At 66.6% G+C, this 55,209-nt stretch carries 55 protein-coding genes and 8 tRNA genes (2 of these 63 cut by a window edge); 41 read left to right on the top strand and 22 right to left on the bottom strand.

Features of this window, described 5'->3' with window-relative positions; all coding sequences use genetic code 11:
- The 8 genes from ccoS to ccoN all read right to left on the bottom strand — a co-directional run.
- A protein-coding gene (gene ccoS, locus FHR94_RS12820; protein ID WP_183326116.1) for a cbb3-type cytochrome oxidase assembly protein CcoS crosses the window boundary here: on the bottom strand, nt 1-60 show its 5' portion. 174 nt of this gene lie to the left of the window's left edge; 60 of the gene's 234 nt are visible here — the first part of the coding sequence; it begins with the start codon at nt 58-60; its stop codon lies off the left edge, out of view.
- The gene (locus tag FHR94_RS12815) at nt 57-2,534 is read right to left on the bottom strand and encodes a heavy metal translocating P-type ATPase (protein WP_183326115.1); all 2,478 of its coding nucleotides are present in this window, start codon (nt 2,532-2,534) and stop codon (nt 57-59) included. Before FHR94_RS12815 ends, ccoS begins: the two co-directional genes overlap by 4 nt.
- Nucleotides 2,535-3,047 carry a FixH family protein gene (locus tag FHR94_RS12810; RefSeq protein ID WP_183326114.1) on the bottom strand — a complete coding sequence of 171 codons (513 nt, stop codon included), beginning with the start codon at nt 3,045-3,047 and terminating at the stop codon, nt 2,535-2,537. It lies immediately after the preceding gene.
- Nucleotides 3,047-4,480: a cytochrome c oxidase accessory protein CcoG gene (gene ccoG / locus FHR94_RS12805; protein WP_183326113.1), complete on the bottom strand. Its 1,434-nt coding sequence runs from the start codon at nt 4,478-4,480 to the stop codon at nt 3,047-3,049. The genes FHR94_RS12810 and ccoG overlap by 1 nt, the downstream gene beginning before the upstream one ends.
- 138 nt (nt 4,481-4,618) lie before the next feature.
- Nucleotides 4,619-5,548 carry a cytochrome-c oxidase, cbb3-type subunit III gene (gene ccoP, locus FHR94_RS12800; RefSeq protein ID WP_183326112.1) on the bottom strand — a complete coding sequence of 310 codons (930 nt, stop codon included), beginning with the start codon at nt 5,546-5,548 and terminating at the stop codon, nt 4,619-4,621.
- Nucleotides 5,545-5,757, bottom strand: a complete 213-nt coding sequence (locus FHR94_RS12795) for a cbb3-type cytochrome oxidase subunit 3 (protein WP_183326111.1) — start codon at nt 5,755-5,757, stop codon at nt 5,545-5,547. The genes ccoP and FHR94_RS12795 overlap by 4 nt, the downstream gene beginning before the upstream one ends.
- A gap of 2 nt (nt 5,758-5,759) precedes the next feature.
- Complete coding sequence (gene ccoO, locus FHR94_RS12790; protein ID WP_183326110.1) at nt 5,760-6,368, bottom strand: cytochrome-c oxidase, cbb3-type subunit II; 609 nt, start codon at nt 6,366-6,368, stop codon at nt 5,760-5,762.
- Nucleotides 6,369-6,391: 23 nt separating this feature from the next.
- Nucleotides 6,392-7,816, bottom strand: a complete 1,425-nt coding sequence (gene ccoN / locus FHR94_RS12785) for a cytochrome-c oxidase, cbb3-type subunit I (RefSeq protein WP_183326109.1) — start codon at nt 7,814-7,816, stop codon at nt 6,392-6,394.
- 225 nt (nt 7,817-8,041) lie between these two features.
- Between ccoN and FHR94_RS12780 the strand changes: the two genes are divergently transcribed.
- The 9 genes from FHR94_RS12780 (at nt 8,042) to FHR94_RS12740 (ending at nt 14,520) form a co-directional block, all read left to right on the top strand.
- The gene (locus tag FHR94_RS12780) at nt 8,042-8,719 is read left to right on the top strand and encodes an alpha/beta family hydrolase (protein ID WP_246389946.1); all 678 of its coding nucleotides are present in this window, start codon (nt 8,042-8,044) and stop codon (nt 8,717-8,719) included.
- A gap of 122 nt (nt 8,720-8,841) precedes the next feature.
- Nucleotides 8,842-8,917 (top strand) — tRNA-Val (locus FHR94_RS12775).
- A gap of 40 nt (nt 8,918-8,957) precedes the next feature.
- A tRNA-Asp gene (locus tag FHR94_RS12770) sits at nt 8,958-9,034 on the top strand.
- Between the two features lie 27 nt (nt 9,035-9,061).
- A tRNA-Asp gene (locus FHR94_RS12765) sits at nt 9,062-9,138 on the top strand.
- Nucleotides 9,139-9,170: 32 nt separating this feature from the next.
- Nucleotides 9,171-9,247 (top strand) — tRNA-Val (locus tag FHR94_RS12760).
- Nucleotides 9,248-9,250: 3 nt separating this feature from the next.
- Nucleotides 9,251-9,327 (top strand) — tRNA-Asp (locus tag FHR94_RS12755).
- A gap of 355 nt (nt 9,328-9,682) precedes the next feature.
- Nucleotides 9,683-11,605, top strand: a complete 1,923-nt coding sequence (locus FHR94_RS12750) for a PrkA family serine protein kinase (protein ID WP_183326108.1) — start codon at nt 9,683-9,685, stop codon at nt 11,603-11,605.
- 63 nt (nt 11,606-11,668) lie between these two features.
- Complete coding sequence (locus FHR94_RS12745; RefSeq protein ID WP_183326107.1) at nt 11,669-12,949, top strand: YeaH/YhbH family protein; 1,281 nt, start codon at nt 11,669-11,671, stop codon at nt 12,947-12,949.
- 17 nt (nt 12,950-12,966) lie between these two features.
- On the top strand, nt 12,967-14,520 hold the full coding sequence (locus tag FHR94_RS12740) for a SpoVR family protein (RefSeq protein WP_183326106.1): 1,554 nt from the start codon (nt 12,967-12,969) through the stop codon (nt 14,518-14,520).
- A gap of 71 nt (nt 14,521-14,591) precedes the next feature.
- Here the strand turns inward: FHR94_RS12740 and FHR94_RS12735 are convergent, their stop codons facing one another.
- Entirely contained in the window at nt 14,592-14,906 is a 315-nt protein-coding gene (locus tag FHR94_RS12735) for a high-potential iron-sulfur protein (protein ID WP_183326105.1), read from the bottom strand.
- Nucleotides 14,907-15,256: 350 nt separating this feature from the next.
- Between FHR94_RS12735 and FHR94_RS12730 the strand changes: the two genes are divergently transcribed.
- On the top strand, nt 15,257-15,532 hold the full coding sequence (locus tag FHR94_RS12730) for an Lrp/AsnC family transcriptional regulator (protein ID WP_183326104.1): 276 nt from the start codon (nt 15,257-15,259) through the stop codon (nt 15,530-15,532).
- A gap of 46 nt (nt 15,533-15,578) precedes the next feature.
- Nucleotides 15,579-16,409, top strand: a complete 831-nt coding sequence (locus FHR94_RS12725; RefSeq protein ID WP_183326103.1) for a DNA/RNA non-specific endonuclease — start codon at nt 15,579-15,581, stop codon at nt 16,407-16,409.
- Between the two features lie 99 nt (nt 16,410-16,508).
- On the opposite strand, the gene FHR94_RS12720 is transcribed toward FHR94_RS12725, so the two are convergent.
- From FHR94_RS12720 to FHR94_RS12710, 3 genes are all read right to left on the bottom strand, one after another.
- A tRNA-Leu gene (locus tag FHR94_RS12720) sits at nt 16,509-16,595 on the bottom strand.
- Nucleotides 16,596-16,640: 45 nt separating this feature from the next.
- Nucleotides 16,641-16,727 (bottom strand) — tRNA-Leu (locus tag FHR94_RS12715).
- A gap of 68 nt (nt 16,728-16,795) precedes the next feature.
- Nucleotides 16,796-16,882 (bottom strand) — tRNA-Leu (locus FHR94_RS12710).
- Nucleotides 16,883-17,117: 235 nt separating this feature from the next.
- Here FHR94_RS12710 and rnr point away from each other — a divergent pair.
- From rnr to hemH, 10 genes are all read left to right on the top strand, one after another.
- Nucleotides 17,118-19,496: a ribonuclease R gene (gene rnr / locus FHR94_RS12705; RefSeq protein WP_183326102.1), complete on the top strand. Its 2,379-nt coding sequence runs from the start codon at nt 17,118-17,120 to the stop codon at nt 19,494-19,496.
- A complete protein-coding gene (gene rlmB, locus FHR94_RS12700) occupies nt 19,496-20,350 on the top strand; it encodes a 23S rRNA (guanosine(2251)-2'-O)-methyltransferase RlmB (protein ID WP_183326101.1) in 855 nt (284 codons plus the stop codon). The genes rnr and rlmB overlap by 1 nt, the downstream gene beginning before the upstream one ends.
- Before the next feature lie 235 nt (nt 20,351-20,585).
- Complete coding sequence (gene rpsF / locus FHR94_RS12695) at nt 20,586-20,960, top strand: 30S ribosomal protein S6 (RefSeq protein WP_183326100.1); 375 nt, start codon at nt 20,586-20,588, stop codon at nt 20,958-20,960.
- Nucleotides 20,961-20,993: 33 nt separating this feature from the next.
- Entirely contained in the window at nt 20,994-21,221 is a 228-nt protein-coding gene (rpsR, locus tag FHR94_RS12690) for a 30S ribosomal protein S18 (protein ID WP_183326099.1), read from the top strand.
- 12 nt (nt 21,222-21,233) lie between these two features.
- A complete protein-coding gene (locus FHR94_RS12685; RefSeq protein WP_183326133.1) occupies nt 21,234-22,085 on the top strand; it encodes a YybS family protein in 852 nt (283 codons plus the stop codon).
- A gap of 16 nt (nt 22,086-22,101) precedes the next feature.
- Entirely contained in the window at nt 22,102-22,548 is a 447-nt protein-coding gene (gene rplI / locus FHR94_RS12680; protein ID WP_183326098.1) for a 50S ribosomal protein L9, read from the top strand.
- Nucleotides 22,549-22,718: 170 nt separating this feature from the next.
- Nucleotides 22,719-25,610 carry a replicative DNA helicase gene (gene dnaB / locus FHR94_RS12675; protein WP_183326097.1) on the top strand — a complete coding sequence of 964 codons (2,892 nt, stop codon included), beginning with the start codon at nt 22,719-22,721 and terminating at the stop codon, nt 25,608-25,610.
- A gap of 80 nt (nt 25,611-25,690) precedes the next feature.
- Nucleotides 25,691-25,984: a hypothetical protein gene (locus FHR94_RS12670; protein WP_183326096.1), complete on the top strand. Its 294-nt coding sequence runs from the start codon at nt 25,691-25,693 to the stop codon at nt 25,982-25,984.
- Between the two features lie 139 nt (nt 25,985-26,123).
- Nucleotides 26,124-26,426, top strand: a complete 303-nt coding sequence (locus FHR94_RS12665) for a DUF6482 family protein (RefSeq protein ID WP_183326095.1) — start codon at nt 26,124-26,126, stop codon at nt 26,424-26,426.
- A 147-nt stretch (nt 26,427-26,573) separates the two neighbouring features.
- The gene (gene hemH / locus FHR94_RS12660; RefSeq protein WP_183326094.1) at nt 26,574-27,647 is read left to right on the top strand and encodes a ferrochelatase; all 1,074 of its coding nucleotides are present in this window, start codon (nt 26,574-26,576) and stop codon (nt 27,645-27,647) included.
- Nucleotides 27,648-27,652: 5 nt separating this feature from the next.
- Here hemH and FHR94_RS12655 read toward each other — a convergent pair whose 3' ends face one another.
- The 6 genes from FHR94_RS12655 to FHR94_RS12630 are packed head-to-tail and all read right to left on the bottom strand — an operon-like array spanning nt 27,653 to nt 33,526.
- Entirely contained in the window at nt 27,653-28,078 is a 426-nt protein-coding gene (locus tag FHR94_RS12655; protein ID WP_183326093.1) for a Na+/H+ antiporter subunit G, read from the bottom strand.
- Between the two features lie 16 nt (nt 28,079-28,094).
- Nucleotides 28,095-28,364, bottom strand: a complete 270-nt coding sequence (locus tag FHR94_RS12650; protein ID WP_183326092.1) for a K+/H+ antiporter subunit F — start codon at nt 28,362-28,364, stop codon at nt 28,095-28,097.
- Nucleotides 28,358-28,855, bottom strand: coding sequence for a Na+/H+ antiporter subunit E (locus FHR94_RS12645; protein ID WP_183326091.1), 498 nt, complete (start codon nt 28,853-28,855; stop codon nt 28,358-28,360). Before FHR94_RS12645 ends, FHR94_RS12650 begins: the two co-directional genes overlap by 7 nt.
- Nucleotides 28,852-30,363: a monovalent cation/H+ antiporter subunit D gene (locus FHR94_RS12640; protein WP_183326090.1), complete on the bottom strand. Its 1,512-nt coding sequence runs from the start codon at nt 30,361-30,363 to the stop codon at nt 28,852-28,854. Before FHR94_RS12640 ends, FHR94_RS12645 begins: the two co-directional genes overlap by 4 nt.
- Nucleotides 30,360-30,707: a Na+/H+ antiporter subunit C gene (locus tag FHR94_RS12635; protein ID WP_183326089.1), complete on the bottom strand. Its 348-nt coding sequence runs from the start codon at nt 30,705-30,707 to the stop codon at nt 30,360-30,362. Before FHR94_RS12635 ends, FHR94_RS12640 begins: the two co-directional genes overlap by 4 nt.
- Nucleotides 30,707-33,526 carry a monovalent cation/H+ antiporter subunit A gene (locus tag FHR94_RS12630; protein ID WP_183326088.1) on the bottom strand — a complete coding sequence of 940 codons (2,820 nt, stop codon included), beginning with the start codon at nt 33,524-33,526 and terminating at the stop codon, nt 30,707-30,709. The genes FHR94_RS12635 and FHR94_RS12630 overlap by 1 nt, the downstream gene beginning before the upstream one ends.
- A 261-nt stretch (nt 33,527-33,787) precedes the next feature.
- Between FHR94_RS12630 and FHR94_RS12625 the strand changes: the two genes are divergently transcribed.
- The 11 genes from FHR94_RS12625 (at nt 33,788) to rloA3 (ending at nt 43,519) form a co-directional block, all read left to right on the top strand.
- Nucleotides 33,788-36,088, top strand: coding sequence for a putative monovalent cation/H+ antiporter subunit A (locus FHR94_RS12625; RefSeq protein WP_183326087.1), 2,301 nt, complete (start codon nt 33,788-33,790; stop codon nt 36,086-36,088).
- The gene (locus FHR94_RS12620) at nt 36,081-36,512 is read left to right on the top strand and encodes a Na+/H+ antiporter subunit B (RefSeq protein ID WP_183326086.1); all 432 of its coding nucleotides are present in this window, start codon (nt 36,081-36,083) and stop codon (nt 36,510-36,512) included. Before FHR94_RS12625 ends, FHR94_RS12620 begins: the two co-directional genes overlap by 8 nt.
- An 11-nt stretch (nt 36,513-36,523) precedes the next feature.
- Complete coding sequence (locus FHR94_RS12615; protein ID WP_183326085.1) at nt 36,524-36,871, top strand: Na+/H+ antiporter subunit C; 348 nt, start codon at nt 36,524-36,526, stop codon at nt 36,869-36,871.
- Nucleotides 36,871-38,370, top strand: coding sequence for a Na+/H+ antiporter subunit D (locus FHR94_RS12610; protein WP_183326084.1), 1,500 nt, complete (start codon nt 36,871-36,873; stop codon nt 38,368-38,370). The genes FHR94_RS12615 and FHR94_RS12610 overlap by 1 nt, the downstream gene beginning before the upstream one ends.
- On the top strand, nt 38,367-38,840 hold the full coding sequence (locus FHR94_RS12605) for a Na+/H+ antiporter subunit E (protein ID WP_183326083.1): 474 nt from the start codon (nt 38,367-38,369) through the stop codon (nt 38,838-38,840). The genes FHR94_RS12610 and FHR94_RS12605 overlap by 4 nt, the downstream gene beginning before the upstream one ends.
- Nucleotides 38,841-38,856: 16 nt before the next feature.
- On the top strand, nt 38,857-39,126 hold the full coding sequence (locus tag FHR94_RS12600) for an MrpF/PhaF family protein (RefSeq protein ID WP_246389944.1): 270 nt from the start codon (nt 38,857-38,859) through the stop codon (nt 39,124-39,126).
- On the top strand, nt 39,119-39,526 hold the full coding sequence (gene mnhG / locus FHR94_RS12595; RefSeq protein WP_183326081.1) for a monovalent cation/H(+) antiporter subunit G: 408 nt from the start codon (nt 39,119-39,121) through the stop codon (nt 39,524-39,526). The genes FHR94_RS12600 and mnhG overlap by 8 nt, the downstream gene beginning before the upstream one ends.
- A 235-nt stretch (nt 39,527-39,761) precedes the next feature.
- Nucleotides 39,762-41,162: a DASH family cryptochrome gene (locus FHR94_RS12590; protein WP_183326080.1), complete on the top strand. Its 1,401-nt coding sequence runs from the start codon at nt 39,762-39,764 to the stop codon at nt 41,160-41,162.
- Nucleotides 41,163-41,182: 20 nt separating this feature from the next.
- Nucleotides 41,183-41,629 (top strand): DUF3429 domain-containing protein, encoded by a 447-nt coding sequence (locus tag FHR94_RS12585; protein ID WP_183326079.1) that lies wholly within the window; start codon nt 41,183-41,185, stop codon nt 41,627-41,629.
- Between the two features lie 43 nt (nt 41,630-41,672).
- On the top strand, nt 41,673-42,941 hold the full coding sequence (locus FHR94_RS12580; protein ID WP_183326078.1) for a lytic murein transglycosylase: 1,269 nt from the start codon (nt 41,673-41,675) through the stop codon (nt 42,939-42,941).
- An 83-nt stretch (nt 42,942-43,024) separates the two neighbouring features.
- Nucleotides 43,025-43,519, top strand: coding sequence for a retropepsin-like aspartic peptidase RloA3 (gene rloA3, locus FHR94_RS12575; protein WP_425485380.1), 495 nt, complete (start codon nt 43,025-43,027; stop codon nt 43,517-43,519).
- 31 nt (nt 43,520-43,550) lie between these two features.
- Here the strand turns inward: rloA3 and FHR94_RS12570 are convergent, their stop codons facing one another.
- Nucleotides 43,551-44,264, bottom strand: a complete 714-nt coding sequence (locus FHR94_RS12570; protein ID WP_183326076.1) for a 16S rRNA (uracil(1498)-N(3))-methyltransferase — start codon at nt 44,262-44,264, stop codon at nt 43,551-43,553.
- 115 nt (nt 44,265-44,379) lie between these two features.
- Here FHR94_RS12570 and phaR point away from each other — a divergent pair, with 115 nt between their 5' ends.
- From phaR to coq7, 6 genes are all read left to right on the top strand, one after another.
- Nucleotides 44,380-44,844: a polyhydroxyalkanoate synthesis repressor PhaR gene (gene phaR, locus FHR94_RS12565; protein WP_183326075.1), complete on the top strand. Its 465-nt coding sequence runs from the start codon at nt 44,380-44,382 to the stop codon at nt 44,842-44,844.
- 72 nt (nt 44,845-44,916) lie between these two features.
- Nucleotides 44,917-46,212, top strand: coding sequence for a phosphoribosylamine--glycine ligase (gene purD / locus FHR94_RS12560; protein WP_183326074.1), 1,296 nt, complete (start codon nt 44,917-44,919; stop codon nt 46,210-46,212).
- A gap of 31 nt (nt 46,213-46,243) precedes the next feature.
- Nucleotides 46,244-46,678, top strand: a complete 435-nt coding sequence (locus FHR94_RS12555) for an acyl-CoA thioesterase (RefSeq protein ID WP_183326073.1) — start codon at nt 46,244-46,246, stop codon at nt 46,676-46,678.
- Nucleotides 46,678-47,550 (top strand): phosphoribulokinase, encoded by an 873-nt coding sequence (locus tag FHR94_RS12550; protein ID WP_183326072.1) that lies wholly within the window; start codon nt 46,678-46,680, stop codon nt 47,548-47,550. The genes FHR94_RS12555 and FHR94_RS12550 overlap by 1 nt, the downstream gene beginning before the upstream one ends.
- A 30-nt stretch (nt 47,551-47,580) precedes the next feature.
- Nucleotides 47,581-47,922 (top strand): histidine triad nucleotide-binding protein, encoded by a 342-nt coding sequence (locus tag FHR94_RS12545; protein ID WP_183326071.1) that lies wholly within the window; start codon nt 47,581-47,583, stop codon nt 47,920-47,922.
- Between the two features lie 95 nt (nt 47,923-48,017).
- Nucleotides 48,018-48,662, top strand: a complete 645-nt coding sequence (gene coq7 / locus FHR94_RS12540; RefSeq protein WP_183326070.1) for a 2-polyprenyl-3-methyl-6-methoxy-1,4-benzoquinone monooxygenase — start codon at nt 48,018-48,020, stop codon at nt 48,660-48,662.
- Between the two features lie 147 nt (nt 48,663-48,809).
- Here coq7 and FHR94_RS12535 read toward each other — a convergent pair whose 3' ends face one another.
- The 3 genes from FHR94_RS12535 to FHR94_RS12525 all read right to left on the bottom strand — a co-directional run bounded on the left by FHR94_RS12535 (nt 48,810) and on the right by FHR94_RS12525 (nt 50,986).
- A complete protein-coding gene (locus FHR94_RS12535) occupies nt 48,810-49,229 on the bottom strand; it encodes an OsmC family protein (protein ID WP_183326069.1) in 420 nt (139 codons plus the stop codon).
- A 66-nt stretch (nt 49,230-49,295) separates the two neighbouring features.
- Nucleotides 49,296-49,967 (bottom strand): N-acetylmuramate alpha-1-phosphate uridylyltransferase MurU, encoded by a 672-nt coding sequence (murU, locus tag FHR94_RS12530; protein ID WP_183326068.1) that lies wholly within the window; start codon nt 49,965-49,967, stop codon nt 49,296-49,298.
- Complete coding sequence (locus FHR94_RS12525; protein ID WP_183326067.1) at nt 49,964-50,986, bottom strand: aminoglycoside phosphotransferase family protein; 1,023 nt, start codon at nt 50,984-50,986, stop codon at nt 49,964-49,966. Before FHR94_RS12525 ends, murU begins: the two co-directional genes overlap by 4 nt.
- Before the next feature lie 195 nt (nt 50,987-51,181).
- On the opposite strand from FHR94_RS12525, the gene FHR94_RS12520 reads away from it, so the two are divergent.
- The 3 genes in view from FHR94_RS12520 to pdxA are tightly spaced (at most 51 nt apart) and all read left to right on the top strand, a layout consistent with a single transcriptional unit that may run on beyond the window.
- Complete coding sequence (locus FHR94_RS12520; RefSeq protein WP_183326066.1) at nt 51,182-53,629, top strand: LPS-assembly protein LptD; 2,448 nt, start codon at nt 51,182-51,184, stop codon at nt 53,627-53,629.
- Between the two features lie 51 nt (nt 53,630-53,680).
- Nucleotides 53,681-54,346, top strand: coding sequence for a SurA N-terminal domain-containing protein (locus tag FHR94_RS12515; protein ID WP_183326065.1), 666 nt, complete (start codon nt 53,681-53,683; stop codon nt 54,344-54,346).
- Nucleotides 54,346-55,209, top strand: the 5' portion of a protein-coding gene (gene pdxA / locus FHR94_RS12510) for a 4-hydroxythreonine-4-phosphate dehydrogenase PdxA (protein ID WP_183326064.1). 183 nt of this gene lie beyond the right edge of the window; only the first 864 of its 1,047 coding nucleotides appear in the window; its start codon is at nt 54,346-54,348; its stop codon lies off the right edge, out of view. Before FHR94_RS12515 ends, pdxA begins: the two co-directional genes overlap by 1 nt.

Raw genomic sequence — 55,209 nt, 5'->3', positions numbered from 1 at the left:
CCACACGGCCAGGCCGAGCAGGATCAGCGACAGCGGAATCAGCAAGTAGAGGATGCTCATGCGGTCACCGGCGTCGTGGTAGCAGGGTGGGCCGCCTGGACAGGGCGAAAGCGGCTCAGGCGCAGGGCATTGCCGACCACGATCAGCGAACTGGCCGACATGCCGATGGCGGCCAGCCAAGGGGGCACGAAGCCGAGCGCGGCCAGCGGCAGGGCCGCCAGGTTGTAGATCAGCGCCCAGAGCAGGTTCTGGCGGATGATGCGCTGCGTGGCACGGCTGATCTCGATGGCCTCGACGATACGCATCAGGTGGGGACCGAGCAAGACGGCATCGGCACGGGTGCGGGCCAGGTCGGTGGCGCCGTTCATGGCGAGGGCGACATCGGCGCCGGCAAGCACCGGGATGTCGTTGATACCGTCGCCGACCATGGCCACGCGCTCGCCGGCGGCCTGCAGCGCCTGGATCCGAGCCAGCTTGGCCTCGGGGGACGCCGAGGCCCGCCAGGTCGCGATGCCCAGCCGCTCGGCCATCGCCTCTACCGCCGAGGGCGTGTCGCCGGAGAGCAACTCCACCTCGAGTCCCTGGGCCTTGAGGGCGGCGACGGCCTCGCCGGCATCCTCGCGCACCCGGTCGCGCAGGGCGAACCAGGCCTGGGGGGTACCCTGCTCGGCGAGCAGCAGCCACTGGCCCTCGCCGGGAGGTGCGGGACGAGCCTCGGGGGCGGCGAAGTCAGGCGTGCCGAGTCGCCAGGTGCGGCCCTCGAGACAGCCCTCGAGGCCCTGGCCGGGGTGACTGATCACCTCGCTGGCTGACACGGTGACCCGTCGGTAGGGACGGAAGGCCCGGGCGATGGGGTGTTCGGAATGGGCCTCGAGGGCGGCGGCCAGGCCACGCAGCCGGTCGGCGTCCTGGTCGCCCAGTACCTGGGTATCGGCCAGGGTCATCTCGCCGCTGGTCAGGGTGCCGGTCTTGTCGAGGATGACCCGGTCGAGGCTGGCGAGGGTTTCCAAGGCATCGGCCCGGGTGATCAGTACCCCGCGGCGGTGCAACTGCCCGTGACCGGCGGTGAGTGCCGTGGGCGTGGCCAGCGCCAAGGCGCAGGGGCAGGTGACCACCAGCACCGAGAGCGTCACCCAGAGGGCCCGGGACGGGTCGACGAACCACCAGGCGATGGCGACGAGGGTGGCGATCAGCAGTACCTGAAGGACAAAATGATGCGCCAGGCGTGCCGTCATCCGGGCGATGCGGGGGCGGCTGGCGAAGGCCCGATCGGTGAGGTCGACGATGCTGGCGACCCGGGCGTCCTGCCCGGCATGGGTCACCCGCACGGTGAGCGGGCTCTCGATGTTCTGGCTGCCTCCGGTGACGCTCTCGCCGGCGCGGCGGGTCACCGGCAGGTACTCGCCGGTGAGCATGGACTCGTCGAGGCTCGATTCGCCGCTCTCGATCACCCCGTCCGCCGGCACGCCGTGACCGGGCTTGACCAGCACCCGGTCGCCGGCGGTAAGCGCGCTGGCGGGCAGGATGCGCTCCTCCCCTGACTCGGTGAGGCGGATGGCCGACAGCGGCAGGGCACCGGCGAGGGCATTGCCGCTGTGGCCACTGCGACGGCGGGCCCGCCCTTCCACATAGCGACCGAAGAGCAGGAAGAAGGTGAACATCGCCACCGAGTCGAAATAGATCTCGCCACTGTCGCTGATCACCGCCCAGGCGCTGGCCAGGTAGGCGCCGCCGATGGCCAGCGATACCGGGACGTCCATGCCCAGCACCCGGGTGTGCAGGTCGCGCAGGGCACCGGCGAAGAATGGCTGGGCCGAGAACAGCACCACCGGCGTGGTCAGAGCGAAGGAGAGCCAGTGGAAGAGCGCATCGAAGTCGGCACTGATCTCGCCCTCACCGGCCACATAGAGGGGGATGGAGAACATCAGCACCTGCATCATGCCCACGGCGGCGACGATCAGCCGGCGCACGTTCATGCGCTCCGCGTGCTGCAGGCGGCTCTGGGCGGCGTCGGGTTCGTAGGGCTGGGCCTGATACCCGATGGCCGCCATCTCGGCGAGGATCCGCGAGAGCGCCACCCGCTGTGGATCCCAGCTCACTCGTACCCGATGGTGGGTAAGGTTCACCGCGCTGGCGGTGACGCCCTCCAGGGCATTGAGGCGGTGCTCGATCAACCAGGCGCAGGCCGCGCAGGTGATGCCATCTACCGCCAGGGTGGCGTGGACATCGCCGCCTTCAGCCTCGGAGTGCACGAAGCGGGCCTGCAGGCCCGGGTCGTCGAACACCGCCCAGGTTTCCGCCTTGGACGCCTGGCGGTCGTCGGGGCGTTCCGGCAACTCGGTGCGGAAGCGGTAGTAGCTGGCGAGCCCACCCTCGACGATGGCCTGCGCCACGGCCTCGCAGCCAGGGCAGCACAGCGGATAGGTGTGGTCGTCGAGGGTGAGGGCCCAGGGAGCACCAGGCGGCACCCGGCTGCCGCAATGATAGCAGTCGGAGGGCGCGGGTGTGGCGGTCGAGGTGGCCTGGGTGGTCATCTAGATCCCGGGGGTCAGGGTGATCGCGGCGTCTGTCGGGAAGTGGGCCTCCCCGGTGAGGCGCCAGTCGGCAGCGTTACCTGGCGAGGGCTGCAGATGCAGGTACCAGCGGTAACGCAAGGCCCGATCCAGGGTGGCCACGTAGCGACCCTTGTGGACGTGATCGAGGACCAGCGAGCGGTCGCGGTCACTCTCGGTAGGAAAGATCAGCGTCAGGTAGAGCGTCTCCGGGTGCTGCCCGCCCGCCAGGTCGACCACGATGTCGCCGGTGCGCGGGTCGGCACGCAAGCTGGCCGCCAGTCCCAGCGTTTCGGCATGTTCCTGTTTGGCCAGCTGCTCGTTGATGGCCAGGCCCTGCGTGTAGTAGTCCTGCTCCACCGTACCGTCGTAGTAGTGGATGGAGACGACCAGGTAGACCAGGCTGAAGATCACCGAAGAGGCCACCAGGCCGATCAGGAACCAGGGCCAGAACTGCTTGTACCAGGGGGGGATGTACTCGGGGTCCATGCTCATCAGCGGGCCTCTCCTATAAAGCGGCTGTCGCGTTCGATGGCGATATCACCCTCCATGGCTTCGACGCGCAGCAGGATATCGTGGCTGGGTCGCTCGATGACATCCGGGCTCACGGTAGCCTCCAGCACCAGCTGGCGGGACTCGCCGGCGGGCACGCTGACCTCATGGGTGTCCAGGGTCAGGCCAGGCAGGCCGGAGGCCTCCAGCCGGTAGACATGGTCACGGTTGTCCAGGTTGCGCACGGTCAGGGTGTAGATATTGCTGATCTCACCGTCCCGAGTCATCTGAAACAGCTGGTTGCGCTCGCGCTCGACGTCGAAGCCCAGAGGCGTGCGGTCGGCCACGGCCCAGGCGAACAGCCCGATCATCACCAGCAACGCGGCCAGGTAGCCGAGCAGACGAGGCCGCAGGATATGCGTCGGCTTGCCCTCGAGGGCATTCTCGGTGGTATAGCGGATCAGCCCGCGGGGGTAGCCCATCTTGTCCATCACGCTGTCACAGGCGTCGATACAGGCCGCGCAGGTGATGCACTCGTACTGCAGGCCCTTGCGAATATCGATGCCGGTGGGACAGACCTGGACGCAGAGGTCGCAGTCGATGCAGTCGCCATATCCCGCTTCACGGGCTTGCTGGTGGCCAAGGCTTCGCTTGCGGGGGCCGCGGGGCTCGCCCCGGGCGGCATCGTAGGAGACGATCAGGGTATCACGGTCAAACATCACGCCCTGGAAGCGGGCGTAGGGGCACATGTAGATGCAGACCTGCTCGCGCAGCCAGCCGGCGTTGAGGTAGGTGAACACGGTGAAGAAACCCACCCAGAAGTAGGACCAGCCATGGGCCTCAAGGGTGGGTAGCGCCACTATCAGCTCGCGGATGGGCGTGAAGTAGCCGACGAAGGTGACCCCGGTGGCCAGCGCGATGGCCAGCCAGATGGCATGCTTGGCGACCTTGCGTTGGGCCTTGTCGGCGTTCATCGGCTGCTTGTCGAGCTTGATGCGGCGGTTGCGTGGACCTTCGATGCGGTGCTCGACCCAGATGAACAAAAAGGTCCAGACGCTCTGTGGGCAGGTGTAGCCACACCAGACCCGGCCGGCGAAGACCGTGATGAAGAAAAGGCCGAAGGCGCAGATAATCAGCAGCCACGACAGCAGCATGAATTCCTGGGGATAAAAGGTGGCGGCGAAGATGTGGAACTCTCGACCCGGCAGGTCGAACCACACCGCCGGACGGCTGCCCCACTGCAACCAGGGAATCAGGAAGAAGGCCAGCATCAGCGCCCAGTTGGTACTGCGCCGCAGGCGCTGGAAGACGCCCTTGATCTCGCGCACATAGAGATGGCGGCGGCTGGCGTACATCTCCTGGGGCGTCGTCTCGCCGGGCGCATGGTGCTGCACCGGTTCCGGCGTGACATCACGGGTCGGGATCTTCTCGCTCATGGCAGGCTCACGACTGGCAGGAAGGGAGGGCCCGGGGAGCCCTCTGGTCATCGCCGATATTGTATCGGGGCGATCGTCCAACGAGAAAGGGTGCGACCGGAAGCCGCACCCTGTCGGATCGAGCAGACGAGAGAGGCCTCAGTCGCCCTGGCTCAGGCTGTAGACATAGGCGGCCACCAGGTGGACCTTGTCCTCGCCGATGTAGGCGGCCTGGGCCGGCATGTGGCCATTACGACCATTGCGCAGGGTCTGGCGGATGGCGTCGCCGAGTGGCTGGCCGGGCCGGCGGTAGAGCCAGGCGTCGTCGGTGAGGTCGGGGGCTCCCAGCGCCTGGTTGCCGGTACCGTCGGGCATGTGGCAGGCGGCGCAGACGGACGCGAACACGCTGGCCCCCTGCTCGGCGCGGGCCGGGTCCTCGGCATTGCCGGACAGTGACATCACGTACTGGGTGACGTTCTCGATGTTCTCCTCGCCGAGCTGCTGCCAGGAGGGCATCAGGCCGTTACGCCCGTTGGTAAGAGTGGCCACGATGTTCTCGGGTTCACCTCCGTACAGCCAGGCATCGTCGGTCAGGTTGGGAAAGCCATAGCCACCCTGGGCGTTGGAGCCGTGGCAGATGGCGCAGTTGTTGAGGAAGATCCGCTCGGCCACCTGCATGGCCTCGTCGTCCTGGGCCAGCTCCGGGATCGGCACTTCTTGGTACTGGGCGAAGATCGGCGCGAAGCGTTCCTCGGCCCGGGCCATCTCCTGCTCCCACTGGCTCTCCTGGCTCCATCCCAGCAGACCGGCGAAGTTGCCGAGGCCGGGATAGAGCAGCAGGTAGCCCAACGAGAAGATCACGGTGCCGACGTAGAGCTGGAACCACCAGCGCGGCAGCGGGTTGTCGTACTCCTCGATCTCGTCGGCGGCGTGACCGGTGGTCTCCACCTTGCCCTCGATATCGGGCTTCTTGTCGGTCTTCCGGTTGGCAAAGAGCAGCCAGGCGCTGATGGCGATGGTGCCCAGCGTGATGACGATGATCCAGGCGCTCCAGAAGCCGGAAAGGGAGTCACCCCATAGATTGTTCATGTGTTCCTCTCTCCCTTGTCGTCTCGGGATTCGGCCTCGCGGGAGGCGCTCGTGTCACGGTTGGGCTGTTCATCCTCGTCGGCGAAGGGCAGGTTGGCCGCCTCGTCGAAGTCCCGCTTGCGGCGCCTCGAATAGGCCCACAGGGTGATGCCCGTGAAGGCGATGATCAGCAGGATGATGATGATGCCGTTGACGGTCCCGTTATCCATGATCAGCGCGAATCCTTGAGCACGGTGCCGAGCTGCTGGAGGTAGGCGACCAGCGCGGTGATCTCCCGCTCACCGCGGACGGCTTCGCTGGCCCCGGCGATCTGCTCGTCGGTATAGGGCACGCCCAGCGCTCGCATGGCGCGCATCTCGTCGGCGATGTGTTCACCGCTCAGGGTGTTCTCGAACAGCCAGGGGTAGGCCGGCATGATCGACTCCGGGACCACGTCCCGGGGGTTGTACATGTGGGCGCGGTGCCAGTCGTCACTGTAGCGGCCACCGACGCGGGCCAGATCCGGCCCGGTGCGCTTGGAGCCCCACAGGAAGTTGTGCTCGTAGACCGACTCGCCAGCCACGCTGTAGTGGCCATAGCGCTCGGTCTCGGCACGGAAGGGGCGGATCATCTGCGAGTGGCAGCCGACACAGCCCTCGCGGCGGTAGATGCCGCGTCCCGCAAGCTCTAGGGCGGAGAGCGGCTCGAGGCCCTCGACCGGCTCGGTCGTCTTCTTCTGGAAGAACAGCGGCACGATTTCGGCCAGGCCCCCGAAACTGATCACCACCAGGATCAGCACGGCGAGCAGGCCGACGTTCTTTTCGACAATCTCGTGTCTCATTGGTGTCTCGTTCCCTGGTTGGCTCAGGCGGTCTGCGGAAGCGGCTGACGGGCGCCTTCACCGCGACGGACGGTCATGAAGACGTTGAAGGCCATGACCAGCATGCCGGTCACCCAGCATAGGCCACCGATCAGGCGCACGATGTAGCCCGGCCCACTCGCCTCGACGGCCTCGATGAAGGTGTACATCAGGGTGCCGTCGGGGTTCACGGCGCGCCACATCAGGCCCTGCAGGATGCCGTTGACCCACATGGACGCGATGTAGAGCACGGTGCCGATGGTGGCCAGCCAGAAGTGCACGGCGATCAGGTTGACCGAGTACATCTCGGTGCGACCGAACAGGCGCGGAATCAGGTGGTACATGGAGCCGATGGTGATCATCGCCACCCAGCCGAGGGCGCCGGCGTGCACGTGGCCGATGGTCCAGTCGGTGTAGTGGGACAGCGCGTTGACGGTCTTCACGGCCATCATCGGGCCCTCGAAGGTAGACATCCCGTAGAAGGACAGGGCCACCACCAGAAAGCGCAGCGTCGGGTCGGTGCGCAGCTTGTGCCAGGCGCCGGAGAGGGTCATCATGCCGTTGATCATGCCGCCCCAGGAGGGGGCCAGCAGGATGATCGACAGCACCATGCCCAGCGACTGGGTCCAGTTGGGCAGGGCGGTATAGTGCAGGTGGTGCGGGCCGGCCCACATGTAGACCATGATCAGCGCCCAGAAGTGGACGATAGAGAGTCGATAGGAGTAGACCGGGCGCTCGGCCTGCTTGGGCACGAAGTAGTACATCATCCCCAGGAAGCCGGCGGTCAGGAGAAAGCCCACCGCGTTGTGGCCGTACCACCACTGGGTCATGGCATCGATCGCCCCGGAATAGAGCGACACGGAGTACATCGCCGACACCGGGATGGCGGCGCTGTTGACGATATGCAGCACCGCGACGGTCAGGATGAAGGCGGCGAAGAACCAGTTGGCCACGTAGATGTGGGAGGTCCTGCGCTGCTTGATGGTCATCAGGAAGACGATGGCATAGCTGATCCACACCAGGGCAATCAGGATGTCGATCGGCCACTCCAGCTCGGCATACTCCTTGGTGCTGGTGTAGCCCAGCGGCAGGCTGACCACCGCCGCCAGAATGACCGCCTGCCAGCCCCAGAAGGTGAAGGCCGCCAGCTTGTCGGCGAACAAGCGCACCTGGCAGGTTCGCTGCACCACGTAGTAGGAGGTGGCGAACAGCGCCGAACCGCCGAAGGCGAAGATCACGGCGTTGGTGTGCAGGGGGCGCAGGCGGCCGAAACTCGTCCACGGCAGTCCCATGTTCAGTTCCGGCCATACCAGTTGTGCGGCAATGATGACACCGAGGGTCATGCCCACGATGCCCCACACCACTGTCATGATCGCGAACTGCCGAACTACCTTGTAGTTGTAGGTCGGGTGTTCAAATGCTGTGCTCATGTCAGGTTCCCATCGAACGCGGTTGGGGGGTCGGCGCGCGGCATTCTGCCCCTAGCCGGTCTCCCGCTGGATGATGCAGGTCAATAACCAAGGGGGATTCTAGCGCAGGCACGCAACAAGCTGAACATAACATTGGAGGGATTATGGAACCGGGAGTGCCTGCGAATGTCTGAGCATTTTTGTCAACTTTCGGCCACCATTACGCGGGATTCCCTGACACGATACTTGCAACAAGGGGCCCTGGGTGCCTGGTTCATCGAGGGGTTGGGGCCACTGGAAGTGCGCGGTGAGTGCCGGGTGGGCCGACTGTTGATGACCCATGGCGCGGGTGCTGGGCAGGATTCAACCTTTCTGCAACGTTTGCGTGATGACCTGGCGGAAGCAGGGGTTCAGACACTCGCCATCGAGTTCACGTACCTGCGACGGATGCGCCAGGAAGGGCGCCGTCGTCCACCGCCCCGGATCGATCGACTGATCGAGGAGCTCTCGCGGTGGTGCGACAGTGTGTCACACCCTGGCCTGGTGCCCTTGTGGCTCGGGGGCAAGTCCCTGGGTGGGCGGGTCGCCAGCCTGTTGGCGGCGCGTGGTGCGGGGGTGGCCGGCCTAGTGCTCTGTGGCTATCCCTTCCACCCACCCCGCCAGCCCGACAGGCTTCGGCTCGGCCACTGGCACGAGCTGCCTTGCCCGACCCTGGTGGTGCAGGGCAGCCGGGACCCCTTCGGTACTCGTGACGAGGTCGCCGGCTACGCCTTGCCCGAGGTCACCGAGGTGCACTGGCTCGAGGATGGGGATCATGACTGGATGCCCCGTCGCGCCACGCGGCGAGAGCAGCGGGAGCTGATCCGTGAGGCCGCGACGCGCATCGCGGCGTTCATGGTGGAACACGCTGCGTCTCCCCAATGATGTGACGTCGACCAAGCCGATGAAAGGCTTGTGGAAACCCTGACCGGGGCGATGCCGCGCCGGAGACAAAAACGCGTTGACATTGCCCGCGGCCCCTGTAGAATGCAGCGCCACGTGACCGGGGGTGGTTAGCTCAGCTGGGAGAGCACCAGCCTTACAAGCTGGGGGTCACAGGTTCGAACCCTGTACCACCCACCATTGCGCGGCAATGCCCGATCACGTCGCAGGAAACGTATGCGGACCGGTAGTTCAGTCGGTTAGAATGCCGGCCTGTCACGCCGGAGGTCGCGGGTTCGAGTCCCGTCCGGTCCGCCAGCGTCTTGTGTATCGTAGTCATCTTGCGGACCGGTAGTTCAGTCGGTTAGAATGCCGGCCTGTCACGCCGGAGGTCGCGGGTTCGAGTCCCGTCCGGTCCGCCACGATGGCATGACGATAATGCAGAAGGTTTCGTGGGTGATTAGCTCAGTTGGTTAGAGCACCAGCCTCACATGCTGGGGGTCACTGGTTCGAGTCCGGTATCACCCACCATGCGGACCGGTAGTTCAGTCGGTTAGAATGCCGGCCTGTCACGCCGGAGGTCGCGGGTTCGAGTCCCGTCCGGTCCGCCATCTGCACCGAATACTGAAAGCCCCGAGCGCCTCACGGCCTCGGGGCTTTCTCGTGGGCCGTTGTCTTCCTGGCTGGTGTCTGCCCTTCTCCCCGATACCAGTGGTGCCTCGTCGGTGAGAGGCCCGTCGTAATGCTGTCGCCACCGGTCGAGGCGCGTGTGCCGTGTGAAGCGTTTCAAAATCCCTTCGGCTTTCAACGAACGCTTCCTGTTGAAGAGGTTCTCATGGGGTAGAGCGTGCTGCGTTGAGGGGATACGGAACGTTGTCCGCTAATGCTGTCTACGCTGAAGCATACCAACCCCGGCGATCGCAGTGGTGCAGTCACGACCGGGGGGCAGGTTCAAAGGAGGCCTCGATGAGTATCTTCGATCATGTGCAGAATCGCTTCTCTCGCACCCAGCAGGAGGAGATGAGCCTGCAGGAGTACCTGGAACTCTGTCGTGATGACCCCTCAGCCTATGCCAGCGCGGCCGAGCGCATGCTGGAGGCCATCGGCGAGCCGAAGGTGATCGACACCGCGAAGGACTCGCGGCTTTCCAGGATCTTTTCCAACAAGGTGATTCGCCGCTATCCGGCCTTCTCGGAGTTCTACGGCATGGAGGAGGCCATCGAGCAGATCGTCGCCTACTTCCGGCATGCCGCCCAGGGGCTGGAGGAGAAGAAGCAGATCCTCTATCTGCTCGGGCCGGTGGGGGGTGGCAAGTCATCGTTGGCCGAGCGTCTCAAGCTCTTGATGGAGCAGATTCCCTTCTATGCGATCAAGGACTCGCCGGTACAGGAATCGCCGCTCGGCCTGTTCTCGCCGGAGGAGGACGGTGAGCTGCTCGAGAAGGAATACGGTATCCCGCATCGCTGCCTGCGCAGCGTGATGTCTCCCTGGGCGGCCAAGCGGCTCAAGGAGTATGGCGGCGATATCTCCCGGTTCCGGGTGGTCAGGCTCTATCCGTCGCGGCTCAACCAGATCGCCATCGCCAAGACCGAGCCCGGTGACGAGAATAACCAGGACATTTCCTCACTGGTCGGCAAGGTGGATATCCGTCAGCTCGAACTCTATTCCCAGGACGACCCCGATGCCTACAGCTTCTCGGGCGGCCTGTGTCGGGCCAACCAGGGCCTGATGGAGTTCGTCGAGATGTTCAAGGCGCCGATCAAGGTGCTGCACCCCCTGCTGACGGCCACCCAGGAAGGCAACTACAACCCCACCGAAGGCATGGGGGCGATCCCCTTCGACGGCATCGTGCTGGCCCACTCCAACGAGAGCGAGTGGCAGGCCTTCCGCAACAATCGCAACAATGAGGCCTTCCTCGATCGGGTCTACATCGTCAAGGTGCCCTACTGCCTGCGGGTCACCGAGGAGATCAACATCTACCGTAAGCTCCTCGAGCACTCCTCGCTGGCCGAGGCGCCCTGCGCGCCGGACACCCTGCGCATGCTGGCGCAGTTCTCGGTGCTCTCGCGGCTCAAGGAGCCGGAGAACTCTAGTGTGTATTCCAAGATGCGGGTCTATGACGGCGAGAACCTCAAGGATACCGACCCCAAGGCCAAGTCGATCCAGGAGTATCGTGATGCCGCCGGGGTCGACGAGGGTATGAACGGGCTCTCCACACGTTTCGCCTTCAAGATCCTCTCCAAGGTGTTCAACTTCGACAACCACGAGGTGGCGGCCAACCCGGTTCACCTGCTCTACGTGTTGGAGCAGCGCCTGGAGCAGGAGCAGCTGCCCCGTGAGGCCTTCGAACGCTATCTGCGCTATATCAAGGAGTTCCTGGCGCCACGTTACGTGGACTTCATCGGCAAGGAGATCCAGACGGCCTATCTCGAGTCGTACTCCGAATATGGCCAGAACATCTTCGACCGCTATGTCACCTACGCCGACTTCTGGATCCAGGATCAGGAGTATCGGGACCCCGAGACCGGTGAGCTCTTCGATCGCCAGTCCCTCAATGAGGAGCTGGAGAAGATCGAGAAGCCGGCCGGCATCTCCAATCCTAAGGATTTCCGTCACGAGGTGGTCAACTTCGTGCTGCGGGCCCGTGCCCAGAACAACGGCATGAACCCGAGCTGGCAATCCTACGAGAAGCTGCGCGGGGTGATCGAGCACAAGATGTTCGCCAATACCGAGGAACTGCTGCCGGTGATCTCCTTCAATGCCAAGGCCTCGACGGCGGATCAGAAGAAGCACGAGGATTTCGTGGCACGGATGGTAGACCGTGGTTATACCGAGAAACAGGTGCGGCTGCTCTCCGAGTGGTACCTGCGGGTGCGCAAGTCGCAGTAAGGCCGGCCCGGGTGGAACCGTCCACCCGAGCCAGGCGAGCCGCTGCACGCAGAGGAGGTCGCCATGACCTATTTCATCGATCGTCGGGCCAATGCCAAGAACAAGAGCGCGGTCAATCGCCAGCGCTTCCTGGATCGCTACCGGACCCACATCAAGCGCTCCGTGGAGGAGGCGGTCAATCGCCGCTCCATCACCGACATGGAGCGGGGCGAGAAGGTCTCGATCCCGGCCCGTGACATCTCCGAGCCGGTCTTCCAGCACGGTACGGGGGGGAAGCGTTCCATCGTGGCGCCCGGCAACCGGGAGTTCGTGGAGGGAGATCGTCTGCGCCGCCCCGGTGGTGGTGGAGGAGGGGGAAGCGGGGAAGGCAGTGCGTCCAATCAGGGCGAGGGCATGGACGAGTTCGCCTTCACCCTGTCCCGCGAGGAGTTCCTCGACTTCGTCTTCGATGGCCTGGAGCTACCCCACCTGGAGCGCAAGAACCTGGTTGACCTCGACGAGGTGAAGCCGGTGCGGGCCGGGATCTCCCGGGAAGGGGTGCCGGCGCGGATCAATATCGTGCGCTCCATGCGTCAGGCCCAGGCCCGACGCATCGCCATGCGGGCCCCCCTCCAGCGCGCCCTGCGCGAGGCGCGGGAGGCGCTCGAGGCCGAGGAGCGCAAGGACCCGGTGCTGCGCAATCCCTCGCGCGTCAGTGAGCTCAAGGCCGAGATCGAGCGGCTCGAGAGGCGCCTCGAGGCGGTGCCCTTCCTCGATACCTACGATCTTCGCTACAACCACCTGGTCGACCAGCCGCAGCCGTCGAGCAAGGCGGTGATGTTCTGCGTCATGGACGTCTCCGGCTCCATGACGCAGGCCCACAAGGACATCGCCAAGCGTTTCTTCCTGCTGCTCTACCTCTTCCTGGAGCGCAACTACGAGAAGGTCGAACTGGTCTTCGTACGCCACCACACCGCCGCCAAGGAGGTCGAGGAGGAGGAGTTCTTCTACTCGCGGGAGACCGGCGGCACCATCGTCTCCAGTGCCCTGAACCTGGTCGACGAGATCATCGAGGCCCGCTATCCGCCGGGGCAGTGGAACCTCTACGTGGCCCAGGCCTCCGACGGCGACAACTGGGATGATGATTCGGTCACCTGCCGGGAGGTATTGATGAAGTCCCTGATGCCCCGGCTGCAGTACTTCACCTACGTGGAGATCACGCCCCACGCCCACCAGGCGCTGTGGGAGGAGTATGAGCGGGTGGAGGTCGAGTACGCTGACCGCTTCGCCATGCGCCAGATCGTCGAGCCCGGCGACATCTATCCGGTGTTCCGCGAGCTGTTCCGTAGCCGTGCCGTCCGCTGACACGGCAAGGAGGCATCATGACCCGACGCACACCCATCGCCACCGGTTCCGACTGGAACTTCGAGATCCTCACCGCGTACGAGACCGAGATCGCGCGGCTGGCCGATGAGTATCGTCTCGATACCTATCCCAACCAGATCGAGGTCATCACCACCGAGCAGATGATGGATGCCTACGCCAGCGTGGGCATGCCGGTGGGCTACCATCACTGGTCGTTCGGCAAGCAGTTCCTGGCCGTGGAGCAGGCCTACCGCCGCGGCCAGATGGGGCTGGCCTACGAGCTCGTCATCAACTCGGATCCCTGCATCGCCTACCTGATGGAGGAAAACACCCTGATGATGCAGGTGTTGGTGATGGCCCACGCCTGCTACGGACACAATTCCTTCTTCAAGGGCAACTACCTGTTCCGCACCTGGACCGATGCCAGCTCGATCGTCGATTACCTGGTGTTCGCCCGCCAGTACATCACCGAGTGTGAGGAACGCCACGGGGTGGAAGCCGTGGAGCAGCTGCTGGATGCCTGCCATGCGCTCCAGAACTACGGAGTCGATCGCTACAAGCGGCCGTCGCCGATCTCGGCGGCCCAGGAATCGCAGCGTCAGAAGGAGCGTGAGGAATACCTCCAGTCCCAGGTGAACATGCTGTGGCGCACCATTCCCGGTCGCGCCCGGGATGACGCCCTGCCCGGCATGGTCGACGATGAGGAGGATCCACTGGGCCTGCATTCGGGGGGGCGCTATCCGCCGGAGCCCCAGGAGAACCTGCTCTACTTCATCGAGAAGAACGCACCGCTGCTGGCTCCCTGGCAGCGGGAGGTGGTGCGGATCGTGCGCAAGCTGGCCCAGTACTTCTATCCCCAGCGCCAGACCCAGGTGATGAACGAGGGCTGGGCGACCTTCTGGCACTATACTCTGATGAATCGGCTCTTCGACGAGGGGTTGGTGGATGAAGGGCTGATGCTGGAGTTTCTGCAGTCCCATACCGCCGTGGTGTACCAGCCGCCTTTCGACAGTCCCTACTACAGTGGCATCAACCCCTATGCCCTGGGGTTCGCCATCTACACCGACCTCAAGCGTATCTGCGAGTCCCCCACCGAGGAGGACCGTCACTGGTTCCCCGACTCCGCGGGAAGCGACTGGCGGGAGACCCTGGAGTTCGCGATGCGCAACTTCAAGGACGAATCTTTCATCCAGCAGTTCCTATCACCGAAGGTAATCCGTGACCTGAAGCTCTTCCAGGTACTCGACGATGACCAGGAGGAGATGCTCGAGGTGGCCGCCATCCATGACGAGCGGGGCTACCGACGGGTCCGGGAGGCGTTGGCCACCCAGTATGCGCTCTCGGTGCGGGAGCCCAATATCCAGGTGTACCAGGCGGATATCCGTGGCGACCGTTCCCTGACGCTGCGTCATGTGCAGGATGCCCGGCGACCCCTGGCCCGCAGTGTCTATCCGGTGATTCGCCACCTTCACCAGTTATGGGGCTTCCCGGTGCGGCTCGAGTCGGTGGACAACGACGAGGTGGTGCGCCGCTATCACTGGCCGCTGCCGGACGAGGAGCGCCGCGACTGAGCCGGCCCCATCACGACGACACCCGCGCCCGATGGCACGGGTGTCGTGGCATCAGCCCTTGAACGGCGGGGTCAGCCCTGAGCGGTCCAGGACTGGCACCAGCCCTCGGGGGCGACGCTGTTCTGCGGAAACAACTGGCAGCCTTGGGTATCGGCTTGGTAGAACATGCAATTGGCGCAGTTCTCCCCTTCGGAATAGGCCGGATGGTCGCTGGCGTCGCTGGCATTCTCGACGTAGTTCAGGGCCTTGGCCTGTTCGGCGTTCGGGTCCAGCGGGGGAAGCTCCTGGGCGAAGGCCGACTTGGACAGGATGCCGGCCCCCAAGGGCAGGGCGGCGAGGCCCAGCAGGCTGTGGCGCATGAAATCACGACGGCTTTGATTGGCCATGGTCTCTCCTTGTCATCACGGTAGGTCGTCTGGTCACGGTGGAGGCTTGTCGTCGCCTCTTGGCTGCCTTCTTCGGGTGGTGATCCACCTCTTGTCTCGTCTCTCTCGGTAGCGGCCCGGAGGAACCTGCCCTGCGGGATCGAGCCGTCTTATGGTAGTCGACAGGCTGGGGGGTGGCGAATCCCGCCGTTGTGCTGCGTCAATCCGACGCGTGAGCCGGTGGCCACGCTCACTGACAGTTGCCTGCCGGCAGCGTGTGGGCTGACATTCGAGCCGACCTCGCTGCTATACTCGCCGCTGCCGGGGTCAGCGGTCGCCGGCGCCCCTTTTCATGAGCCGAGGAGAGCCCGATGCAGAATGCCGTCATCCTGATCAATACCGACAAGGGCCAGGTCAAGGCGGTGGCCGAGCGGCTGGCCGAAGTCGAGGGCATCAGCGAGGTCTATTCCACCTGTGGCCGCTATGACCTGGTGGCGATTGCCCGCACTCGCGACTTCGAGTCCCTAGCGGAGCTGGTCACCGGGCGGCTCGACAGGGTGTCGGGGATTCGTGACACCGAGACCCTCAACGCCATGCAGGTTCACTCCCGCCATGATCTCGAGACCATGTTCTCGCTGGGCTGGTGATGGCGATCGTCTGTCTCGCCATGCGGCCTGAGCGCGAGGGCCGGGGATGACCCTTCGCCGCTTTTTGATCACGCTGCTGTTCGTGACCGTCGGGGCCGGGCTCTGGTATGCCCAGGAGCAGGAGGTCCGCGATCGCCTGAGTTGGATGGGTGTGCCGACCTGGGAGCGGCTGACGCCATTGAGCTTCCATCGCGTACTGCGCAACGACGGCTTCCTGGTCGGCTGGTCCGATGTCCGGGTAGGGCCGCTGTGGGTCAGCTATGCGCTGCAGGTGGTGGACGAGCCAAGCATCGGGCCGCGTCCCGGCTTCCGAGGCGACTGGCGTACCCTGTGGCCGGTCACGGCCGACAGTTACCAGAGCAGCGGCTACGACCGCGGCCACCTGGCGCCCAACTACGCCATCGCCGCCGTTCACGGTCGCGAGGCGCAGCATGACACCTTCTTGATGAGCAACATGCTGCCGCAGCGCCCTGGCCTGAACCGGCGGCTCTGGCAGCGCCTCGAGGAGGTGGTCATGGACCACTTCGTGCCACGCTTCGGCATGATGCAGGTGATCACCGGGCCGGTGTTCGATGCGCGTTTCACGCAGGGGGCCCTGAACCGGGTGGGACTGGTGGAGGTGCCCGAGGCGTTCTATAAGATCCTGGTGGTGCCGGGGGAGACGCCCAAGGCCCTGGCCTTCATCATGCCCCAGGCGGTCACCGGCGACGAGCCGCTGGACCGCTTCCTGGTCAGCATCGACCGTGTCGAGGCGCTCACCGGGCTGGACTTCTTTCCGCGGCTGTCCGAGCCGGCGGCCGAGGCGCTCGAGGCGCGGGTGGAGGCATCGGGCTGGGGGGTGGAGGAGGTGGCCCGGCGGCCGGGGCGCTTCCAGTAGCATCTGGGCAGGCAGGAGGCAGACATAAAAAAACCGCGATCGTGTCGCGGCCGCTGGCTCTCGTCGAATGGGTGATGCTCTGCAGGATGCGATGTTAAATGGTGCCCAGGAGAGGACTTGAACCTCCACGTCCGTAAGGACACTAGCACCTGAAGCTAGCGCGTCTACCCATTCCGCCACCTGGGCGCATCATGCTGTCGTCGTGTCCGGGCCATCGCCGCAAGGCGATGATGGTGCCCAGGAGAGGACTTGAACCTCCACGTCCGTAAGGACACTAGCACCTGAAGCTAGCGCGTCTACCAATTCCGCCACCTGGGCGAACACGAGCGATTCGAGCTGACAAAGAGCGTCGATACCAAGGTGTCTGGCAACTGGTACGGTATCGATGGTGCCCAGAAGAGGACTTGAACCTCCACGTCCGTAAGGACACTAGCACCTGAAGCTAGCGCGTCTACCAATTCCGCCATCTGGGCAAGCGAGGCGTATGATACCGGATTTTTCCGCCAATGCAAGTTCCCGTGTGGCCGCGCGTAGGGAAATTTTTCACGGCCCGCCGGGCGGGCCACGTATCCCTATGGTTGGGTGATGTCCGTGGCGGCGCTATACTGCCGCCATGACACGATACCCTGATTGTACGATCCGACGCTCGCGGCGCTCGTGCGCCTCGCCTCTCATGCCATCCCCGACCCTGCCAAGGATGCTCCCTGCATGACTCACTGGACGCTCGAAGGCGACCCGCACGCCAGCCGCGAGGCCCACAAGTACGACAAGCCTGCCCCCAGCCGTGAATACCTGCTGGCCCGCCTCGAGGAGGTCGGCAAGCCCATCACCCATGAGGCCATGAGCCAGCTGCTGGGCCTCGAGGACGAGGACCTCCAGGAGGCTGTGCGACGTCGTCTGGCGGCCATGGAACGGGATGGCCAGGTGCTGCGCAACCGCCGTGGTGCCTATGCGTTGATCGACAAGCTCGACCTGATCAAGGGACGGGTGCTGGGCCACCGTGACGGCTTCGGCTTCGTGCTACGCGATGATGGCAAGAAGCCTGATCTGGTGCTACCGCCGCGGCAGATGCGTCGGGTCTTTCACGGTGACCAGGTGCTGGTCCGCGTCAGCGGGCGGGATCGTCGTGGCCGCGACGAGGCGACCATCGTCGAGGTCCTGGCCCGCAATACGCAGACCATCGTCGGCGTCTATCGGGCCAACACACCGGAATTCGGCGTGCTGATTCCCGAGAACACCCGTGTCGCCCAGGAAGTGATCATCCCCCACAGCGCCTGCGGCGGGGCGAAAGACGGTCAGGTGATCTCGGCGCGCATCGTCAAGCAGCCCGAGACCCGGGTGCAGCCGGTGGGCGAGGTGATCGAGGTGCTGGGCGAGCGCATGGACCCGGGGATGGAGATCGATATCGCCATCCGCACCTACGAGATCCCGGCCGAGTTCCCGCCGGACGTCCATGACCAGATCGCCGGCATGTCCGCCGAAGTGGCCGAAGAGGATAAGCATCATCGTATCGACCTGCGCCATGTGCCGCTGGTGACCATCGATGACGAGTCGGCCAAGGACTTCGATGATGCCGTCTGTGCCTGGAAGACCAAGTCGGGCAGTTGGAAGCTGCTGGTGGCCATCGCCGACGTCTCCCACTACGTGCGGCCGGGCAGTGCCTTGGACCAGGAGGCGATCAGCCGCGGCAACTCGGTGTACTTCCCGGGTCAGGTCGTGCCCATGCTGCCCGAGCTGCTCTCCAATGGGCTCTGTTCGCTCAATCCCGACGTGGACCGTCTGGCGCTGGTCTGCGAGATGAACATCTCCAGGACCGGGGCCATCAGCCGCTACCACTTCTACGAGGCGGTGTTCCGTTCCCACGCGCGACTGACCTACAACAAGGTGGCGGCCATTCTCGACGACGAGGGCGAGCACGGCGATGCCCTGCGCGGGGAGTATCGCGAGCTGGTGCCGTCGCTGAAGAACCTGCATGTCCTCTATACCCTGCTGCGCGAGGCGAGGGTGGCGCGGGGCGCCATCGACTTCGAGACTACCGAAACGGCGATCGTCTTCAACGACGAGCGCAAAATCGAGAAGATCGTCCCGCGCTCACGCAACGATGCCCACAAGATCATCGAGGAGTGCATGCTGGCGGCCAACGTGGCGACCGCCCGCTTCCTCGACAAGCATGATCTGCCGGCGCTCTATCGCATCCACGAGAAGCCCTCGCCGGAGCGTCTCGACAAGCTGCGCCTGTTCCTCAACGAGCTGGGCCTGTCGCTGGGTGGGGGGGATGACCCCACCCCCCAGGACTACCGGGACCTGGCCGAGGCCATCAAGGACCGCGACGACAGTGACATCATCCAGACGGTGATGCTGCGCTCCATGAGTCGAGCGGTCTACTCGCCCCACAACGACGGTCACTTCGGCCTGGCCTATCCGGCCTATGCGCACTTCACCTCGCCGATCCGCCGTTATCCGGACCTGATCGTCCACCGCGCCATCCGCTCGGTAATCCGCGGGCCACGCCAGACCGCCACCGTGCTGCGGGCCGAGGGGGCCCCGGTGGAGCCGCCGAGCAAGTGGAGTCCCTATACCTTCGAGCAGATGCTGGAGCTCGGCGAGCATTGCTCGATGACCGAGCGCCGCGCCGACGATGCTACCCGTGACGTGGAGGATTGGCTCAAGTGCGAGTTCATGTCCGACAAGCTCGGCGAGGTATTCGACGGCACCATCGCCTCGGTGACCCAGTTCGGCATCTTCGTGCGCCTCGACGCGGTCTATGTGGAAGGCCTGGTGCATGTCACCTCGCTGCCCTCGGACTACTACCACTACGAGCCCGAGAAGCACCGTCTCAAGGGCGAGCGCAGCGGCATGGGCTACCGGCTGGGTGACGGGGTCACCGTGCAGGTCGCTCGGGTCGACCTGGACGAGCGCAAGATCGACTTCGAACTGGCCGATGACAAGCCGCGTCCGCGGCGACAGCCGCGCAAGCGCCGCGGGGGCGACAAGTCCACCGAGGCGGGTACCGGAAAGCCCGGTGACACGTCGGGCAAGGGCGGCCGGCGTCGCCGTGGTCCGCGTCGCGCGAGGGCGCGCGGCTGATGGCGGCGGGTCGCAAGCCTCGACACGACAGGAAGCCGGGGCAGGACGGCAGGCCCCGGCGTCACGCCGCACGGGAGGCGCCGCGCACGCCTGTGCCGCCCGGGGGGCTCGAGGCGGTGTTCGGCGTGCATGCGGTGCGGGCGCTGCTCGACCGCGGCGAGGTGCCCCGCGAGGTCTGGGTCCAGGAGGGCAGTGCCGGCACGCGCCTGGCCGAGCTGGTCGAGGTGGCCCGCCAGGGGGGCGCGCGCCTGCACGCCCGTCCTCGGGACGAGCTCGACCGCCTCGCCCAAGGGGGCTCCCACCAGGGCATCGTCGCCTTCGCCACGCCGCTGGCTTTCGAGGGCGAGGCGTCGCTGTGGCTCAGGCTCGAAGGCTGGCCCCACGCGGCCCCGCCACTGCTGCTGGTGCTCGATGGCATCACCGATGTGCACAACTTCGGGGCCTGCCTGCGCAGTGCCGATGCCGCCGGCGTGCATGGCGTGATCGTGCCCAAGGACAAGGCCGCACCGCTCAACGCCACGGTGCGCAAGGTGGCCTGCGGCGCCGCCGAGAGTGTGCCGGTCTATCAGGTCACCAACCTGGCCCGCGCCATGGCCAGGCTCAAGGAGCTCGGCATCTGGATCACCGGCACCGCCGGCGAGGCCGAGGCGAGCCTCTTCGAGGCCGACTTCACCGGCCCGACGGCCATCGTCATGGGGGCCGAAGGCAAGGGCATGCGTCGCCTGACCCGCGAGGCCTGCGATGGGCTGGTCAAGCTGCCCATGGTCGGCCAGGTCTCCAGCCTTAACGTCTCGGTGGCGACCGGCATCTGCCTGTTCGAGGCCGTACGACAGCGCCAAGCTACAAGCGCCTAGCGCCCAGCCGCTCAGTGACGGGCGGCTGGTGCCGAGGTGAGAAAGCTGATGGCAGCATGACTGGTGGCATCATCCTGGGGCGCTCGGCGCTTGCGCCTCCGGCGCGCAATCTTTAGAATACTGGCGCCCGCTCGTCCTGCGAGCGGGCCTTTCTGTCTTCTGACAATCACCTCCTTGCTTCCCCTGGAGCGCACAGGCGCCTCCACCGGAAGCTGCCAAACCGCAAGGAGACCCCATGCGTCACTACGAGATCGTCTTCATGGTCCACCCGGACCAGAGCGAGCAGGTTCCGGCCATGGTCGAGCGCTATACCAGCCTCGTCACCGAGAATGGCGGCACCCTCCATCGCCTCGAGGATTGGGGCCGACGTCACCTGGCCTACCCGATCAACAAGATCCACAAGGCTCACTACGTGCTGATGAACGTCGAGTGCAGCGGCGAGACCCTCGACGAGATCGAGAACATCTTCCGCTTCAACGATGCCATCATCCGCAGCCTGGTCGTGCGCTGCAAGGAAGCCATCACCGAGGCCTCGCCGATGATGAAGCCGGCGGAAGACAAACGCGCCCGTCGTGACGAGAAGCCGTCACGTACCGCCGAATCCGCCTGAGCCACCCATCGCACGTCTTAAGGAGTCTTCTCCATGGCACGCTTTTTCCGTCGCCGCAAGTTCTGCCGTTTCACCGCTGAAGGCGTGAAGCAGATCGACTACAAGGACCTGGATACGCTCAAGTCCTATATCACCGAGACCGGCAAGATCGTTCCCAGCCGCATCACCGGGACCAAGGCCCGTTACCAGCGCCAGCTGTCCACCGCCATCAAGCGCGCGCGTTACCTGGCCCTGCTGCCCTACACCGACAGCCACCAGTAAGCGTCTAGCGTGATGCTGCCCGTTGCCCGCCTGATGATGCGCGGCACGCCCCAGGCCGCGGTCGGGGCGGCCGTGTCCACGCTGGTGCCCTGGCTGTTCTGGCTGGGGGCGGCCATCGCTGCCCTGGTCACGTTGCGCCGCGGTCTGGCGCCGGCCTTGCCGGTGATCATCGCCGCCGCGCTACCTGCCGGCTGGTGGTGGACCCAGGGCGATGTCATCCCGCTCTCCAGTCTCCTGCTGGTGGTGTTGATGGCCGTGGTGCTCAGGGCCCGGCTGCGCTGGGGCGAGGCGCTGATCATCGGGGCCCTGGCCGGGGCGGTGATGATCCAGCTAGGTATCTTCCTGCCGCCAGGAGGCGCCGGTCCCCTGCTGGAGCAGTTGCGTCAGGGCTCGCCGGAGGTCGCGGCGATGCTCAAGGAGTTCTCCCGCCAGGGGATGGACACCGAGCGCCTTGCCGGGCTGATGGTCAGCGGCGTAACCGGCCTGGTCGTGCTGCTGGCCGGGGTGGCCTGCCTGGCACTGGCGCGCAGCTGGCAGGCCGGGCTCTATAACCCTGGCGGCTTCCGCGAGGAGTTCCATGCCCTGCGACTGGCGCCCCGGGAGCTTGCCCTGCTGGTGCTGCTGGGTGTCGTCGGGGTCCTGTTCGGCCTCCCGGCCCTGGGCATGCTGGCCTGGATTCCCCTGCTGGTGGCCGGCATCGCGCTGGTACATGGTGTAATCGGAGTGAAGGGAATGAACGGGTTGTGGCTGGTCGCCTTCTACGTGTTGCTGATCACCACCTGGCCCATGATTCTCATCGTGCTGCTTGCGGCCCTGATCGACTCGTTCGCGGACTTCCGTGCACGGCTCGGCCGCAGCGACTGACAAGAGGTTTACGAGAATGGATGTCATTCTGCTCGACAAGATTGGCAAGCTGGGCGATCTGGGTGACCAGGTCACCGTCAAGCCCGGCTATGGCCGCAACTACCTGGTCCCCTACGGCCTGGCCGTGCCGGCGACCAAGGACAACATCGCCGCCTTCCAGGCCCAGCGTGCCGAGCTCGAGGCTCAGGCCACCGAGCGCAAGGCCGAGGCCGAGGCCCGTGCCGAACAGCTCAACGACATCGAGCTGTCGCTGGTCGCCAAGGCCGGGGACGAGGGCAAGCTGTTCGGCTCCATCGGTCCGCGTGACCTGGCCGACGCCATCTCCTCCGCCGGCATCGAAGTGGCCAAGAGCGAAGTGCGTATGCCCGAGGGCCCGATCCGGGCGACCGGGGAGTACGATATCGTGCTGCATCTGCATGCCGAGGTCGACGCCGTCGTGCGCGTAGTGGTCGTGGCCGAGTAAAAGCGCCGCCGCCACGCCATGCCGGTGGCGCCACAGGGGGTACGAGGGAAGCCTCGTACCCCTTTTTCATGCCGGGGCGCGCCCGGCCGCGACTCGTGGCCATGGGGTCCTCGGGACCCATCGGATAGAATAGGCCGGCCTCATCCCTCTCCTGAAGGTTTCGCGCTGCCATGAATGACCCCCTCGAGTTCGATCAGGAAACCGCGGCGCTCAAGGTGCCCCCGCACTCGCTGGAAGCCGAGCAGTCGGTGCTCGGTGGCCTGATGCTCGATAATCAGGCCTGGGACCACGTGGCCGACCGCCTGGTGGCGGATGATTTCTATCGCTACGAGCACCGGCTGGTCTTCAATGTCATGATCGCCCTGGCGGAGGCCAGCCGGCCGCTGGACGTGGTGACCCTCTCCGAGGCCCTCGAGGGTCGCGATCAGCTAGACACCGTGGGCGGCCTGGCCTACCTGGCGGAGCTGGCCCGTAACACGCCCTCGGCGAGCAACATCCGCGCCTACGCCGACATCGTTCGCGAGCGGGCCACCCTGCGCAAGCTGATTCGCGCCGCCAGTCAGGTCGCCGAGAGCGCCTTCGCGCCCCAGGGGCGGCCCGCCGACGAGCTGGTCAATGAGGCCGAGCGGCTGGTATTCCAGATCAGCGAGGAGCGCCCCAAGTCCGGCGGCCCTGTCGGCATGAGCGAGCTGCTGGCCAAGGCGGTGGATCGCATCGACGAGCTGTTCAACCTGCAGGGCGAGATGACCGGCCTGTCCACCGGCTTCCGCGACCTGGACGACATGACCTCGGGCCTGCAGCCCTCGGACCTGGTGATCATTGCCGGGCGGCCCTCCATGGGGAAATGCATCATGGCCGGCTCTCGGCTGGTTGATCCCGCCACGGGGGCGCTGGTGACCATCGATGAGCTGGTGGCGTGCCAGCAGGCAGAGCTGCTGACGCTGACCGATGAGTTCCGTCTCACGCCTTCACGGGCGTCGGCCTTCGTCGACGACGGCAAAAAGCCGGTCTACCGGGTGCGCACGGCGCTCGGCCGCGAGATCTGCACGACGCTGACCCATCCGTTCCTGACCGGCGACGGCTGGCGACCCCTGGCGCGCTTGAGCGTCGGCGAGCGGGTGGCCGTACCCCGGACCCTGCCGGTATTCGGCCAGGAGCGCCTTCCTCAGCACCAGGTCAAGGCGCTGGCCTATCTCATCGCCGACGGCGGCACCACCCAGAGCTGTGCGATGTTCACCAACGCGAACCCGCGGCTGCGAGAGGACTTCGCCGAGGCGATTCGGGGTTTTCCGGGCATGGGGTGCCGTCCCGTGGAGAGGGGGGCACGAACCCCCACGCTACGCGTCTGCCGTGAGCGCTGGACGCTGGCCCGCTCACGCCGGGCCTTCGGCCAGGCGCTGCGCGAGGCGCTCACCCGTGTCGGGATGACCGGTCAGGCCCTGGCGGGGGCGCTCAACGTCAGCAAGGCGTCCGTCAGCGCCTGGTGTCACGGCCGTACCATGCCGGCAGAGGCGACCTTCGGCCGGCTCTGCCATGTGCTGGCGATGCCGCCGGCGGCCCTGGGCATTGCCGATTATGCCGAGGTGGCCAAGAACGCCACCACTCCGGTGCGTCGCTTCCTGGAGGCGCATGGCGCCTGGGGCAAACGGGCGCCGGAGAAGCGCATTCCCGCGGGTGTCTTCCGGCTGGAGAAGCCCTTGCTGGCGCTGTTCCTCAATCGCCTGTTCGCCTGCGACGGTAGCGCCTTCGTCCAGGCCAACGGCCAGGCCAGGATCAGCTATGCCTCCTCGAGCCGCGAGCTGATACGCGAGGTCCAGCACCTGCTGCTGCGCTTCGGGATCCTGGCCAAGATACGCAAAAAGGCCAACCATTATGCGGCCCTGTCCCAGGCGCCCTGGGAGCTGGAGATCCGGGATCGCGCGAGCCTCGAGACCTTCGTGGCGGAGATCGGGATCTTCGGCAAGGCGCCGCGCCTGGCAGAGGTCGAGGCTTGTCTGGCCGGAAAGCGTCGCCACAGCAACCGTGATAGCCTGCCCGCCTCGGTCAACCGCTATGTCCTGGCGGTCAAGGGCAGGCGCCCCTGGAGCAGCCTCTGCGAGGCGGCCGGGCGTGAACGGCCGGAAGGGAGCAATCTTCACCTCAACGGACGCAGCGCACGCTGCCTGTCCCGCTCCCGGGCCGCCGAACTGGCGACCCTCCTCGATGATGACTACCTGGCCAGGCTGGCGGACTCTGACCTCTATTGGGACGAGATCGTCGAGATCACGCCGCTGGGCTTGCAGCAGGTCTATGACCTTACCGTGGACGGCACCCACAACTTCGTCGCCGAGGACATCTGTGTTCACAACACGACCTTCGCCATGAACCTGGTGGAGCATGCAGTGATCGCTAGCGACAAGCCGGTGATGGTGTTCTCCATGGAGATGCCCGCCGAGTCGCTGATGCTGCGCATGCTCTCGTCGCTGGGGCGCATCGATCAGACCCGGGTGCGCACCGGGCAGCTGGAGGACGAGGACTGGCCGCGGCTGACCTCGGCGGTGAACCTGCTCAAGGACAAGCAGCTGTTCATCGACGATACCGCGGCGCTATCGCCCAACGAGATGCGCTCGCGCATCCGCCGGGTGGTGCGCGAACACGGCAACCTGGCACTGATCATGATCGACTACCTGCAGCTGATGCAGATCCCCGGTTTCTCCGAGAATCGCACCGGCGAGATCTCGGAGATCTCCCGCTCGCTCAAGGGGCTGGCCAAGGAGTTCGGCTGCCCGGTGGTGGCGCTCTCCCAGCTCAACCGCTCCCTGGAGCAGCGCCCCAACAAGCGCCCGGTGATGTCGGATCTGAGGGAGAGCGGCGCGATCGAGCAGGATGCCGACATCATCGCCTTCGTCTATCGCGACGAGGTCTACAATCCAGATAACCCCGACAATCAGGGGCTGGCCGAAGTGATCATCGGCAAGCAGCGTAACGGGCCCATCGGCACGGTGCACATGGCCTTCATCGGCAAGTACACGCGCTTCGAGGACCTGGCGCCGGATACCTATGGCGAGGCCTTCGGCGAATGAGGCGGTTGAGCCCAGGGACGGGCGCCGTATAATGCACTCCCTCGCGACATCCCGATCAACACGACATGGCAGGAGGCAGCATGGCCGGTGGATTTCGACGCGGCAACCGCCGTCGTACCCCGAAACTGGAAGCCCGCGGCGAACTGGAGTCGGTGGAGCGGGAAGGCCCTTTCAAGGAGTGGCTGGGCATGCCGGATCTCTATCGCTTCCATCTGGTGGTGGACGGTGTGGCCTACAGTTACCAGACGGAGGACGCCGAGTTGCCGGTCAAGGTCGGCGACCGAGTGGTGTTTCGCTACAAGGAGACTAAGGCTGGCAAGTGGGTAGATCGCAACTCCCTGGGTAAGGCGATCGACCCATCCACCTATCAGTGAACCGCCGGCGGCCGTTCGGTAGTGGGAACCCTCCTACCTGACCTGGGTCACAGCAGGGACACGGAACGATCACGGGATCGTCATCGGGTGGCCTCAGGCTGGCCCGAATACCATGTCGAATGCTTGCGGGGAGGGACCCATGGAACTCGATGCACTCAAGGCCTTCGTGGCCCATCATGACAACTACGAGATTCGCGTCATCGGCAGCGCCGGCAGCCGTTTCTATCAGGTGGAACTGGAGGACGTCGAAGGCCAGCGCCACCTGCTCACGCGCCGCGGCAAGCCGGTGCTGTTCCGCTCGCTGGACGATGTCTACCTGGAGCTTCGGCGGGCGGGCATCCACCGCGCCTACCTGGTCCAGCAGGTGCCTCATGATGAGGTCGTCGGTCGCGAGACCCACTATCAGGATCCCTTGACCTCACGCATGCCGCTGGTCTTCTGATTCTGTCATTCGTTTCCGGCGCTCGGTCGGGTGCCGCCTTGATCCAGGCCTGTACAAATCAGGTTGGTAGTACAGCTTTATTCCGCCGCCGGGCCCGACCCTGATAGACTGGGCGATATCGCTCGAGACTCAGGGAGAGCCCCATCCATGACCATCATAACGCCGTTACCGGAGCGCCCCGGCGGCGGACGCCTGACCCATGCCCCGGCCGACCATCCCTCCCTTCCCTCGGCCAGGGTCGGGGTGGTGCTCGCTAACCTGGGCACCCCGGATGCCACCGATTATCGATCGATGCGCCGCTACCTGAGCGAATTCCTTTCCGACAAACGGGTGGTGGATTACCCGCGTTGGAAGTGGCAGCCGCTGCTGCAGCTGATTATCCTGTCGCGACGGCCCTTCAAGTCCGGCGAGGCCTACCGCAGCATCTGGAACACCGAGAAGGATGAGAGCCCGCTGCTGACCATCACCCGGGAGCAGACGCGCAAGCTGGCCGAGGGACTCCACGCGCGGTTCGGCGAGCGGGTGTTGGTCGACTTCTGCATGCGCTATGGCAATCCTTCTACCGACAGCGTGCTGCGTCGGATGCAGGCGCAGGGCTGCGAGAAGATCCTGTTCTTCCCGCTCTATCCCCAGTACGCCTCGCCGACCACCGCGACGGCTAATGACCAGGCCTTTCGCACCCTGATGGAGCTGAAGTGGCAGCCGGCCCTGCGTACCGTACCGGCCTATTTCGAGCATCCAAACTACATCGAGGCCCTGGCCAGTTCGGTGTGTGAAGCCTATGAGGCGGCGACGTCGACGCCCGAGGTGCTGGTGGCCTCCTACCACGGGGTGCCCAAGCGCTTTCTCCTGGAGGGGGATCCTTACCACTGCCAGTGCCAGAAGACCACGCGACTGCTGCGCGAGCACCTGGGCTGGAAGGAGGGCGCCATCCAGACCGCCTTCCAGTCGAAGTTCGGGCCTGAGGAGTGGGTGGGACCGGCCACCGTGGAGCATGTGGCCGAGCTGGCGCGGCAGGGAAAGCGGCATATCGCCGTGGTCTCGCCGGCCTTCGCCGCCGATTGCGTGGAGACCTTGGAGGAGATCCAGCAGGAGATTCGTGACGCTTTTCTGGCCGCCGGCGGCGAGACCTTCACCTATGTACCCTGCCTCAACGCCCGGGATGACCATATCGATGCGTTGCTCACCATCGTCGAGAACGAGCTGGCCGGCTGGCTCTAGCCTCACTAGCGGTGCAGGGGCTTGTTCTCGTGGGTGAGGTGCTCGTGCCCCTGAGCCGGATGGGGGACCGGCTTCTCGCCGATTTCCTCGCTGCGCAGCTCCGGTGGACGCCCCCGGGTCTTGTCGACGTGGGGGAGCTTCTTGTGGAGCCCCGACTTGGCCAGCAGGTGAGCGCTAACCGGCGCGGTGATGAACAGGAAGAGGGTGATCAGCATCTCCTGGACCACCGGCTGGCTGTCGATTACCCCGAAGTAGAGCATCGAGGCGATCAGCGTGCAGCCGATGCCCATAGTGGTGGCCTTGGTGGGGCCGTGCAGGCGCATGTAGAAGTCGCGCAGATGGGTCATGCCCAGCGAGCCGATGAAGGCGAAGGCTCCGCCGGCGATCAAAAAGAGGGAGATCACGCCCTCAAGGATCACAAAGGTCGTCATGATGGCTCCGATTCGCCTATTCGATGATGTCGCCGCGTAACAGGTACTTGCAGACGGCCACGGTGCTGATGAAACCGAGCAGGGCGATTAGCAGGGCCGCCTCGAAGTAGGTCTTGGTATTCAGCCAGAGCCCCATCAGCACGATCAGGGCGATGGAGTTCACGTACATGGTATCCAGGGCCAGGATACGGTCAGGCATGGTCGGACCCACCGTCAGGCGAAAGGTGTTCAGGACGATGGCCATCAGGATCAGGGCCAGGCTGATCTTCAGCGCGATATCTAGCATTCGTAGATCTCCTTGAGCGGCCGCTCGTAGCGATCCTGGATCTCGGCGATCAGCGCGTCCTCATCCTCCACATTGAGGGCATGTATCAGCAGCGTCTTGCCATCCAGGCGCAGATTGGCCGACACCGTGCCCGGGGTCAGGCTGATGGTGTTGGCCAGCAGGGTGATGGTGAAGCGCTCCTCCAGCATCAGGGGATATTCGACGAAGTGAGGGCTCGAGCGCTGCCAGGGGTTGATGATCAGCCAGGCGACCTGGAAGTTGGCGACGATGATGTCGCCCAGCACACGCAGGATGAAGCGCAGCAGCAGGCCGGGCTTCTTGACCCGGGGTTGCACGTCCCAGAAGCGGTAGGTGAACAGCGGTATGATCACCGCCAAGACGCTGCCCAGCAGCAGGTGCCCGACGGCCAGGCTGCGCACCATCAGCAGCCAGACCACCAGCAGTAACAGCGAGAGCAGGGGGATGGGAAGCCAGGAACGGGGCGTGATCATGGGGCGTCTCCAGCATCGGGCAGCAGGGAACCGACAAGGGCGTCGGGATTGGCCAGCTGGCTGGCGGTGGCCTGGGTGTAGTCGCTGACTGGGCCCGCCAGGGCCACCAGCAGCGGCGAGGCGGCCAGCAGCAGACCCACGCCCGCCCACTGGTGGCGGGACAGGCGCTCACCACTGCGCTCACCGGCCTGGCTGCGCCAGAAGAGGGTGGAGCCGGCCCGGGACAGGGCGATCATCGCCCCCAGGCCGCTGGCCAGTAGCAGCGGCCAGAGCCAGGGTTGCTGGGCCGGCGTGGCTGCCTTGAGCAGCAGGGCCTTGCCGATGGCGCCGGACAACGGCGGCAGGCCGGCCACCGCCACGGCGCCGACCAGAAAGCATAGGGCCAGGGCACCGCCCTGGGTCAGCGGCTTGCCCTTGACAATCCGGGTGCCGGCCTTGCCGCGCTGCAGACCAATCATCTCGGCGAGCAGGAAGAGGCCGCCGGTGACCAGGGTGGTGTGCAGCAGGTAATAGAGCAGGGAGGCGGTGGCCTCGACGGTGCCCATACCAACCCCGGCGAGCAGGGTGCCCACCGAGACCAGCACCAGGTAGGCGACCAGCAGGCGCAGGTCCCGAGCCGCCAGCACACCCAGGGTCGCCACCGCCAGGGTCGCCAGCGATAGCCACCAGACCCAGGGCTGCTCCAGATCAGCCAGTCCCCCGGCGTGCTCGCCGAAGATCAGCGAGTAGACCCGCAGGATGGCGTAGATGCCAACCTTGGTCATGATCGCGAACAGTGCCGCCACCGGTGCCGGCGCCGCGGCATAGGCGCGGGGAAGCCAGAAGTACAGCGGCAGGATCGCGGACTTCAGGCCGAAGACCACCAGCAGCATCAGGGCGCCGGCGGTGACCAGGCCGGCGCGCTCGGGGGGCAACTCGCCGAGGCGCACCGCCATGTCGGCCATGTTGAGGGTGCCGGTGGCGCCGTACAGGGTGCCCACGGCGATCAGGAACAGCGCCGAGCCGGCCAGATTGAGCACCACATAGTGCACGGCGGCCTGGATACGCGACTTGCCGCCGCCGTGCAGCAGCAGGGCATAGGAGGCCAGCAGCAGCACCTCGAAAAACACGAAGAGGTTGAACAGGTCGCCGGTGAGGAAGGCACCATTGATGCCCATCAGCTGCAGCTGGAAGAGGCCATGGAAGTTGCTGCCCTTCTCGTCGTCCCCGCCGCAGGCGAAAATCACGCAGCCCAGGGCAAGCACGGCGGTGAGCAGCACCATCAGCGCCGAGAGGCGGTCCAGCACCAGCACAATACCGAAAGGCGGTTGCCAGCCGCCCAGGGCATAGTAGGCGATCTCGCCGTCGGCGGCGCGCATCAGCAGGGCGATGGCGACGAGCACAAGCAGCCCCGTCGAGGCCACGCCGAGCACGCGCTTCTGACGGGTCTTGCCATGCAGGCTACGCAGCAGAAACAGGCCCGTCAGCAGCGGCAGGACCACGGGGAGAACGATCAGATGCTGCATCACCGGTGGTTCTCCTCTCGTTCCTCGTGCTTGCGACCATCGACATGGTCGTTGCCCATGTCGCCGCGGGCCCGCATCGACAGGATGACGGCGAAGGCCGTCATGGCGAAGCCGATGACGATGGCGGTCAGCACCAGGGCCTGAGGGAGGGGGTCGGCATAGTCGCGAGCGCCGTCGATGATGGCCGCGCCATTGGTGGTCAGCCCGCCCATGGAGAACAGGAAGAGGTTGACCGCATAGGACAGCAGGGTCAGGCCAACGACCACGGGGAAGGTGCGTCCCCTCAGCGTCAGGTAGAGCCCACAGGCGCTGAGCACGCCGGTGGTGATGGCATAGAGGCTTTCCATCAGCGTTTCTCCTTGGCGGTGGTCGTGGGAGCGGCCTCGCCCTTGGCCGGCCGGTGCGGCGTGGTCACCTTGCCGAGATTGGCCAGGATCATCAGGGTGGCGCCGACCACCGCCAGGTAGACCCCTAGGTCGAAGATCATCGCCGTGGCCAGCTCGATGTCCCCGATCAGCGGCAGGTGGAAGTGGCCGTAGGCCGAGGTCAGATAGGGGTGGCCGAACAGCCAGCTGCCCACCCCGGTCACCGAGGCCACGCCGACCCCGGCGATGGCCACCGGCTGGTAGGGGAAGTTGAGGCGTTTCTGGGCCCATTCCACCCCCCGAGCCATGTACAGCAGGATGATGGCCACCGCGGTGATCAGTCCGGCGATGAAGCCGCCGCCGGGCTGGTTGTGGCCGCGCAGGAAGATGAACACCGAGACCAGCAGGGCCAGTGGCAGCACCGACTGGGAGATGGTGGTCAGGATCATCGGATAACGGTCCGGCGACCACAGGCGGCCTTCGCCGTCACTGTGCGGCATGAACAGCCGCAGCCGGTTGAGTAGCTTGAAGATCGCCAGGCCCGCCAGGGCCAGCACCGTGATCTCGCCCAGGGTATCGAAGCCGCGGAAGTCGACCAGGATGACATTGACCACGTTGTGGCCCCCACCGCCCGGCACACTGTTATCGAGGAAAAAGCCCGAGATGCTGGCATTGTCGCGGGTCAGCACCGCGTAGTTGAGACTAGTGATGGCCATGCCCAGGGCGCCAGCCAGCAGGGCATCGCGCACGCTGCGCGGCAGCGAGGATTCCCGTGGTGTCTTCTGGGGCAGGAAGAACAGCGCCAGCATCAGCAGGATCATGGTGACCACCTCGACCGACAATTGGGTCAGGGCCAGGTCGGGGGCCGAGAAGCGGGCGAAGGTCAGCGAGACCAGCAGGCCGACCATGGACAGCAGCAGCAGCGAGATCAGGCGGTGACGGTGGGCGATGGCCGTGGCCAGGCCGCCGAAGATCAGCAGTAGGGACCCGGTCAGTAACACACCGTCCACCGGGCGCTGGGGCTGGTCGCCGGCGAGGCTCGGCAGCATGACCAGACCCAGGGTGGTCAGCGCCAGGGCAGTGACCAGCAGTAGGCCCATGTAGCGCTGCAACGAGGCATTGTCGAGCCGGGCGAGCAGGAGCTCCGAACGCCGCGCCAGGCGCTGCATGCTGGCCTCGAAGACCCGCCGCGCGTCCACTGGCCGAAAGCCTCTGAGAAAAGATCGCAAGAAGCGATGCAGATGGTAGAGGCCGATGCCGGCAACGAGCGCGATGGCACTCATCAGCAGCGGCAGATTGACGCCATGCCAGAGGGTCAGATGAAACTCCAGCGGCTCGAGCAGCACGGCTTGGGTGGCCAGGTCGAGCAGGCCGCCGGCCATCGCGGACGGGAAGAGCCCCACCAGCACACAGAGAACGGCGAAGATCTCCACCGGCAGGCGCATCAGGCGAGGTGGCTCATGGGGGGACTTGGGGGTCGACTGGCGGGGCGGCTTGAAGAAGACCGCGTGCACCAGGCGCAGCGAATAGGCCACCGAGAGCACGCCGCCCAAGGTCGCCATCACCGGCATCAGCCAGCTCAGGCCGCCCAGCACCGGCGTTTCCAGGCTCTCGGCGAAGAACAGCTCCTTGGACAGGAAGCCGTTGAGCAGCGGCACCCCGGCCATGGCTGCGCCAGCGATCGAGGTGAGCAGGGCGGTGACCGGCATGGCCCTCGCCAGGCCACCGAGGCGTGCCAGTTCCCGGGTGCCGGTCTCATGATCGATGATCCCGGCGCTCATGAATAACGCCGCCTTGAAGGTGGCGTGGTTGAGGATGTGGAAGAGCGCCGCCAGCACCGCCATGGGGCTGCCGATGCCCAGCAGCACCGTCACCAGGCCCAAGTGGCTGACCGTGGAGAAGGCCAGGATGCCCTTGAGCTCGGTCTTCATCAGGGCGAACCAGGCGCCGTAGAGCAGGGTGGTCATGCCGACCAGAGAGACCACCACCGTCCACAGCTCGTTGCCGGCGAGCGCCGGGTGCAGCCGAGCCATCAGGAAGATGCCGGCCTTGACCATGGTCGCCGAGTGGAGATAGGCCGAGACCGGCGTGGGCGCGGCCATGGCGTGGGGCAGCCAGAACTGGAAGGGAAACTGCGCCGACTTGGCGAAGGCGCCGATCAGCACCAGGGCCAGCATCAGCGGGAAGCGGGGATCGGCCTGGATGGTCTCGGCGCTGGCCAGTACCCGGTCCATGTCGAAGCTGCCGACCATGTCACCGAGTAGCAGGAAGCCGGCCAGCAGGGCCAGGCCTCCGGCGCCGGTCACCACCAGCGCCATGCGGGCCCCCTTGCGGGCGTCACTGCGATGGGACCAGAAGCCGATCAGCAGGAAGGATGACAGGCTGGTGAGTTCCCAGAACATCCACAGCAGCAGCAGGTTGTCGGCCATCACGATGCCGACCATGGAGGCCATGAACAGGATCAGGTAGGCATAGAAGCGCCCGTAGGGCTCCTCAGGCGCGAGGTAGTAATGCGCATACAGCAGGATCAGCAGGCCGATGCCCAGAATCAGCAGATTGAACAGCAGCGATAGCCCGTCCAGCCGGAAGGCCAGCTCGAGGCCCAATGCCGGAAGCCACTCGGCGGTGAAGCGCAGCGCTTCCCCGGCATTGAGGGCCGGCACCTGGAACAGGGTCAGCACGAGGGCCAGGGCTGGCAGGGCCGCCGTGGCCAGGGAACAGACACGACGCCCCCGGTTCGCCACCAGCGGCGGCACCAGTACACCAAGAAGGGGCAACAAGGCGATCCACAGCAATGTCATCGATCGGTCATCCTGCGCGTTTGCGTTGGGTCATGGGTCCCATCCTGCCGGGGGACGGCCCTGAGCAAGCGGCAAGGCGTCGCACTCCGTCCCTGGGCGAACAGGCCCATCAATGGCATTCGCCCCACACTCTACCGCAAAGAAAAGCGTCTCGCGCCCTCCTTGCCTTTCAACTCATCGACTTCTCGCCTCGACTAGAGTGAAGCGAGAGGACCGGGTAACGTGTCGACGACGAGGGCCCCATCAGGCGCGAGGAGCTGCATGCAACTGGCTTTGCTGACAGGTTTCGTGATGGCCGCACTGGTGCCGCTGCTCCACCGCTGGATCGGGGCGCGCACAGCGCTGCTGCTGGCGGCGCTGCCGGCGGCCATCTTTATCTGGCTGATGACGCAGTGGTCTGCCCTCGCCGCCGGCGAGGTCCTGGTGCTGGAGCAGGCCTGGGTCCCCGCTCTGGACGTCAATCTGACCTTCCGCGTCGATGGTCTGGCCTGGCTGTTCGCGATGCTGATCAGTGGCATCGGCGTGCTGGTGTTGGTCTATACCGCCGGCTACCTGCGAGGCCATGTCGACCTGCCGCGGTTTTTGGTGGTGTTCATCGCCTTCATGATGTCGATGCTCGGCCTGGTGCTGGCCGACAACCTGGTGACCCTCTTCGTCTTCTGGGAGCTCACCAGCATTACCTCTTACCTGCTGATCGGCTTTCGTCACACCGACCCGCTCGCACGTCAGTCCGCCCTGCAGAGCCTGATGGTCACCGCCGGGGGCGGGCTGGCGCTGCTCGCCGGCTTCGTGCTACTGGCCCAGGCCGGCGACAGCTGGTCGTTGGCCGAACTCGCGACCCGGGGCGAGGCCATCCGCGACCATGCCCTCTACCTGCCCTTGTTGGTCGGGGTGCTGATCGGCGCCTTCACCAAGTCGGCCCAGTTTCCCTTCCATTTCTGGCTACCCAACGCCATGGTCGCCCCGACGCCGGTCTCGGCCTATCTCCACTCGGCGACCATGGTCAAGGCCGGCATCTACCTGATGGCCCGCCTGCATCCGGCGCTGGGGGGCTCCGCAACCTGGACGCTGGTCCTCGGCCTAGTGGGCGGCATGACCATGCTCGTCGGCGCCGTGATGGCACTGCGCCAGACCAATCTCAAGCTGATGCTAGCGTATTCCACGGTCATGGCGCTCGGGACCATGACCCTGCTGCTGGGGGTCGGGACCCGGGCGGCAGTCGCCGCCTGCCTGGTCTTTTTGCTCGCCCATGCCCTCTACAAGGGGGCGCTGTTCCTGGTCGCCGGCATCCTCGACGTGATGACCGGTACCCTGGATATCACCACCATGGGCGGCCTGCGTCGCGTCCTGCCGTGGACCGCCCCGACCGCAGCGGTAGCGGCGCTCTCTCTGGCGGGACTGCCGCCGATGCTCGGCTTCGTCGCCAAGGAGGCGCTGTTCGACGCCCTGCTGGAGATCGGCCCCTGGGGCTGGGTAGCCCTGGTGGCGGCGACCACGGCAGCCGGTCTGACCCTGGCGGTGGCGGCCATCGTCGCCATCCGGCCGTTCTTCGGGCCGCTGCGGGACACACCGCGGCGGCCCCGGGGCACGCCACCGGCGCTGCTGGTCGGCCCGGCGCTGCTGGCCGCCCTATCGCTGTTGACCGGGGTGGCCCCGGGACTCTTCGATGAGCTGGTGACCATCACCCTGGCGGGCCTGGGCATGCCGGGGGAGAGGGTTCACTTGGTGCCGTGGCATGGTTTCGGAGGCCCCCTGGCCCTGTCCTTTGCCGGATTGGTCCTTGGCCTTCTGGTCTTCCGCGCCTGGGATCGCCTGCGCGACGGGCTCGTCGTCGGTCTCGAGCCGCTGGTGGCCCGGGGTCCGGAGGTCTGGCACTCGGCGATGGGCTGGCGGACGCTCCAGTTGGCCGCCTGGCAGACCCGGGTGCTGCAGAACGGCCATATCCGCACCTACCTGGTCACCACCCTGCTGGCCTGGCTGGCGCTGGTGGGGCATGCGCTGGTCGTGCGTCACGGGGCCCTGTCTTGGCCGGTCTCCGCCTGGCAGGCGCACGAGGTGATGGTCGCCGGCCTGATGGCCGCCGGGGCGATGACGGCCTGTGTGATGCGCTCGCGGCTCGCCGCGGTGGCGGCCTTGGGCAGCATGGGCTTTTCCATTGCCCTGACCTTCGTGCTGTTCAGCGCGCCTGACCTGGCGATCACCCAGCTGCTGGTCGAGACCCTGACCGTGGTGCTGCTGGCCTTGGTGCTGTTCCGTCTGCCGCACTTCACCGTCCTGTCGTCGCCGTTGGAGCGCCTGCGGGATCTCGGTGTGGCGGTGCTCGTCGGCGGCCTGATCACGACCCTGATGCTGGCGGTCCTGGGCAGTGAACGCCTCCCCCGTATCTCCGACTACATGGTGGCCAATGGCCAGCCCCTGGGGCATGGTCACAATCTGGTCAACGTCATCCTGGTGGACTTCCGGGCCCTGGACACCCTGGGGGAGGTCATCGTGCTGGCCTTGGCCGCGAGCGGCGTCTACGCCATGCTGTGCTTCCGGGCCGAGGAGGCGGGGCATGGTTAAGTCCAGCACCCTTATCCTCGGCGTGGCGGCCCAGCTGCTGTTACCGCTGCAGCTGCTGTTCTCGGTATTCCTGTTGCTGCGCGGCCATGACGCCCCGGGCGGCGGTTTCATCGCCGGCCTGGTCGCTGCGGGCGGCTTCGCCCTCTACCTCTTCGCCCATGGGCGGCGGGCCATGGCGGCCATACTCAAGGTCGCGCCGCGGGACCTGATCGGCGCGGGACTGCTGCTCGGGCTCCTCTCGGTCGTGCCGGCCTGGTGGCAGGACGAGGCCTTCTTCACCGCCCAATGGTGGACCCTGCCGTTCGGCATTCCCCTTTCGACCCCGCTACTCTTCGATCTGGGGGTCTATCTGGTGGTCCTTGGCGCCCTGCTGACCGCCATCACCGCCCTGGTGGAGATCGACCAAGTGGACAATCCGCACTGACAGGAGGTCCCATGGAAGCCGTGCTGGCCGTGATCATTGGCATTCTCTTCGCCGCCGCCATCTACATGCTGCTGCGACGCTCCATCGTCAAGCTGGTGATCGGCCTGATGCTGCTCTCCAACGCGGCCAACCTGCTGGTCTTCGTCACCGCCGGGCTCGAGCGCGCCGCGCCGCCCCTGGTGCCCCGGGGGCTCTCTGCTCCGGCAACCCCGGTGGCCGACCCCTTGCCCCAGGCACTGGTGCTCACCGCCATCGTGATCTCCTTCGGCGTGCTCTCCTTCGCCGTGGTCCTCGTGCGCCGGGCCTGGGAACTGGTACGCACCGATGATCTGGACCACATGCAGGACACCGACCGCTGATGTCGCCTCTCGCCCTGCCCCTCCTGATCCCGCTGTTCGCCGGGGCGCTATCGCTGGCGGCCTGGCGCTGGCGCACCCTGCAGCGTCTCATCGCCGTGGCCGGCACGGCGGGCCTGCTGGTCGCGGCACTCTGGCTGCTGGCCGAGGTCTGGCAGGACGGCATCCGCGTCCTCCAGGTCGGGAGCTGGCCGGCGCCCTTCGGCATCAGCCTGGTGGCCGACCTGCTCGGCGCCATCATGGTGGTGGTCACCGGGATCATCGGCCTGGCGGTAGCGCTCTACTCCCTGGCCACCACCGGGCCGGGGCATGTGGCCTTCGGCTATTTTTCCCTGATGCACCTGTTGCTGGGCGGTGTCACCGGGGCCTTTCTCACCGGTGACATCTTCAACCTCTATGTGTGGTTCGAGGTGATGCTGGTGGCCTCCTTCGCGCTGCTCACGCTCGGCAGCGAGAAGGCCCAGATGGAGGGGGCGATCAAATACGTCACCCTCAACCTGCTGTCGTCGGTGATCTTCCTGGTCGCCGTGGGCCTGTTGTACGGCCTGGTCGGCAGCCTAAACATGGCTCATGCCGCCCAGCGTCTGGCGGTGCTGGACACCGGGCTGGTCGATGTCCTAGCGCTGATGTTCATGGTCGCCTTCGGCATCAAGGCCGCGGCCTTCCCCTTGTTCTTCTGGTTGCCGGCGTCCTATCACACACCACCGGTGGCGGTATCGGCGCTGTTCGCCGGCCTGCTCACCAAGGTGGGGGTCTATGCGCTGTTCCGCATCTTCACGCTGCTCTTCCCGCACAGCCCCGGCTACACCCACGAGATCCTGTTATGGGGCGCGGGACTGACCATGCTCACCGGGGTGTTCGGCGCCATGGTCCAGTTCGAGTTCCGCCGCATCCTGTCCTTCCATATCGTCAGCCAGATCGGCTACATGCTGCTGGGGCTGGCGCTGTTCACGCCCCTGGCGGTGCTGGGCGGGATCTTCTATGTGGTCCACCACATCATCGTGAAGGCGAACCTCTTCCTGATCAGCGGTATCGTCCATCGCCTGCGCGGCAGCTACCGACTGGAGCATCTCGGTGGCCTCTATCGCGACTGTCCCTGGTTGGCGATGCTCTTCCTGGTTCCCGCGCTGTCGCTGGCCGGCATGCCGCCGCTGTCTGGCTTCTTCGCCAAGTTTATCGTGATCCGTGCCGGCCTGGAGGCGGGAGCCTTCGGGGTGACTGCCATCGCGCTGCTGGTGGGGCTGATGACCCTCTACTCGATGATCAAGATCTGGGCCGAGGTGTTCTGGAAGGCGCCGCCGGAGGAGGCGCCAGCGATGTCGGCTCCCCGCCGCCAGGAACTGTGGCTGATGGCGCTGCCGGCGGTGGGGCTGGCCCTGTGTACCCTGTTCATCGGACTCCAGGCCGGGCCGCTGTATGTCCTCGCCGAGGCCTCGGCGGTGGAACTGCTGGCACCCGAGCGCTACATCGAGGCGGTACTCGGCATGGAGGCCAGGCCATGATCGGAGCCGTCTGGAACCTGCTGCTGGGGATCACCTGGATGCTTCTCAGCGGCGACTTCAGTGGTCGCAATCTGCTCGTCGGCCTGGGCTTCGCCTACTTGGCGCTGGCGATCATCCAGCCCCAGGTGCCGGCCCTGGCCGGCTATGCGCAACGCCTGCCAAGGATCCTCGGCTTCCTGGGGTTCTTCTTGCGCCAGCTGGTACTGGCCAATCTCAAGGTGGCCTACGACATCGTCACGCTACCTTGGTATATGCGGCCTGGGGTGATCGCCATGCCGCTCACCGCGCGCAGCGACTTCGAGATCGCCCTGGTCGCCAACCTGATCTCCCTGACGCCCGGTACTCTCAGTCTGGACGTGTCCGACGATCGCCGGGTGCTCTATATCCATGCCATGTTCCTCGACGACGAGCCGGCGCTGCGGCGCGGCCTCGCCGAGCTCGAGCGCCGGGCCCTGGCGTTATTCCACTAGCCCGAGGAGGTGTGCCTTGTCCACCCTGCTGTCGATCTGTTTGTTCGCCCTGACCGTCGGCCTGTGTCTGGTTCTCGTCCGTCTCTTTCGCGGCCCGAGCCTGCCGGATCGGGTAGTCGCCCTGGAGCTGTTCTCGACCATGGTGGCCGGGATCATCGGGATCCTCGCCATCGCCTATGAAGAGGCGTTGTTGCTCGATGTGGCCATCGTCATGGCGTTGATGGGGTTCATGGCGACCATCGGCTTCGCGCGTTTCCTGGAGCAGGGTGGGCGGCGCAATGACTGAACTCCTCGAAGACGGCCTGCTGCTGGCTGGGACCGCTTTCATGCTGGTGGCGGCGCTGGGGGTATTGCGCCTGCCCGACCTGCTGACGCGCATGCATGCCACCACCAAGGCGGCAACGCTCGGGGTATCGTTGATCATGCTGGGGGTGGCGTTGCACTTCGGCCAGGGGGGCGTGGTGGCGCGGGCCCTGGGGGTGGTGTTCTTCGTCATGCTCACCGCTCCGGTGGCGGCTCACGTGATCGGCCGCGCCGGCTACTTCGTCGGCTCCCGACTGTGGAGCGGCACGGTGAAAGACGAGCTCAAGCCCAACTACGATCCTTACACGCATCGCCTGAAGAGCCACCTCGAAACCGAGGCCAATGCCACCCGGTTGACGCCTGAGTCCGATGACGCCTCGTGAACCTCGTGTGATCGTGGCACGCCTTATGAAGGCCGCCTGCGGGCGGCCTTCTGCATCATGTCCCCAGAGAGGCGACTATCATGTACAATATCTATACATGGGTTTATGTTTGTCCATGTTTCACGTCATGAGGGGGCATCATGCGTCACGATCTGACTCTGCCCGCCCCAGGCGCTGGCCGCCGGGGTAGGCACTCTATCCGGCATCATCCGGCGTGGCCTGACAGGAGGCCGGCATGAGTACCGCGATCGTCTGGTTTCGTCATGACCTGCGCCTGGCCGATAACCCGCTGTTGGACTTTCCTGCGTCGCCCGAGCAACTGCTCTGTGTCTTTGTCCTCGACACGCGCTGGCTGGAGCCGGCCCTGCCCGGGCTGGCAGCACGGCGGATCGGCCCGGCACGCCTGCAGTTCCTGTGGCAGAGCTTGATCGAACTGCGCGGCGAACTGCTCAAGCGCGGCAGTGACCTGCTGGTGCGCATCGATGATCCGGTGACGGTGGTCACCGACCTTGCCGAACGGCACCGAGCTAGTCGAATACGCGTTCGCCACGACGCCGGGTGCGACGAGAACGAGGCAGTGGCGACCCTCGCCGCACGGCTCGAGGGACGTTGCGAGGTAGTGCGGACCGAGGGCGGCATGCTGTTCGACGAGGCGAGCCTGCCCAACGGGCTAGCCGATTTGCCGCCGAGCTTCTCTGCCTTCCGGCGTCGGTTGGCGCCGGCCTGCCGAATTCCCTCCGCGACGCCGGCACCGGTCACGTTGCCGCCCTGGCCGCCTGGCGCGCCGCGCGGCCTGCCTCCGCTCAAGCGGGTGTGCACAACGGCAGCCGCCTGGCAGCCTGATCCGAGAGGAGCGTTTCTCTTCGCGGGAGGTGAGGCGGCGGGGAGCGCGCGCCTCGATCACTATCTGTGGAAAAGCCGGGCCGTGGGCCGCTACCGGCAGACACGCAACGGCCTGATGGGTCCCGACTTCTCGACCCGGCTCTCACCCTGGCTGGCCCACGGCTGCCTGTCGGCACGCCAGGTTCACGACGCGATACTCACCTGGGAAGCGGAATACGGGGCAAACGAGTCCACTGGCGGGGTGATCGTCGAGCTGCTGTGGCGGGAGTATTTCCACTGGGTCGCCTGCCAGGCGGGGGGCACTCTCCATGGCCGTCGTGACCTGCCGGCAGGCGGCGACCGCTTTCGGGCCTGGTGCCGGGGCGACACTGGCGTGCCCTTCGTCGATGCCGGCATGTGTGAACTGGTCACGACCGGTTGGCTTTCCAACCGGGCAAGACAGAACGTGGCGAGCTTCCTGGCCCATGACCTGGGCATCGACTGGCGGCTCGGGGCAGCCTGGTTCGAGCACTGCCTGGTCGACTACGACGTGGCCAGCAACTGGGGCAACTGGGGCTATCTGGCCGGGGCGGGGCGCGATTGTCGCCCGCACCGGTTCTCCGTGCTCGAGCAGGCCGAATACTATGATGGCCGGGGTGAATACGTGGCCTGCTGGCAGCCAGCGCTCGGCGCACTGCCACCGAACGTGGCGCGCCATCAGCCCTGGCGGGTGGCACCCGAGCGCTTCCCGATGCCGCTGGTCCAGCCCGTCGCCTGGCTGCCGCGGAATGCCCCCACGGAACCCAAGGAGTAACACCGATGCAGGAGACCCGCATGCCGTCCCTTCGTCTTCCCTGGTGGCTCGGCCTGGCCGGGCTGCTGCCCTTTGTGATGGCGCTGGCGGGAAGCTGGCTGGCGCCGGGCTTCGGGCAGGTACTGGCGATCAGGGCTTTCCTCTATTACAGCGCGGTGATCCTCTCCTTCCTGGGCGGCATCCACTGGGGAATAGCGATGATGGTCGAGGCTCCCGGTTCGGCGACGTTCCGCCGCCGCCTGATGGTCAGCATGGTCCCCAGCCTCATCGCCTGGCCGGCGCTACTGATCGATGCCATGTTGGGGGCCTGGGCGCTGATGGCCGGTTTCGCGGGCGTGCGTCTCTACGAGAGCCTTGACGGTGGCCGTGCGCTGCCTGGCTGGTATGGCCGACTACGCACCTGGCTCACCCTGGCGGTGGTGGTCTGCCATTTGCTGATGATCTGGCGCCTCGTGCAGCTGGTCTGAGCCGGCATTTTGGGCGATCATCGGTGTTTTTCAAGGAGACAGGATGCGCCGGATCGTTTCTCTTATCGTGCTCACCGCGGCGCTGGCCGGTTGCCAGCAGGGCCCCGTTCGCGAGGCCGGTGCCGCCGGTCAGGCCGTGACGTCCGACACGGCGGCCGCGACCGACGTCGACACCCCGGAAACCAAGGAGGAGGCGCGGGACTTCGCGACCTGGCTGGCGCGCTTTCGCCGCCAGGCCCGTGCCGAGGGCATTGCCGAGGCGACCCTGGACAAGGCCCTGGACGGGATACGCTATCGATCACGGGTGATCGAGCTCGATCGCAGCCAGCCGGAGTTCGTCCGGCCCATTTGGCAGTACCTGGACAGTGCGGTCTCGCCGGCCCGGGTCGCCACCGGGCGAGTGCGCCTCGCCGAGCATCGGGATACTGCTCGGCCCATCGCCACCCGCTACGGGGTGCCGGCCGAGGTGCTGGTGGCGATCTGGGGCATCGAGAGCAACTACGGCGGCAATTTCGGCGACTTCCCGACCCTGGAGGCATTGGCCACCCTGGCCTTCGAGGGACGCCGCCGCGACTTCGCCCGGGGCGAACTGCTGGCGGCCCTGCGCATCATCGAGGCCGGCGATATCTCGCCCGGCCGCATGGTCGGCTCCTGGGCCGGTGCCATGGGCCATACCCAGTTCCTGCCGTCCAGCTACCTGGCCTATGCGGTGGACGCCGATGAGGACGGCCGACGCGACATCTGGGGCAGCATTCCCGACGTGCTGGCCTCCACGGCCCACTATCTCGACGAGGCCGGCTGGCGCGAGGGGCAGCCCTGGGGCTTGGAGGTCCGGCTGCCCGAGGACTTCGACTATGCCCTCGCCGAGCTCGCCGAGCGGCGTCCCGCCCATGAGTGGGCGGCTCAGGGCGTGCGCACGCTAGGCGGTGAGCCGCTGCCCGAGTTCGAGGCGGCCTCGGTGATCGTGCCGGCCGGTGCCCGGGGGCCGGCCTTCCTGGTGGGGCCCAACTTCCGTGCCATCCTGCGCTATAACAACGCCACCAGCTATGCCCTAGCGGTGGGCACGCTGGCCGATCGGATCACCGGACGGGGTGCTGTCCAGGCCGCCTGGCCGCGTGACGAGCAGCCGCTGCGCCGCGACCAGGTGCGCGAGCTGCAGCAGCGGCTCAACGCCCGTGGCTACGACGTGGGCGCCCCCGACGGCATCCTGGGGCCCAATACCCGCCGCGGACTGCGGGCCTTCCAGCATTCGATAGGACAGACACCGGACGGCTTTGCCACCCTGACCTTGCTCGAGCGCCTTAAGCGCTGAGCCACCGAAGGAGACGACACATGCTACCTTTTCCTTCCTGCCGGCGACTGGCGGCCCTGGGCATTATCCTGGGGGCCCTCGCCATGTCTTCCCTTGCTGCAGCCGACGCCGACAAGGTCTTCGGCTGGGTCGAGAAGGCGACCCTCGAGCCCTGGGATGTCGAGGTGAAGGCCAAGCTCGACAGCGGGGCCCTGACCTCGTCCCTGGACGCCCGCGACATCGAGCTCTTCGCCAAGGAGGGCGAGGAGTGGGTGCGCTTTCGCCTCAAGCTCGAGGACGAGGCGAGCGGCGAGGTGTTCAGCGAACGTTTGGAGCTGCCCCTCTATCGCGACCTGAGGGTGCGCGGGGCCGGGGGACGCGACGAGCGGCCGGTGGTGCTGATGAAGGTCTGTCTGGGCGATACCGTCTACGAGGAGCAGTTTAGTCTGCGCGACCGCGAGGAGATGAACTATCCGCTGCTGCTGGGCCGTCGCACCCTCGGCCACCTGGGACTGCTGAACGTGCGTGAGACCTTCCTCACCGAGCCCGACTGTGACGAGGAGTCCCCTGTCGTGGCCCATGACCCCAACGAGGAATGAAAGACATCGGCAGGCTCGGCAGGAGGAGGCGCTAGAAGAGGCGGGCCAGCAGGGCGGTCACCGCCGTCTCCACGCGCAGGATGCGCGGCCCCAGGTGGATCCCCTCGCAGCCGGCCGCCAGCAGGCGCTCCACCTCCCAGGGGATGAAGCCGCCCTCGGGCCCGACCAGCAGCAGGGTCGGGGTGTCGAGGCCGCGAGGACAGGCGTTCGGCATCCCGGGGTGGGCCATCAGGGCGCGGCGCCCCTCGGCGAGCCCGGGCAGGTGGTCCTCGACGAAGGGCCGGAAGCCCTTGGCCAGGGTCACCGACGGCAGCCGGGTATCCCGGGCCTGCTCGAGGCCCAGCACCAGATGGTGGCGGATCTTCTCGGCGGTGAGCTCCGGCGACTGCCAGTAGCTCTTCTCCACCCGACGGGTATGGAGCAGGGTGATCTGCTTCACCCCGAGGGCGGTGACATGCTCCAGGGTGCGCGCCAGCATCCGCGGGCGCGGCAGGGCCAGCACCAGGTGGACCGGCAGCGCCGGCGGCGGTGGCTGGTCCAGGTCGGCGATATCGAACAGCGCCTCGTCATCCGCCAGGGTGAGCAGCTCGCCTTGCCCCATGCGGCCGTCTTCGATGCCCAGCGTCATCCGCTCGCCCGCCCGGGCACGGTTCACCGTCCGCAGGTGCGCCAGACGCCGCGGGTCGGTGACCCGGGCCAGGCGGTCGGTCTCGATGTCCGCCGGGGAGAGCAGGATCAGGTTCATGGGGCCTCGCCGCGTTGGAGACTGAGAGGTGACTATGCCTTGCATGCCGGGTGTCGCGGTGCACAATACCCTCAGAGGGGGCAGACGCCCACCCTTCAAGACAAGGAGCAGCGCCGTGCGCGTGATTCGCAAGTATGCCAACCGAAGGCTCTATGATACCGAACAGAGCCGCTACGTGACCCTCGAGGATCTGCGTGGCCTGATCCTCGACGAGATCCCCTTCCGGGTCGAGGACGCCAAGAGCGGCGAGGATCTGACCCGTACCATCCTGCTGTCGATCATCATCGAGCAGGAGCAGGCCGATGGCGAGGCCGAGGTCTTCTCCAACGATCTATTGGCCCAGTTCATCCGTGTCTACGATATGACCCAGCCGCTGCCACTGGCGCGCTACCTGGAACAGGGCACCCGCCTGATGCTCGAGCAGCAGCAGCGCATGCAGGACCAGTGGCAGCAGGCCATGCGCCACTCGCCCATGGAGCTGATGCGCGAGATGGCCGAGGAGAACATGAAGTTCTGGCAGAAGACCATCACTCAGGCCGCCGACAAGACGGCCAAGCCGGACGACGACGAGAAGACGTGAGCGGCGGCGCCCCGGGCGAGTTTCTGACATAATGCCGCGACGTTTTTCCCCGGTAGTGAGGTAGAGCAGCGGATGAAGGTTCTGATCATCGGCGGCGGTGGCCGCGAACATGCCCTGGCCTGGAAGGTTGCCCAGTCCCCCCGGGTCGAGACCGTCTACGTGGCGCCAGGCAACGCCGGCACCGCCCGGGAACCCGGCCTCGAGAACCTGGCCATCGGCGCCGAGGACCTGGATGGCTTGGTGACCTTCGCCCGCGACGCGGGGGTCGAGCTGACTATCGTCGGCCCCGAGGCGCCTCTGGTGGCCGGCGTGGTGGACCGCTTCCGCGAGGCGGGCCTGACGATCTTCGGGCCCACCGCCGGGGCGGCTCGGCTCGAGGGCTCCAAGGCCTTCACCAAGGACTTCCTGGCCCGCCACGCCATTCCCTCCGCCGAGTACCGCACCTTCGTCGCCGTGGAGCCGGCGCTCGAGTATCTCGCCGAGAAGGGGGCGCCCATCGTCATCAAGGCCGACGGCCTGGCGGCCGGCAAGGGCGTCATCGTGGCCATGACCCAGGAAGAGGCCGAGGCGGCGGTGCGCGACATGCTCGAGGCCAACGCCTTCGGCGACGCCGGGGCCCGGGTGGTCATCGAGGACTTCCTCGAGGGCGAGGAGGCCAGCTTCATCGTCATGGTCGATGGCGAGACGGTGCTGCCCATGGCCACCAGCCAGGACCACAAGCGCGCCTACGACGACGACCAGGGCCCCAATACCGGCGGCATGGGCGCCTACTCCCCGGCGCCGGTGGTCACCGACGCGGTCTTCGAGCGCATCATGGAACGGATCATCCGGCCCACGGTGCGCGGCATGGCCGAGGAGGGCCATCCCTATACCGGCTTCCTTTACGCCGGCCTGATGATCGATGCCCAGGGCGACCCGAGGGTGATCGAGTATAATTGCCGCTTCGGCGATCCCGAGACTCAGCCCATCATGCTGCGCTTGGCCTCGGACCTGGCCGAGCTGTGCCTGGCCGGCGCCCGTGGCGAGCTGGCCGGACTGCGCTGCGACTGGGACGACCGCGCCGCGGTGGGCGTGGTGATGGCCGCCGGCGGCTATCCTGGCAGCTACCGCAAGGGCGACGCTATCCAGGGCCTGGTCGCCGCCGAGAGCACCGGCTGCAAGGTCTTCCATGCCGGCACCGCCGAGGGCGAGGATGGCGGGGTGATCACCGCCGGCGGTCGGGTGCTGTGCGTCACCGCCCTGGGCGAGGGGGTCTCGGCGGCCCGCGAGCTGGCCTACCGCGGCGTGGAGAGGATCCGCTGGGAGGGGGCTTTCTGTCGTCGCGACATCGCGCATCGCGCCATCGCCCGGGAGCCGGGGCGCGATTGACCTCGCCCGACAACGAGAACGAGGAGCGAGCATGGAGCGAGTGAGACTGGTCTTTCCCGAGGCGGCGATCCGTCACCGCCATCCACTGGGCGTGCGCATCACGGACATGAACTACGGCCAGCACCTGGGCCATGATGCCGTGGTGTCGCTGATGCACGAGGCCCGTGTACACGCCCTGGCCGCCCTGGGGCTCGCCGAGGGCAATCTGGGGGGCTATCCCTGCGTGGCCGCCGACCTGGCCGTGCAGTACCAGGCCGAGTCGCGCTGGCCCGATGCGCTGGTGGCGGAGACGGCCATTCCCGAGCCGGGCCGCCGCGCCATCACCGTCTTCCATCGCCTGCGTCGCGAGGCCGACGAGCGCATCGTGGCCACCGCCCGCCTCACCCTGATGCTGGTCGACCCGGCCAGCGGTCGCCCGGTGGCGGTCCCCGATGGCGTGCGCGACACCCTGGCGGGGGTGGCCTGATGTCCCGGGAGTATCCGGTCATCGCCGTGACCGGCTCATCGGGGGCCGGCACCACCACCGTGCGCCGCACCTTCGAGCGGATGTTCGCCCGTGAGGACGTCCACGCCGCCTTCGTCGACGGCGATGCCTTCCACCGCTACACCCGGGAGGAACTGGCCCGCATCTTCCGCGAGGAGCCCGAGCGCAAGGACGAGCTGTCGCATTTCGCGGTGGAGGCCAACCTGCTCGACCGTCTCGAGGCACTGTTCGTGGAGTATGGCGAGCGGGGCACCGGCACCTACCGGCACTATATCCATGCCGAGGACAAGCCGATGATCGAGGCCGGCTATCAGGTGGGGACCTTCACCGAGTGGCAGTCACTGCCCTATGGCACCGACCTGCTGTTCTACGAGGGGCTGCACGGGGGCCTGGTCACCGCCGAGCACGACGTGGCCCATCACGTGGATCTGCTGGTCGGGGTGGCGCCGACCATGAACCTGGAGTGGATCCAGAAGATCGACCGCGACATCCGCTACCGGGGCTATTCCCAGGAGGCGGTGATCGACACCATCCTGGGGCGCATGGACGACTACGTCCGCTACATCCAGCCGCAGTTCTCGCGTACCCATATCAACTTCCAGCGGGTGCCGACGGTGGATACCTCCAACCCCTTCGAGGTCCAGGATATCCCCACCGATGCCGAGTCCTTCGTGGTGATCCGCTTCCGCGACCCGGCCACGGTGGACTTCCCTTATCTGCTGGCGATGATCCAGGATGCCTTCATGAGCCGCCCGCACACCCTGGTGGTGCCCGGGGCCCGTCTGTCCCTGGCCATGGAGCTGATCCTGGGCCCGCTGGTGCGCCATCTGCTGGCCCAGCGGCGCTTCCGTTGAGCCGTTCACCATGAGAAGGAGTGTGACCCCATGGACTGTCTGTTCTGCAAGATCATCGACCGCGAGATTCCCGCCGATATCGTCTTCGAGGACGACGAGGTACTCGCCTTCAACGACATCAATCCCCAGGCCCCGACCCATCTGGTGATCGTGCCGAAGCGGCATATCGCCACCCTCAACGACATCGAGGAAGGCGATCTGGCGCTGGTGGGGCGGCTGCCGTACACCGCGGCGCGGCTTGCCCGCGAGAAGGGATTCGCCGAGGACGGTTACCGGGTGGTCATGAACTGCAACGAGCAGGGGGGGCAGACCGTCTACCATATCCATATGCACCTGATGGGCGGTCGCCGCTTCACCTGGCCCGCGGGCTAGGGCTCCACACGGCCGTAGCCTCACTCGGCGGCTCGAGCGTTCAGGGCGTATGGGCGCCCGGTTACCCTGTGTCCATCTCATGAGAAGGGGGTGTCATGATGCGCCAGCTCTCCCGTATCGATAACCTGATCCACCAGTTCGACACTGTGCTGCGGACCTTGATCCCCCATGCGGCCCAGCCGTCGCGGCCATCGCCGGCGACCGCCTCGATCCATGACGACGCGATGAGCGATGCCGAGCGGCGTCATGCCGCCGGGCTGATGCGTATCAACCATACCGGCGAGGTCTGCGCCCAGGCGCTCTACCAAGGGCAGGGATTCACGGCCAAGCTGCCGGAAGTGCGCGGGCAGATGGAAAAGGCCGCCCAGGAGGAGATCGATCACCTGGCCTGGTGCGATGCCCGGCTGCAGGAACTGCATGACCGGCCCAGCCTGCTCAACCCGCTGTTCTACGCGGCCTCCTTCGGCCTCGGCGCCACGGCCGGGGCCGTGGGCGACCGCGTAAGCCTCGGCTTCGTAGCGGCTACCGAGGAGCAGGTGGGGCGGCACCTGGACCGGCACCTCGAGACCCTGCCACCGGGGGACCACCGCTCCCGGGCGGTGCTGCGCCAGATGGCCATCGACGAGGCCCATCACGCCCAGCAGGCCCTGGAGGCGGGCGGAGCGCGCTTTCCGGCACCGGTCAAGGCCGGCATGACGCTGATGTCGAGGGTGATGACCTGCAGCGTCTATCGGCTATAGCGCCCAGCGCCCAGCAGCAAGCGCCCAGCCGCCCCGGTGGGTGTCGAGGAAGCAAACGAGAAACCCCGCCGGATGCCGAGCCGGCGGAGTTGATACGTTGACGTCAGTATTGGCAGTGGCATCATGCTGCGGCGCTGGCGCTCGGCGCTAATCCTCGATGATGCTGTAGGAGTGGGTCACCTCGACGCCTCCCTTGGCCAGCATGATGGACGCGCTGCAGTACTTGTCGGCGGAGAGTTCCACGGCGCGCGCGACCTGTTTCTCCTTGAGGCCATGGCCACTGACGGTGAAGTGGACATGGATCCTGGTAAAGACGCTGGGTACCTCGTCGGCGCGCTCTGCCTCGATGCTGGCCACACAGTCGCTCACCGGGGCGCGGGATTTCTCGAGAATCTCCATGACGTCGAAGGAGGTGCAGGCGCCCAGGCCCATCAGCAGCATCTCCATGGGGCGCGGCCCGGTATTGCGGCCGCCGTGATCGGGCGGGCCGTCGATGACCACGCTATGCCCGCTGCCTGACTCGGCGACGAACTGGCGGCCGTCGGTCCATTTGACGCTGGCTTTCATGAAAACGCTTCCTCTACGCAGGTTGTGATCGATGCTGGGGCAGCATAGCACCCGGCGGCCTTCGGCTCAGCCCTGACGGGCCCGCAGCCGCCGGTCCAGCGCGGCGAGTCGCTCGGGCGTGCCGACGTCGACCCAGCTGCCGCGATGATGGTGGCCACCGACGCGTCCCTCGGCCATGGCGCGGCGCAGCAGCGGGGCGAGTACAAAGGCGCCGGGGGATTCATCGGCCACCAGCGCCGGGTCGAGCAGCGCCAGGCCGGCATAGGTCAGCCGTGGCGCGCCCCGGGCATGCACGCGCCCCTCTGTATCGAGCGCGAAGTCGCCCTCGGGGTGGTGGTCAGGATTGTCCACCAGCACCAGTTGGGCCAGGTCCTGCGTCGGCAGCGTCAGTACGGTCGGGTCCAGGTCGCACCACACATCGCCGTTGAGCAACAGAAAGGGCGCACTGCCCAGCATCGGCAACGCCTGGCGGATGCCGCCGCCGGTCTCCAGCGGCGTGGGCTCGCGACTCCAGGCGATGGAGACCCCGAAGTCACGACCGTCGCCCAGGGCGTCGAGGATCTGGTCGGCCCGGTAGCTGACGTTGATGACCACTTCCACGATGCCGGCGGCGGCCAGGCGCTCCAGATGGTGCACGATCAGCGGCTTGCCGGCCACGTCCAGCAGCGGCTTGGGGCAGTGGTCGGTGAGCGGGCGCATGCGGGTGCCGAGCCCCGCGGCCAGGATCATCGCCTTCATGCGTCCGCCTCCCGTCGGGCCGCCAGTGCCGGGCGGAAGGTATTGGCGAGCCAGGCGCGGAAACCCGCGTGGCCCTGGATATCGGCCAGGCTGTCCTCGAGGTGACCGAGAAAGTGCGGCAGCCGCGCAAGATAGCCGTCGCGGCCGTCGCGCAGGGTCAGCCGGCAGAAAATGCCCAGTACCTTGAGCGAGCGCTGGGCGGCCATGGCCTGCACCTGATGATGAAAGGTCGCGGGGGCAATATTGTCGGGCAGCCGGCCCTCCCTGGCGGCCCGCGTCCGGAAGGCCTCGATCCAGGTCGCGACGCGGGCTGGCGGGAAGCGGCAGTAGCGGCCGCGCAGCAGCGAGATCAGGTCATAACTGATCGGGCCGGCCACGGCGTCCTGAAAGTCGATCAGGTACAGGTCGTCGTCCTTCACCATCAGGTTCATGGCGTCGAAGTCGCGATGCACCGTGACCACCGGCTGGGCCAGGGCGCTCGCGATCAGCGCCTCGCGCAGCGCCTTCCAGCCCGGCGGGGTATTCAGGCCCAGCCACTCGCCTAGGCACCACTCGGGAAAGAGGTCCAGCTCGCGGCCGAGCAGGGCGGCGTCGTAGGCGGGTAGGCCTTCAGTGGGCGCGCGGGCCTGCAGCACGTGGAGCAGCGCGATGGCCTGCTCGTGCCAGACCTGCGTGGCGGGGGCATCCTCGCCGTCGAGGCAGCGCTGTAGCGGCGTGTCGCCCAGATCCTCGAGCTCGAGAAAGCCGGCGTCGAGATCCGCGCCGTGCAGGCGTGGCACCGGCAGATCGACGGCGTGCCACTGCTCGGCGATGGCCACGAAGGGGCGGCTGTCCTCCTGCTCGGGCGGGGCATCCATCAGCATCCGGGTGGACCCGTCGGGCAGGGTGAGGCGGTAGTAGCGTCGGAAGCTGGCATCCCCGGCCGCCAGGTGCAGTGCAAGGCGCGTCGGGTCGAGCCCATGGCGCCGAGCGGCCCAGTGGCGGAGTCGTGCATGTCGCGCGGTGGCGGCCTCTGGCATCGTCGCGTCTCTCCTCGGTCAGGGGCTGGGTAGGGCGAGGGACAAGGGGGCCGAGGCCCTGGCTCGGTTGACGACCCCGTGGCGTCCCCGCATGCTGAGTCCCGGCGTCGCCGCCGGTGACAGGGAGCGCGTGGCGGCGCGGGTCGATAGCGGCCTGTATAATACCGATTCATCCCGCCAAGGACATCGTGGAACATGGGCAAGCACCTCTCGTGGACGGCCCTGGGAGGCCTTATCACCTCAGGTCTGGTGGCCGACCCGCTGCCGGCCGCCCCGCCGGCGCCGCTGCCCGCCGAGCAGCTGGACTGGCGGCCCTGGGGCGAGGACCGGCCGTCCGGTGCCCTGTGTCGCGGCCGCTATCGGGCACCGGACTATCGCCTGCCACTGCCCGATGAGGGGGAGGTGAGCAGCGAATCCGACAGCGCCGCTTACGGGGTCGAGGGGGAGACGATCCTCGGCGGTGAGGTGGTGCTGCGCCGCGCCGACACCCAGCTCGAGGCACCCCGGGTGCGGGTGCCGGCCGATCGCGAGACGGCCTACGCCGAGGGCCCCTTGGCCCTGCGCGATGGCAACCTGCTGGTGCGCGGTGAGGCCGCTGCCTTTTCCCTGCAGAGCGATGCGGCGAGCATCGAGTCCGCCCACTACGTCGCCCATGAGCAGCGCGTGCGCGGGGACGCGGTGCGCCTCGAGCGCCTGGCGGACGGTCGCTACCGCCTGACCGAAGCGAGCTTCACCACCTGTGACCCGGGCAGCGACCTGTGGCGGCTGGTGGGCAACGATATCGTCCTCGACCGCGAGCGCGGCTTCGGCACCGCTACCCACGCGCGGCTGGAGGTCGGCAAGGTGCCGGTCTTCTATTGGCCCTGGCTGCGCTTCCCCCTCGACGAACGCCGCCAGACCGGCTTTTTGTGGCCGGTATTGGGCATTTCCGGCGACTCGCTGGACTATGCCCAGCCGTTCTACTGGAACATCGCCCCGAACCAGGATGCCACCCTCACCCCGCGCTGGATCAGCGACCGTGGCCTGCTGCTGGGTGGGGAGTACCGCTATCTCTTTCCCTCCGATGCCGGCCAGGTCGAGGGCGCCTACCTGGCCGACGACGACGGCGACCCGGACGACGAGCCCGACTACCAGGGAGAGGATCGCTGGTACCTCGACTATCGGCACGCCGGCCGCTTCGATGCCCGCACCCGTTACCGGTTGCGCTACGGGGCGGCCAGCGACGGCAGCTACTTCGATGACTTCGGGCGCGATTTCGGTGAGAGCGAGACGGACTTCATGGCCCGGCTGGCGCTGCTCGACCATCGCGGCGAGGTGTGGCGCCTCCAGGCCAAGGCCCAGGGCTTCCAGAAGCTCGACGACCCGCTGCTGGAGCGGGACAAGCCCTTCTATCGATTGCCCAGCCTGACCGCCAATGCCCGCTGGGTCCAGGACAGCGGCTTCTACCAGGAGTGGGACAGCAACGTCACCTATTTCTGGCGCGACATCAACGAGGCGGCGCTGCCCAACAACGAACGCTTCGATCGCGAGTCGGCCATCGGGACACGCCTGCACCTCTCGCCGGCGCTGGGTTGGCGACTCGGGGAGCGCTGGGGCTTTCTCGAGCCGCGCCTCGAATGGCTCGCCACGGCCTATGCGCTCGACTACGGCAATCGCGACCTTGACCGCGACGAGCGCCTCTCACGCAGCGTGCCGGTCAGCTCCCTTGACGGTGGCCTGGTGTTCGAGCGTGAGCTGGACCTGGGTGGCGCCGACTATCGTCAGACCCTGGAGCCGCGCCTCCACTACGCTTATGTGCCGGCCCGTGACCAGAGCGAGTTTCCCGACTTCGACACCAACGAGCTGGCGTTCTCCTGGCGTCGGCTCTGGTCCCCTTACCGCTTCACCGGGGCCGACCGGGTGGGAGACCTCAACCGGCTCTCCTACGGGGTCACCACCCGCTTCCTTGAGGATGCCTCGGGGCGTGAACGGCTCTCCCTGGGGGTGGGGCAGGCGACCTACTTCGATGATCGTACCATCGGCATGGACGGGGATCCCGACGACCTGCCGGCCGAGCGCGTCGGCCAGGGGCTGGGGAAGCGCTACCTGGCGACCCGGGATCGCTCCCCGGTGGTTACCCGTGCCGATTGGCGGGTCAGCGACCAGTGGCGAACCCGTTGGGAGTGGCTCTACGATGACCATCTCGAGCGCACCGAGCAGACCTCCCTCGATGTCCAGTACCGGGCCGACGCCGGCCACGTGCTGAACCTGGGCTACCGCTGGCAGCTCGAGGGCTTCGACCCTTCGCAGGAAGGGGAAGACGTGCGCACCTACGATCGCGAGGAGTATGACCTCTCCTTCGCCTGGAAGGCTTCCCGCCACCTCGACCTGATCGGTCGGGTGCTCTACGACCACACCAATGACCGCGCCCTCGAGCAGCTCGCGGGTGTGCAGTGGAACGACTGCTGCTATGGTCTGCAGCTGGTCTGGCGCGAGTGGATCGATGACGAGGACACCGCCAATACCATCGACGATGACACCACGGACCGTGGGTTCTTCCTGCGCTTCGTGTTCAAGGGGCTGGGCGGCGTCGGCCGCGAGGCGGACAGTTACTTCGAGGAGGCGATCCCGGGCTACCGCTCGACCGCCTTCGACCGGCCCTGAATCCCTGCCGGACGCCCCGAGCCCACCCATGACGAGAGAGGAACGACCAACATGCGCAGTCGACGTATCGCCACCCTGGCGCTGACCCTGTGTCTCGGTGCCCTGCCCCTGGCCGGGCAGGCACAGGACGCGTCGGAGGCGCAGCGTCAGCCGTTGGGCCGCCAGCAGCTTGACCGCATCGTGGCGGTGGTCAACGAGGGGGCCATCATGGCCAGCCAACTCGAGAATCGCGTGGCCCAGGCACGCCAGCAGCTGACCGGCCGTGGCGTGACGCCGCCCCCCGAGGAGACGCTGCGCCGGCAAGTGCTCGAGCGGATGATTGTCGAGGAAATTCAGCTGCAGATGGCTCGCGAGGCCAATCTCAGTATCGATGACACCGAGCTCAATCGCCAGGTGCGCGCCGTGGCCGAGAGCAACGGCATGACCCTCGAGCAGTTTGCCGACGCCCTGGAGGCCGATGGCCTCTCGCTTTCGGTAGTACGCGAGCAGATCCGTCGCGAGCTGCTGATGCGCCAGCTCCAGCAGCGTCGGGTAGCCGGCCGCGTCACCATCTCGGAGCGCGAGGTGGACCGCTTCCTGGAGCAGCAAGAGGGGGGCGGGAGTCGTGACCAGGCCCGCCAGGCGCTGTTCCAGCGCAAGGTCAACGACGAGCTGCAGGCCTGGCTCCAGGAGATTCGTGCCGAGGCCTTCGTCGACATCCGGCTCGGGGCGAATTGATGGCCATGCCCCCGGTGCTGGCCTTGACCACCGGCGAGCCGGCAGGGATCGGCCCGGAGCTGGCGGTGATGCTGGCGGCCGGCGCGCCGGCCGCCGGGACGCCAGACCGCCGGGTGGTGGCGGTGGGAGACCCGGGGTTGCTGGCCGAGCGGGCGGCGATGACCGGTCATGCCGTCGAGCCGGTCGAGTGCCGTCCGGACGAGCCGCTGCCGCCCCCCATGGCCGGCCAGCTGCCGGTCTGGCCGGTGCCCCTGCGGGCTCCCTCCCGGCCCGGCGTGCTCGATCCCCGCAATGCCGATTACGTGCTCGAGACCCTCGATGTCGCGGTCCGCGCCTGTCGCGACAGTCGAGCCGCCGGCATGGTCACCGCGCCGCTGCATAAGGGCGTGATCCTCGAGGCGGGCCATGCCGGCTTCACCGGGCATACCGAGTACCTGCGCGACGCCTGCGGCGTCGACGAGGTCGTCATGCTGCTCGCCACCGGCCAGGCCCTGCATGCACGCGAGGCGAGCTGGGCCGGTGGTCCCCACCTGCGCGTGGCGCTGGCGACCACCCACCTGCCGCTGCGTGAGGTGAGTGCGGCCATCACGCCCGAGCGGCTGGAGCGGATCCTCACTATCCTCGCCGCCGATCTCAAGCGCTGGTTCGGCGTGGCAAGCCCGCGCATCGCCGTCTGTGGCCTCAACCCCCACGCCGGCGAGGGGGGGCATCTGGGACGCGAGGAACTCGAGGTCATTACGCCGACTCTGGAGCGGCTGCGCAATGAGGGGTTGACCCTTGACGGCCCGCTGCCGGCGGATACCCTGTTCACCCCGCGGCACCTGGCCGGCGTGGATGCGGTGCTGGCCATGTACCATGATCAG

The sequence above is a fragment of the Halomonas cerina genome, from assembly GCF_014192215.1.
In the GTDB taxonomy this organism is placed as follows: domain Bacteria; phylum Pseudomonadota; class Gammaproteobacteria; order Pseudomonadales; family Halomonadaceae; genus Halomonas; species Halomonas cerina.
The sequence above is the reverse complement of the archived record's forward strand: the minus strand, read 5'-3'. Positions and strand labels throughout refer to the sequence as shown.

Bases quoted from the DNA above. Each gene is read 5' to 3' on its own strand.
- FHR94_RS12815 (WP_183326115.1), bottom strand. From the start codon at position 2,534: ATGACCACCCAGGCCACCTCGACCGCCACACCCGCGCCCTCCGACTGC.
- FHR94_RS12810 (WP_183326114.1), bottom strand. From the start codon at position 3,047: ATGAGCATGGACCCCGAGTACATCCCCCCCTGGTACAAGCAGTTCTGG.
- ccoG (WP_183326113.1), bottom strand. From the start codon at position 4,480: ATGAGCGAGAAGATCCCGACCCGTGATGTCACGCCGGAACCGGTGCAG.
- ccoP (WP_183326112.1), bottom strand. From the start codon at position 5,548: ATGAACAATCTATGGGGTGACTCCCTTTCCGGCTTCTGGAGCGCCTGG.
- FHR94_RS12795 (WP_183326111.1), bottom strand. From the start codon at position 5,757: ATGGATAACGGGACCGTCAACGGCATCATCATCATCCTGCTGATCATC.
- ccoO (WP_183326110.1), bottom strand. From the start codon at position 6,368: ATGAGACACGAGATTGTCGAAAAGAACGTCGGCCTGCTCGCCGTGCTG.
- ccoN (WP_183326109.1), bottom strand. From the start codon at position 7,816: ATGAGCACAGCATTTGAACACCCGACCTACAACTACAAGGTAGTTCGG.
- FHR94_RS12750 (WP_183326108.1), top strand. From the start codon at position 9,683: ATGAGTATCTTCGATCATGTGCAGAATCGCTTCTCTCGCACCCAGCAG.
- FHR94_RS12745 (WP_183326107.1), top strand. From the start codon at position 11,669: ATGACCTATTTCATCGATCGTCGGGCCAATGCCAAGAACAAGAGCGCG.
- FHR94_RS12740 (WP_183326106.1), top strand. From the start codon at position 12,967: ATGACCCGACGCACACCCATCGCCACCGGTTCCGACTGGAACTTCGAG.
- FHR94_RS12735 (WP_183326105.1), bottom strand. From the start codon at position 14,906: ATGGCCAATCAAAGCCGTCGTGATTTCATGCGCCACAGCCTGCTGGGC.
- FHR94_RS12730 (WP_183326104.1), top strand. From the start codon at position 15,257: ATGCAGAATGCCGTCATCCTGATCAATACCGACAAGGGCCAGGTCAAG.
- FHR94_RS12725 (WP_183326103.1), top strand. From the start codon at position 15,579: ATGACCCTTCGCCGCTTTTTGATCACGCTGCTGTTCGTGACCGTCGGG.
- rnr (WP_183326102.1), top strand. From the start codon at position 17,118: ATGACTCACTGGACGCTCGAAGGCGACCCGCACGCCAGCCGCGAGGCC.
- rlmB (WP_183326101.1), top strand. From the start codon at position 19,496: ATGGCGGCGGGTCGCAAGCCTCGACACGACAGGAAGCCGGGGCAGGAC.
- rpsF (WP_183326100.1), top strand. From the start codon at position 20,586: ATGCGTCACTACGAGATCGTCTTCATGGTCCACCCGGACCAGAGCGAG.
- rpsR (WP_183326099.1), top strand. From the start codon at position 20,994: ATGGCACGCTTTTTCCGTCGCCGCAAGTTCTGCCGTTTCACCGCTGAA.
- FHR94_RS12685 (WP_183326133.1), top strand. From the start codon at position 21,234: ATGCTGCCCGTTGCCCGCCTGATGATGCGCGGCACGCCCCAGGCCGCG.
- rplI (WP_183326098.1), top strand. From the start codon at position 22,102: ATGGATGTCATTCTGCTCGACAAGATTGGCAAGCTGGGCGATCTGGGT.
- dnaB (WP_183326097.1), top strand. From the start codon at position 22,719: ATGAATGACCCCCTCGAGTTCGATCAGGAAACCGCGGCGCTCAAGGTG.
- FHR94_RS12670 (WP_183326096.1), top strand. From the start codon at position 25,691: ATGGCCGGTGGATTTCGACGCGGCAACCGCCGTCGTACCCCGAAACTG.
- FHR94_RS12665 (WP_183326095.1), top strand. From the start codon at position 26,124: ATGGAACTCGATGCACTCAAGGCCTTCGTGGCCCATCATGACAACTAC.
- hemH (WP_183326094.1), top strand. From the start codon at position 26,574: ATGACCATCATAACGCCGTTACCGGAGCGCCCCGGCGGCGGACGCCTG.
- FHR94_RS12655 (WP_183326093.1), bottom strand. From the start codon at position 28,078: ATGACGACCTTTGTGATCCTTGAGGGCGTGATCTCCCTCTTTTTGATC.
- FHR94_RS12650 (WP_183326092.1), bottom strand. From the start codon at position 28,364: ATGCTAGATATCGCGCTGAAGATCAGCCTGGCCCTGATCCTGATGGCC.
- FHR94_RS12645 (WP_183326091.1), bottom strand. From the start codon at position 28,855: ATGATCACGCCCCGTTCCTGGCTTCCCATCCCCCTGCTCTCGCTGTTA.
- FHR94_RS12635 (WP_183326089.1), bottom strand. From the start codon at position 30,707: ATGGAAAGCCTCTATGCCATCACCACCGGCGTGCTCAGCGCCTGTGGG.
- FHR94_RS12630 (WP_183326088.1), bottom strand. From the start codon at position 33,526: ATGACATTGCTGTGGATCGCCTTGTTGCCCCTTCTTGGTGTACTGGTG.
- FHR94_RS12625 (WP_183326087.1), top strand. From the start codon at position 33,788: ATGCAACTGGCTTTGCTGACAGGTTTCGTGATGGCCGCACTGGTGCCG.
- FHR94_RS12620 (WP_183326086.1), top strand. From the start codon at position 36,081: ATGGTTAAGTCCAGCACCCTTATCCTCGGCGTGGCGGCCCAGCTGCTG.
- FHR94_RS12615 (WP_183326085.1), top strand. From the start codon at position 36,524: ATGGAAGCCGTGCTGGCCGTGATCATTGGCATTCTCTTCGCCGCCGCC.
- FHR94_RS12610 (WP_183326084.1), top strand. From the start codon at position 36,871: ATGTCGCCTCTCGCCCTGCCCCTCCTGATCCCGCTGTTCGCCGGGGCG.
- FHR94_RS12605 (WP_183326083.1), top strand. From the start codon at position 38,367: ATGATCGGAGCCGTCTGGAACCTGCTGCTGGGGATCACCTGGATGCTT.
- mnhG (WP_183326081.1), top strand. From the start codon at position 39,119: ATGACTGAACTCCTCGAAGACGGCCTGCTGCTGGCTGGGACCGCTTTC.
- FHR94_RS12590 (WP_183326080.1), top strand. From the start codon at position 39,762: ATGAGTACCGCGATCGTCTGGTTTCGTCATGACCTGCGCCTGGCCGAT.
- FHR94_RS12585 (WP_183326079.1), top strand. From the start codon at position 41,183: ATGCCGTCCCTTCGTCTTCCCTGGTGGCTCGGCCTGGCCGGGCTGCTG.
- FHR94_RS12580 (WP_183326078.1), top strand. From the start codon at position 41,673: ATGCGCCGGATCGTTTCTCTTATCGTGCTCACCGCGGCGCTGGCCGGT.
- rloA3 (WP_425485380.1), top strand. From the start codon at position 43,025: ATGTCTTCCCTTGCTGCAGCCGACGCCGACAAGGTCTTCGGCTGGGTC.
- FHR94_RS12570 (WP_183326076.1), bottom strand. From the start codon at position 44,264: ATGAACCTGATCCTGCTCTCCCCGGCGGACATCGAGACCGACCGCCTG.
- purD (WP_183326074.1), top strand. From the start codon at position 44,917: ATGAAGGTTCTGATCATCGGCGGCGGTGGCCGCGAACATGCCCTGGCC.
- FHR94_RS12555 (WP_183326073.1), top strand. From the start codon at position 46,244: ATGGAGCGAGTGAGACTGGTCTTTCCCGAGGCGGCGATCCGTCACCGC.
- FHR94_RS12550 (WP_183326072.1), top strand. From the start codon at position 46,678: ATGTCCCGGGAGTATCCGGTCATCGCCGTGACCGGCTCATCGGGGGCC.
- FHR94_RS12545 (WP_183326071.1), top strand. From the start codon at position 47,581: ATGGACTGTCTGTTCTGCAAGATCATCGACCGCGAGATTCCCGCCGAT.
- coq7 (WP_183326070.1), top strand. From the start codon at position 48,018: ATGATGCGCCAGCTCTCCCGTATCGATAACCTGATCCACCAGTTCGAC.
- FHR94_RS12535 (WP_183326069.1), bottom strand. From the start codon at position 49,229: ATGAAAGCCAGCGTCAAATGGACCGACGGCCGCCAGTTCGTCGCCGAG.
- murU (WP_183326068.1), bottom strand. From the start codon at position 49,967: ATGAAGGCGATGATCCTGGCCGCGGGGCTCGGCACCCGCATGCGCCCG.
- FHR94_RS12525 (WP_183326067.1), bottom strand. From the start codon at position 50,986: ATGCCAGAGGCCGCCACCGCGCGACATGCACGACTCCGCCACTGGGCC.
- FHR94_RS12520 (WP_183326066.1), top strand. From the start codon at position 51,182: ATGGGCAAGCACCTCTCGTGGACGGCCCTGGGAGGCCTTATCACCTCA.
- FHR94_RS12515 (WP_183326065.1), top strand. From the start codon at position 53,681: ATGCGCAGTCGACGTATCGCCACCCTGGCGCTGACCCTGTGTCTCGGT.